The organism is Paratissierella segnis (assembly GCF_014385195.1).
GTDB classification, from domain to species: Bacteria; Bacillota; Clostridia; order Tissierellales; family Tissierellaceae; genus Paratissierella; species Paratissierella segnis.
In genome coordinates this window covers 1-57,671 of the sequence record NZ_JACRTG010000010.1, presented here as the reverse complement: position 1 = coordinate 57,671, position 57,671 = coordinate 1, and the positions used below count along the sequence as shown (strand labels likewise).

The following is a 57,671-nucleotide window of genomic DNA, read 5'->3' as shown; positions in this document are numbered from 1 at the left end:
TTTGCACCGGATTCCTTAACAAGAGCTACAATATCATCCAGTGACGGAGTTGCTTCTACAGTACCGATGAAGTAGTTGGAGTGACCGGCATCGGTAAAAAACTGCTGAAGCTTTGCATAAGTAGAGTTTGCTTCATGTTCGGTTCCGTGACCCATGAATATAATTGCAGTTCCTTCTGTGTCATAGGACTTTGTTTCTTCTGTTACTACTGAAATTGCTTCCTTATAGTCTGCATCAGATGAAAGCAGAGTTTTGCCAATTTTAAAGCTTTCGAATTTATCCTTGTATGGATTTACTTCATTAACTACATCATCATATTCGTAACCACTCATTACATGAGTAGGCTGTATCACAACTTCCTTTATGCCATCGGCTACTAGGCGATCCATAGCTTCTGTTACATTGTCAATCTCGATATTGTCACGTTCTTTAAGCTTGTCAATGATAATTTGACTTGTGAATGCTCTGCGGACTTCGTAATCGGGGTAAGCCTTTTGAAGTGCATTTTCAACACCACCGATGGATAATTCTCTGTTGTCGTTATAGCTTGTACCAAAGCTTACCACTAGAAGAACTTTGTCAGATGAATTGCCTGCTGGGGTTTCAGCGGATGAATCTTTAGGGTTTTCTGCCGGCGGACTTGCCTCTTTTGAATCTGTGCTGGAACATCCTGTCATCATTGTAAGAAATAATGACAATACTATTGCAAGGCTCAATAATCTTTTAATTTGTTTTTTCATAATTACTTAACTACTCCTTTGTATTATATTATTTGTCGCTTTCATCGAAGGTGTAAGTACTTTTAGATTAGGCAATAAAAAAGTCTGCACTAAATCTTGCAGACATATACTAAAGTAAACATATCTCATATCCAAAATAGAATAGAAAGGATAAAAAGATATGAATAATGCATTGCCATGGTTATCCGCAAGGCCATGCACCGCACGATTAATGCGGCTGAGAAATAAGTAAGTATTCTGGCTTATCACTTGTGTTTAAAAACAACATAGCCTTGACGCCTTCCCAGAAAATTTTCCAGTGACATAGTCAAAGCATCAGTGAATTACAGCAACGGTCTTGCGTGGGAATTACACCCAACTTCCATAACATATTCTCCCTATTAATTTAATTTCAGTATATCACTATATAGAATATTGTGTCAATATTATTAAAAAATTAAAAAATAAATATAAAGGCTTTTGCATCTTAAATTGCTATGAACTTAAAAATATGATTTATTAACTACGACTATTTAATTATTTTAGGTAAGACTTTTTTACCAAACTAGAGTATAATATTAATAATAGTCAATAAAATTCACATTGCATAAAAATGTCATAGAGGTTGCTTTGATAATCAATTGTGAACTGTGAATTATGAATTGCAATCTAGATTGAGGTGAAATATTTGAAGGATGATAATCAATTAAAAAGAATTATATTAGAAACATTGGGAGTTGCCCTATGTATGATTTTATACACTATAATTGGCTTTTACACTTATCCTATTATTCTAATATTATTTCCTGTTTTGTTTATTGCATATGGAGTTAAAAATGGATCAATTAATAGTGTACTTATTATGGCTGTAGTTTCTGTAATTATTGGGCTTACAACGGATATGATGAGTGGGTTATTGTTATTCATAGCATTTGCGCCTATGACCATTATTATTATATATGGCATCAAAAATAGAAGAAAATCAATTGAAATATTGGCGGCTTCTTCTGTAGTCTTTTTCATAATTATGCTTTTAATGATTAGTTATTTACGCGGTGTATCCGGTATTAATATAGCTATTGAATTAGAAAATAATTTAAAAAATATTTTAGATGTTCAGGTTGACATGTTTAAAGACATGGATCTTACCAATTTAGAATTACAAAGGGTAAAAGATCTTCTTGAAAATGCATATAAATATATGCTAATGATAGTACCTTCTATGATTATTATTGCTGCGCTTTTAATTTCTTATATTAATTATTATTTGTCAGCAATATTGCTTAGAAAGATAAATATAGGGGTAGTTAATATCCCCAGATTTTCCAAGTTTAGATTGCCAAATAATATAGTACCTGGTATTTTAATTATGTTTTTAGGAGCATATCTAACTAAAAATATTGAGGGTTTTAACTTTGATGCCATTTTAGCAAATTTAGTATTATTAGTAGGATTTATGATATATATTCAAGGATTATCAGTTATAGATTACTTGATGGCAAAAAAGAAGGTAGCAAATGCCTTTAGAATAGTGTTTTTACTAATTTCTGTTTTCTTTACTCCATTAGTGTCTATAATATCAATATTGGGCTTATTGGATATCTTTATAGACTTCAGAAAGATAAATAAGTTAAAATCCTAATGGGAGGATTACTATGAAAAAAGATATATTTAAATGGTCAGATACAAAGTTATATTTGATAATCATAGGGCTAATGGTGGTGATAATTGCTATATATGAACCTAAATTGGGCTTTATTGGGGCATTGCTTTTAGCATATTTGGTGTATTATGATTTTAGAAAAACTTCAGAAAAGAAAAGAGAGTTAACTAAATATATAGAGGATTTATCAAATGAATTTGATTCCGCAACAAAGCATGCTATTTTTAATATGCCTTTTCCTCTTGTAATAATTGATAAAAATGGTGCAATTACTTGGTATAATACGCCTTTTTTGGAGATGATGGTGGAGGAAGATTTATTAAATGAAAGAATTTATGAATTAATTCCTAATTTTAAACTGGCTGAATTGCTGGAAGCCGGAGATGATACTCCGATAAATATTAAATATGGAGATAATTATTATAAGGTATATTCAAATACAATCGATACTAAAAAGGTGAGTAATCGAAATAAAATTATATTGTTGTACTGGGTTGATAATACAGAATATGTTAAATTAGAAGCAAAGTATAAAGGTGAAAACACCGTAATCGGTCTAATTTATGTTGATAATTATGATGAGGTAAAAGGCTCTACGCCTGATATAAATAAGCCATTGGTATTGGCTGAGATAGATAAGAGAATTGCATCATATTTTACCAGGTATGGGGGACTAGTAAGAAAATATGAAAATGACAAATACCTTGTAATTATGAATTATTTCGCTTTAGAAAGTATCAAATCAAAAAAATTTGATATTCTGGATCAAATGAAGGAATTGAATATAGGAAATACAATACCTATTACGTTGAGTATGGGTGTTTGTGCAACTGAAAACAACATAATTGAGTCCTATGATAATGCCAAGGGAGCTATTGATATTGCCTTGGGTAGAGGAGGAGATCAAGCTGTATTAAAATCAGGTCCGTCATTTGAATACTTTGGAGGTAAATCAAAAGCTCTAGAGAAAAGAAATAAGGTAAAATCCAGGGTTATCGCATATGCTCTAAGGCAGTTAATCGACCAAGCAGAAAATGTATTTGTTATGGGTCATAAAAATCCTGATATGGACTCCTTTGGTTCTGGTATTGGTATTTTAAGAGCTATTGACAATAGGAACAAAGAAGGCTATTTGGTTTTGAATGGTGAAAATCCTTCAATTAAAAATATTTATGATAAACTAAGAAAAGAACAGCCCGATTTATTGGAAAAGATTATAACAACTGAAGAGGCATTGGAAATAATAAATAAAGATTCGCTTTTGATAGTGGTAGATAATCACAAACCTTCATTTACGGAAGCTCCCGAGCTATTAGATATAGCAGATAAGGCGGTTGTTATAGATCATCATAGAAGAGGGACGGAATTTGTGAAAGACCCTGTTCTTACTTACTTGGAACCATATGCATCATCTGCAAGTGAGTTGGTTACGGAGGTATTATCATATATGAGCGAAGATTTAAACCTTACAAAATTTGAGGCTGAAGCTTTGCTGGCGGGGATTACTGTAGATACTAAGAATTTTAGCTATCAGACCGGTGTAAGGACGTTTGAGGCAGCATCCATTTTAAAGAGAGTCGGAGCCGATACTACTACTGTAAGACAGTTGTTCCGTGATAACTTCAATACATTTATAAGTAAAGCTGAAGTCATACAATCTACAAGATTAATTTTGGATAGAATTGCAATTGGAAAATTGGATAAGGAAATGGAGGATTCAGTTCTTATTGCAGCTCAAGCTGCTGATGAATTACTGGATATCAATGGGGTTGAGGCATCTTTTGTTTTAACAAGAGTCAATGATAGAATTCATATTTCCGGAAGATCTTTAGGGGATATAAGCGTACAGCTCATATTAGAAAGGCTTGGAGGCGGTGGACATCTGACAAGTGCAGGTACGCAGATTTCAGGTATGAGCATGGAAGAAGCTGAAGAGATGTTAATTGATAAAATAGAGGAATTTTTAGAGGAAGGTGAAAAAAAATGAAGGTAATTCTTTTAAAGGATGTTAAAGGATTGGGTAAAGAAGGAGCATTGGTCAATGCCAAAGATGGTTATGCAAGGAACTTCCTTTTTCCTAGGAATTTAGCAATAGAGGCTACTTCAGGGAATTTAGCAAAATGGGAAGAAGATAGGAAAAAAGAAAAAATCCAAAAACAAAAAGAACAGAATCAAGCATTGGAATTGAAAAAAAACATAGAGGGTTTGACTGTAAATATTAAGGCTAAAGGTGGGACAGGCGGAAGATTATTTGGTTCAATTACTTCCAATGATATTGCTGAAGCTTTAAGGAAAGAGCATAAAATAGATGTTGATAAGAGAAAAATTGAAATGAAAGAAAATATCAAAAATACCGGAATCACTGAAGTTGATGTAAGGGTATATGCGGAGATTACAGCAAAACTAAAGGTTAATGTGACGGTTGAATAGTGGAGGTGATTGAAATAGAAGCTATAATGGGAAGAATTCCTCCCAATAGTATTGAAGCGGAACAATCCGTCTTGGGAGCAATGATAATTGATAAGGAAGCAATCAACTCAGCTTTGGAAATTATTAAACCGGAGGATTTTTATAAAGAAGCGAATAGAGAAATTTTCGAAACTATGATAGTATTATTTAATAAAAATGAGCCTGTTGATTTAATAACTTTATCCGAGGAATTGAAAAGAAGAGGTACTTTAGACAATATTGGTGGAGTTACTTATCTTGCAAATCTTTCCAGCAGTATTGCCACTACAGCAAATATTAAATATTATTGCAAAATAGTTCAGGAAAAATCTATTTTAAGACGGCTGATTAAATCAAGCGATGATATTATGGGCAAAGCATTTGAAGATACGGAAGAAGTAAGTGCAATTATAGAGCTTGCCGAAAGGAATATATTTGATATAACTCAAGGCAGTCATAGAGAAGGGTTTTCTCCTATTAGTGAGGTACTATTAAATAGTTTTGCTCAAATAGAAGAAAGGGCTGCAAACAAAGGAAGACTAACCGGACTTGAAACCGGATTTATAGATTTGGATAACAAATTATCCGGGTTACAAAAATCTGATTTGATATTATTGGCTGCAAGGCCGTCTATGGGTAAAACAGCACTTGGTATAAATATAGCAACTCACAGCGCATTGAAGTCAAATGCTAAGGTGGCGATTTTCTCGCTTGAAATGAGCAAGGAACAATTGGTTCAAAGAGTTATAAGCGCGACCTCGCATGTGGATTTACAGAAAATAATAAGCGGCAATTTAAGTGATGACGAATGGCTGAAGGTAGTGGATTCTATGGGACCGCTATCTCAAATGAATATATTTATAGATGATACTGCTGGGATATCTTTAATGGAAATGAAGGCAAAATGCAGAAGGTTAAAAATAGAAAAAGGATTGGACTTAATTTTAGTTGACTATTTACAATTGATGCAATTGGAAGGCAGACAAGAGAGCAGACAGCAGGAAATCTCAGCTATATCCAGAGGATTAAAAGCGTTGGCAAAGGAAATGGAGTGTCCTGTAATTGCATTATCTCAGCTTTCCCGTGCTCCTGAATTGAGGTCTGATCACAGACCTATACTTTCTGACTTAAGGGAATCCGGCGCCATAGAACAGGATGCTGATGTTGTGCTGTTCTTATATAGAGATGAATATTACAACAAAGAAACCGAGCTTAAAAATATAGGTGAACTCATCATAGCTAAGCATAGGAACGGTCCTACCGGAAGTATAGAGTTGGTATGGAAAGGCGAATATACGAAATTTTTAAATAAGGAAAATTACAAATTACCAAACTAGGTAGTAGAAGAAACAAAATGAATAACTAACATTGAACAGTGAACAACAGAAAAGAGAGGTAAGAAGAAAAGTTCAAAGAATAATCCCATAGATTATAAATTGTGAACTGTGAATTGTGAATTTTCCTCCCATATGATGGGTATATATAAATACATAGAAAAGGGAGGTAGATCAATGATTGATAATAAAGTATTGCCGGTAAACGAATCGGTTAAATGGGTAGGAGTATTGGATCCTGGTTTAGTAACTTTTGATGTTGTGATGGAGACTAAATATGGTACAACATATAACTCATATTTTATAGATGCGGATAAAAAGGCTATAATAGAAACAACTAAAGCTACATTTAGAGATACCTATTTGGATAAAATAAAGCAGGTTACGGATTTTGAGGATATCGAATATATAATTTTAAATCACACAGAGCCGGATCATTCAGGAAACTTGACCTATTTGCTTGATTTGGCACTAAATGCAACAGTTGTTGGAAGCAGGTCAGCAATCAACTTCTTAAAACACATGGTAGATAAGGACTTCAAGTCTATGGTTGTAAAAAATGGAGATACAATTGATTTGGGCAACAAGACACTTAAATTTATACAAGCACCTTTTTTACATTGGCCGGATACTATGTATACCTATTTAATAGAAGATAAAATGTTGTTTACTTGTGATTCATTTGGCTGTCATTATTGTGATGAAAGAATGTTTGATGACTTAGTCGATGATTTTGATGATTCATTTAAATATTATTTTGATGTTATTTTAAAGCCATTTAGTAATTATATGTTAGAAGCAATTGACAAAATTTCCGATTTGGAAATTGATGTAATTTGTCCCGGGCATGGACCTATCTTAAGATCAAATTGGCAAAAGTATGTTGAATGGTCGAGAGAAATTTCCGCTGAAACGGAAAGTTCCCATAAAGATTCGAAGGTATTTATTGCCTATGTTTCTGCCTATGGAAATACTAAGAAAATTGCGGAAAAGATTGCTGAAGGCATAAAGATGGCCGGAGATATTGAAGTTGAATTGATGGATATAGAGCACGTAAATATTGAAGAATTGGAGGATAAGGTATATAAATCTTCCGCTTTTATTATAGGCAGCCCTACTATAAATCAAAACATTTTATTGCCAATCTATAAGCTATTAGCTATTATAAATCCGATTAGAAATAAGGGAAAATTAGCCGGAGCCTTTGGTTCCTACGGTTGGAGCGGAGAAGCAGTAAAGATTATACAGGATAATTTAAAAAATTTAAAGCTTAAAATTTATGACGAAGATGGCTTAAAGGTAAACTTTATTCCGTATGATAAATCAGATGAACAAGCAGTTGAATATGGCATGGGATTCGGTAAAAGGTTGTTGGAATTAGACAATAGGGGTGGAAACTAACCACCCTTTTTTATTCAGGAGGAATTATGGAAATCAGTGGTTCTCGAATAAAGATAAGCGGACTTAAATTAGCTGATGTGTATCAAATGCGCAATTGGGGGTATCATGACAATCCGTTATTAGGTGATTACAATTTCCCGGATATGAATGATAAAGAACTTAAGACGTGGTATAGATCAAAGACTTTTAGCCTTAACAACAAATACTACGGGATATTTGACGGAGAGGCGAAACTTATTGGTTATATGGGGATAAAGGATATAAGAAGGATAAAAAGAGAGTCTACATTGGGAATAGTTTTTGATCCAAATTATGTTTCTTTAGGGTATGGAACGGAGTGCCTTTCCACCTTTCTCAATCATTACTTTACTAAAATGAAGATGAAAAAGATGTATCTTGAGGTAGCAGAGTTTAATAAAAGGGCATATAGATTATATGAAAAAATGGGATTTAAACCTGTTGGCTACTACCTTGATGAATTCTATGACCATAAGCTGGACACTAACAATCCGTATTTTCTGGATGAAAAATCTTCTTTTGTAATTACCGATAAAAAGATATATAATTATATCTACAAAATGAAATTGGATAAAGGAATTTTTCTTAAAAAGCAATCATAGGAGTTGATAAAATGAGTTTCAACCTTGAAATTACTGATATGGACTTGGGAGATACTCCTATAGAAAATATTTTTATAAATGATTATATGCCTATGGCAAATGGCACTTATGTTAAGGTGTATTTATTAGGCTATAAATATGCTCATGATAAAGATGAGAAAATTGAAGTAACAAATATGACTATAGCAAAACATTTAAATATTCCATTGGAGGATGTACTTGGTGCATGGGATTTTTGGGAAGAAAAAGGCATAATCGAAAAAATAGATAAGACAGAAGTCAACTACGGTGTTAAATTTTTAAATCTTAAACAGCTCTATATAAAGAATAATTTAAGCATATTAAATAAAGAAGAAACAGGAAATAAAAAATTTAGATATAGTATGAAGGACCTTATAGAAGCAAATCAAATGCCGGCAATAAATAATATGTTTAATAATATCGACAACATCATGAGAAGGCAAACAGTCCCTACCGAAAAATTACAAATCTTAGGCTGGATACATGATTACAACATGAACCCGGATGTAATAGAGAAGGCATTTTATTATAGTATTGAACGAAAAGGTATAAAGAGTATAAAATACATAGAAGGCATTATTAGAAATTGGTATGATAAAGGCGTGACAAATATCGAAGCCTTATTAGAACATTTTAAATTAAACGATGAAAGATTTTATCAGTATCAAAGAATCATGAAATCAATTGGACTGGTAAATAGAAATATTACTGAAGGAGATATGAAGATTATAGATAAATGGCTGGATGAATATAGCTATTCAATGGAGATAATTCTCAAAGGCTGCGAAAGTTCAAGCAAGGCTTCAAACCCAACTGTTAGCTATATAGATGGGGTTATTTCCAGCTGGTATAAGAAAGGCATCAGAAAGATTGAAGATATAGAAATTATGGATAAGCCACCGGAGAAAAAGGAAATAAAGACGAACAAGAATCCAACTAAAAAAAATATATCGAACAAGACGAGATTTCATAATTTTGAACAAAGGTCAAATAAATATTCAGCAGATGAATTAGAAGAGATTGCAAGAAGGAAGAGAGAAGCTCATTTTCTTAAAATTAAAGGAGATTAGGTATGTATACGGATATGATGAGAGAAATTTTAAGTGAATATGAGAGAAAAAGGGATTGGCAAGAAAGGGACAAGCAAAGAAGAACTAATGAAGTTTATAAAAAGATACCAAGAATTAAAAAAATAGATGAAGAAATCATGAAAACCGGAATCGTCATGTCAAAACATATCCTCAATAATCCCAATGGCTACTTGGATATTGCAAAAAAGACTAAAAAGAACATAGAAACACTTAAGATGGAGAAGGCATATTTACTTACAGAAAGCAATATACAGCCTGACTATATGGAAATGAGATATTTTTGCGATAGCTGCAAGGATACCGGGTATCTGGATAGTGGTGAAAAATGTCATTGTCTTAAACAGGCTTTAGCGATGAGAGCTTACAAAATGTCCAATTTGGAAAGCATATTAAAAAAAGAAAACTTTCAAACCTTCGATATCAATGTTTTTAAAGATGAAACTTTTGAAGGTGAGAAAATGACACCTAGGCAAAATATGATCAATATTGTTGGAATAGCGGAAGGCTTTGTAAACAATTTTGAAGAAAACAACGGCGAGAATTTGATTTTTTATGGGACAACCGGGCTTGGAAAGACATTCCTTTGCAATTGTATAGCTAAGGTATTGCTAGATAAAAATAAAATAGTAATTTATCAAACAGCTTTTACGATATTGGATATCTTGGAAAGACGTAGATTTGGAAAAGATAATGACGATTTAAATGATTTTAAATATAATTTATTGTTTGAAGCGGATTTATTGATAATTGATGATTTGGGAACTGAAGTTTCAAATACTTTTACAAATGCTGAAATCTTTAATATAGTCAATACTAGGTTGATATCAGGGAAAAAAACCATAATCTCAACCAATTTAACTCCTAAAGAAATTACAGAGATTTATACTGATAGGGTTTTTTCCAGAATCTTAGATAAATTTATTCCATTAAAATTCTTTGGTAAGGATTTAAGGTGGGAGTAAAACAGGTAATAGGTAAGAGAGAATCAGTGAATAAGTAACAGTGAACAGTGAACAACAGTTGAAAGATATGAAAAGCAATTCACAATTCACAGGTCATAATGCACAATGAAAAGATAGTAAAGAGTGAATATCTAAGAGAGAAGAACTGCTGTGGTCGAGCTTTAGTGTCAATAAGGAGAGATTCTTAGGGGCGAAGGGTCATCCACCACTACAATGACGACTAATGCTTTCAATTGTGCATTGACACCGCAGGTGTCATCCTTGAGTGAAACGAAGGATCTCCGGTTTTAATTGTGAATTGTGAATTGTGAATTATAATTAAATCTATATATAAGAGGTGTTATATGGCTAAAAAAGGCAAAGGAATACAGGACTACATAGTAAACGTTTTTAACGGAATGGCATTGGGATTATTTTCATCGTTAATTATCGGACTTATAATTAAGCAAATAGGTACTTTATTAGATGTTCCTATGTTGATAAATTTTGGTAATATAGCTCAAAAGCTGATGGGGCCTGCAATAGGGGCAGGGGTTGCTCATAGCATAGGTGCACCTCCATTGGGAATTTTCGCATCTGTGGTTACGGGGACTTTAGGTGCCGGCAGCATATCCTTTGATGGAGCTGCTGCTATAATAAATACAGGTGAACCTGTTGGGGCTATGATAGCATCATTAATAGGTGCTGAAGTATCAAAAATGATTAGTGGAAAGACAAAGGTGGACATAGTCTTGGTTCCTATTTCTACCATTTTAGTCGGGGGATTAGTAGCTAAACATGTATCACCATATATAACGGTAGCTTTGGATTATGTTGGCGATTTTATTAATATGGCAACCGAATTGCATCCTATTCCCATGGGGATAATAGTCTCTGTTGTAATGGGAATTATACTTACGCTTCCGATCAGTTCGGCAGCTTTAGCAATATCATTGAAACTGTCAGGATTGGCAGCCGGGGCTTCAACAGTGGGATGTGCAGCAAATATGATAGGCTTTGCCGTTGCATCCTATAGAGAAAATGGAATAGGCGGATTTATTGCTCAAGGGATAGGAACTTCCATGATACAAATGTCAAATATAGTAAAAAATCCATTAATATGGATTCCTGCAATTGTATCCTCTGCAATATTAGGACCTATATCATCATATGTATTGAAGATGGAGGGAAATAGCATAGGAGCAGGTATGGGAACCAGCGGACTGGTGGGACAGTTCGCAACTATTGATACAATGGGTTCAAGTCCGAGAGTGATAGTATTGATAATCTTGATGCACTTTGTTTTGCCGGGAATTATATCGTTCATAGTATCCGAATGGCTAAGGAAGATAGGTTGGATTAAAAAAGGAGATATGACTCTTTAAAATTATCCTATTTTAATTATTGAAATATTTAAAAGCATGAAAGGAGGAAAATGAATGGATAAAAGAAGACTTAAAGTAATGCTAACTTTTGTTTTGGCAGCGTCTATATCATTTGGGATCATTCCCTTCGATAAATATATTGCTATCAATGCAATAGCGGCAGATACAAATACTACAGATGAAGATAAAACAAATCCCGTAATTGATTATGCTTATGTAGAAGATGGAGTATTGAGACTCAGCATATCGGATGATGAAGAGTTGGCTACAAAACCAATTATATATACGATAAATAAGGAGTTTCGATCCTATGAAATTAAATTAAAGGATTATGAGTATGAATACGACGGCAGAAAAAAGGTAGGTAAGGTATACGAGATTGAAGTTGAAATCCCCTCATCTATCTATATAACTATAAAAGATTATGCAGACAATGAAAGCAATTATAATTTTTCAATTAAAGAAGATAATGCACCGCTTACAAAATATATTCCGGAATTTATTTTGGAGAGATTGGCTAAAAATAGGCAGTCCGAGGTCAATAAATTTAAAGGATTTGAGGATATATTTGAACTGGAATATGGCAAAGTCGTAAATGCCTTTAGTTTATATGACGAAGTCATAAAGGATAACTATTATCGATACAATAAAAATGATATTAAATTTAAATTGAGCGGCTTATCCTGTGATAAAGATGGAAATATTAAGCTTGATAAATACGGTTTATTCAAGGTTATCATGACAAATAATAAGGACAAAACTTTTGAAGAGACTGCATACATACTTATTAAACCTGATTGGAAAAATTCTGAAGACAGAAGAAGTCCCGTAAATTTTAGTCCATATATAGTATATAATGATAAAATAAAAGTTGCCGACCATTTTAGATATGAAGATGAAACTAACTCGAAAAAGGGAAAGAGCAAAATAGATACGAATTATATGTTAGTCTACAATGAAGATACAGACAAAACAGTCGAGATGAATGACCAGATAAATTTAGAGCTAAACAAGATATACAAGCTAAGTGTTTTAAATTTTGAAACTAATTCCCAACAGGATTTTTATGTGATGAGACAAGAGAAGGAAAAAACCAAAATTAAAAACTTCACAGATGTAGATAAAGGATTTTGGGCATCAAGAGACATCAGTCAATTGGTGTCAAAGGGCTTGATATCTGGTTATCCTGACGGGACATTTAGACCTAAGGGAAATATAACTGTAAAAGAATTTATGGTTATGTTAAGCAGACTAATAGCTGCAACTCCTGCAAAAGGGAAGCCTGTTGTAGGAGATGCAATGGTTCCGATTAGCCTCAATTCATGGGGATATATAGAGTCAAAATCCATTTTGGACAGAGTACCACCTGATAATCTATATAGATTTAATTATTTAAATATAGATAGACCTATAAGCAGAGAAGAAGTGGCATTTTTAATAGATAATGCCTTAGATTTAGGAGCTGTATACAATACCGATATGAGTAAGAAGCTTACCGACGTAGCTATATCATCATATATATCGGAGATTACAAAGCTTGTAGACCTAGAAGTTATATCAGGATATCCCGATGGAACATTCAGACCTAAAAACAATATAACAAGAGCAGAGATAGCAGCTTTATTTGTAAAAATTAAATAATATATGATAGAAATCCTAGGGATTTAAATGTCCTTAGGATTTTTTATGTTAATTATAATTCCGAGCATTGTCGAGGAAGGTTTATAATATAGATTTAAAAAAATACCCTCTTTAACCGATATTAATAATATTAAGTATGCTTATAAGGAGGTTTTTTACTTGAATAATAAAATTAAAAATATAGTGCATAGATGTATAGGTTTAATATTAGTTATGTCGATAATCATACCTATGATTATGCCATCTACAGTGTTTGCAGGTACATACACTGTAAAGGATTGGAATGAATATAGGGAGAAGCTTAAAAATGGTATTATGAATCAGGAAGAGAGTATAATTATTAATTTTAATGGAAGTGAAATCTTTACTTCAGAGAACATGGCCCGTATTAAAATTGAAAATGAATTTAAAGAAGCATTGAGTTCAACCCCTTATCACCTAGGGGAGTTAAATATAACAAATAAGACAATCGTTCCTGTACTTGATGAAACCACAAAAGTTTTAAAAAGTGTAACCCATCAAATAGAGTATAAATACATTAAACAGGATTTTGATAGTTTAAGGGCAAATCTTAATGAACAATACAATATAATTAAAATTAAATTTACTGATTATGAGAAAATAAAGTACGCCTATGATTTTATAGTTGGTGCCTTGAGTAATGTCGAAGGTAAGGAAGTATCTGAAATTAAGGGAATATTTATTCATAAACAAGATGATAAGGATATTCTTGATAAAAGCTCATATACAATCCTATTTGCGATGATGATGGATGAACTGGGATACGATAATGATATTGCCATTGGGAAAGTTGAAGAAGAAGGAAGCATATGGAATTTAGTGAAGGTTCAAGGTCTATGGTATCATGTGGATGGTAGACAGGAAAGTATTGAGGATAATGTTGTTAGTGATAAGTGTTTCTTGATACTAAAGGATAAATCTATCTGGAATTTTGATAGACATAGGGGAAAGGTTTTTGCAGATGAAAAATATGTAGGGAGCAATCCTACAGTCCAACAACTAATATATGAAATAGAGCTAATTAAAAAAGATATAGATAAAACAATTAATGATATCAAAAATATATCTGAAGATACATCAATAGAAAAGATTAAAGAATCTAAGCAGAAGCTTATAACCATAGAAGAGAAGAAAAAGAACTACGATGAATTAAAAGATATATTAAAGAGCGAAGTAGATAAATATCAAGATGGAACTTTAAGCACAGCTTTTGAAGAACTGGAAGGGAAAATAGATGATTTAACAAATAAAATCCTCAAGAAAAAAGAGTCAATTGTAATTAAAGCAGTAACAAAAGCAGAAAAAACTTTTCAAATGAATGATATTTTAGCCGCCAAAGAATCAATTACCATGATTGCAAATAAAGATCTAGAAGAAAGAATAAATGCTCTGGAAGCAGCTGTTGCTGCAATACAAAAGGCTGAAAGAACAAAATCTGAGGAAGACATTATCCTTGCTAAAGATGCAGTTAAAATTGTAAGACAGGAACAAAGAACAGAGCTAGAAGAAAGAATAAAAATCTTAGAAGCTACCATTGCTGTGGAAAAGGCGGAAAGAACTAAATTACTAGATGATATAGAGAAAGCATTTGATTCAGTTGATAATCTTAAAGAAGGAGAAACAAAGACAAATCTAAAGGATAGAATAAAAGCTTTACAAGATGAAATAGATGATAATGAAAAAGAACAGAAATTAATCAATGAAGTTAAAGAAATAGTAGAAGAAATAGAAAGCAACTTAAGAAACAATAAAATAGAGGGTTTAGATGATAAAATTAATGACGCGAATGCTGCAATAGAAAATATTAAAACTGAATCTATAAAGAAACAATTACAAGGGAGAATAGATAATGTTAAAATTGCAGTAGATGCAATAAAATCAATAAATAATGCAGATGATAGTATAAAAAATATCCCTGTAGAAGATATATTAGATCCTCAAGATTCATTAATAAGTAGAATTGATAAATCTGAAGAATTTGTTAAAGTAGCTGAACAAGAAATTAAGAAAATTAAGGATATGGGTGTTAGAACTAATCAACAAAATAGAATAAAGGCTATTAAGCTGGTAATAACTGCGATGAAAGCAGTAGAAAAAGCAGAAACTGCAATCCCCCTAAAAATGACTTATGTTACATCATCAAGAAAAGCTATAGATAATATTAGTAAAGATTATCAAACAGAAATAAATACTTTAAATGCTAGATTAGATAGGGTAGAATCGGCAATAGATTCATCAGATTTAGTGACAAAAGCTGTAAAGGCAGTAGAAAAGGCAGAAAAAAGCATGAAAGACATAGATATTGCTTTAGCAAGGGAAGCTGTTAAGCTGCTTCCGGATGGAATAATAAAGGATGATTTAAACAATAGAATAGATGCAACAGCTGCAATGGGAAAAACAGAAGTTTGTCTTGCAAAATATCTTAGGGAATATTCTGAGACTAATAAAACTGAATTACAGAATGCTGTAGATATTGCTGATACGGCTATAAATAAGCTTAAAGAAAGTATAGTTAAAACACAACGAATCAGCAGAATGACAGTCATAAAAAAAGCGAAATTAGCTATAGAATTGATTGAAGATGTTAAGAAAACTGGTTCAATTGAGGATGCAGAGACAGCTATTGCTGACATATCAGACAGTAAAATTAAAAAAGAATTAGAAAAGAAATTAAAAGATATCATTTCTATGATAGATACTGATAAAAAGATTGAAAATGCGGAGAAAGCAGTTAATGAAGCCATAACTAGTTTAACAACGGAAGGGACATTATCATCAGATAATATTCTGGCAGTAAAAGAAGCTGAAGAAGCAGTTAAAAATTTACCAACCAGCAACATAAAAAAAGAATTCCAAGCTACGATTAAGGAATTAAACAATGCAATAAAGGCTAAACAAACGGTGGAAAATGCGGAAATAAAAGCTGAGAATGGCACGTTAACAGCGAAGGACGTTACAGCGGCAGAAAAGGCGTTGTTAAATATTAATCCAGATTACAAACCGGGTCTTGATGATAGAGTTAATGCATTAAGAGCTAAATTAGAAAAAAATGAAGCTGCTGACCTTCTTAAAAAGGCAAAAGAAGCAGTAAAAAAAGCAGAAGAAACAAAACTATCAAAAGATATTACAGCAGCTAAAAAGGCAATAGACTTGGTTAAAGATCAAACTGAAAAAGATAAATTAACTGAGGAAATAGAAACTCTGGAAGTTTCAATAGCAGAAAATTTAGTAAAGTATGCTGAAGAAAGTGCGTTGCATAATAGCAAAACACTATCAAAAGATATTACGACAGCTAAGAATGCAGTAGCTGCAATTAGTAATAAGGCTGAGTACAGAGATAAAATATCAAATCTAAATGCTAGGATCCGAGCACTTGAAAGCTATGTACAAACTATAAAGGTATTGGAAAATGCAGAAAAAAATAGAAATGAGATAAACAAAAATGCTGCTGGGACAGCTCTAGAAGATTTTAAAAGTATAATTGAAAAAATTGCAGATGAAGATAAAACTATATATGAAGGTATGATAAGTGATATAAGCAGTAGGATTAAAGCCATAGAAGACTATCTAAAAGATGAAGGGGCAAAGGTTACTGAAGCTGAAGAAGCTGTTCTTGAAGCAGAAGGTGAAATGAAAAAAGATTCAGAACCCAGTAATGAAACAATCCAAAAGGCACAAAAAGCCATAGACAAAGTAACTGATAAAAAACTTAGAGCAAGTTTACAGAAACGATTAGATGCTATTCAAATAGCAAAGGACGCTAAAGCAGCTGTTGCCAGAGCAGAAGCATATCCTACAGAAAAGAGTGTGAAGGATGCAGAAACTGCTTTAAATAAGGTAGATGGCAGATATAAAGATATCATTGAACATTTAGGGAAAATAATTGCTGATTTAAAAAACCAATTAGACATATCAAAGAAGGTTGCAGAAGCTACAAAGTTGGTAGAAAAGGCAGTTGAAAGCAGAATAGCAGCAGACAGCATAAAAGCCAGATTTGCTGTTGATGAGCTTAAGGATCTGGCAGAAGATTCATATAATAGGTTAAAAAAGATATTAGATGATTTGGATCAATCAATAGGAGAAGAAGAAATCAATGAAACTGAAGCTTTAAAAGCTGCTAATGAGGCATTAAATGATGTATTCAAAATTATTGATGAAACCAATACTTTTATTTCTAAAATTATAGAAGGAGCAGATGATGAAACTGACAAAATAAAAGCAGCATATGAAATGATAGATGATGCCAAGAATCAGGTTATAAAGGCAAATGCTGCCGTTAGGAAATTAAGCAACCAAAAGGATTTATTAGCTCAAATAGACTATGCAAATGAAGAAATAGAGTTGTCAGAGGACAATATAGATGTAAAGGAAGCTGTAAGGTTAGTAAATATAGCATCATATTCGGTAGATAAGGCAAAAGATGAACAAGGTAAATCTCAAGCTAGATTGGATATTGCTGCTGCCAGAAGAGCAATAGATAGAATAGGTCATAATAAAAATAAAGACATTAAAAAAACAATATTAAATACCATAAACGCCATTGAAGGTAAATTAATTACAGATAATGACCAAGAACTTATAGATTTGGCTGTGAAGGCAGTTAATGATGCGGCTGATTTGCTTGCTGAGTCAATAAGAAAAGGTAATGTGATGAATGAACAGGAGAAAATTGATAAAGTTATTTTTGCTGCTAAAATGGCTATTGGCTGGATTAGTGACAATAACAAAGCTGCGAAAGATACCTTAACAGGATTTTTAAATGATATAGATGCAATGTACAAAGCGGAGAAAGAGGGAATATTAAACGAAGAACGTATAAAAAATGCAGAAAATGCAGTGGAGGCAGCGGAAGAAAAGTATAGAAGTGGTTCTGATGAACTGGAAAGTTATATCCGTATAGCTAGGTTAAGGGTAAAGATCATAATAAATGATGGACCGGATACTAAGGCAAAGATAGACGAACTAAACGCAAGATTAGATGCAATAGAAGGTAAAGGTAGCGGGGGCTCGGGAGGAAATAATGGAGGCGGTTCCGGAAACGGTGGCAATGATAAACCCGGAACAGGCGGCAACAAACCCGGCGGAAGCAATTTGCCCGGGAACATAATTCCGACAACTCCACTTCCAAACAATAAAAGGATTATAGGAGTTACAGAGCCGGAATGGGGAAAAACTAAAGAGTTAAAGAAAACTATTCCCACCACGGGTATTCCAACTTCAGATGCGGCGGCATTTAGAATTTATGAAAGTAAATTAAGGATTACAGAGCTTTCCAATATATTAAAAACTACAAAGAATGCCAATACTAGATTGGTAGTAAGAGGCAAGAATGTTACATTGGATACAAAATTATATATATATGACAGCATTAATAATAGCATACTGCTACCTGTAAAGACAATAGGTGATGAATTAGGTTTTAGCGTAAGTCTAATCAATGGACCGGGTACCAAGAGATTGTTATTAAATGGAGTCGTGTATGGGGAAACTAAATCCATTATTATGGATATAGGAAGTGAACACTCATATATAAATGGCAGTTTAGTAAATTTGCCTTCCAAGCCTGTGATAATAGAAGGAAGAGCTTATATGCCTGTAGATTTTATGGTTGAGCATTTAGGATTAAATTTCAGTTATTATAATGATGGAGGAAGCATTCAACTACTGATAAATTAGGGGGCGGTTTATACCGTCCCTTGTATTTTTGTTTGTACTTTTTTATCACTGTGATAATATATAAGTTAAAGCATTGAGAATAATGAACGAGAGGCAAATTATGAACTTAAGAGAAGAGGCATTGGAATTACACAGTAAAAGTAATTTTTATCAGTATCTTTGATTCGAATTTTGAAATATACTAGAGGGAGGTTTTATCTATGCTAGACATAAGACGTATCAGATCTAACCCTAAAGAAGTAGTAAATGCATTGAAAAAGAGGCATGGTAATTTTCCAATTGATGAAGTAGTGGAATTGGATGAAAAAAGAAGAAAAGTATTGGTTCAAGTTGAAGAGATGAAGGCTGAACAAAATAAGTCTTCTAAAGATATACCCAGACTAAAAAAGGAAGGTCAAGACGTCTCGGAAACCTTTAAAAAAATGAAGCTTTTGTCTGAGAAGATAAAAGAATTAGATCAAGAAGTAAAAGAAATTGATGAAGAACTTAAAAAATTGTTGCTTCAGATACCAAATACGCCTCATAGTTCAGTAATAGAGGGCAGCAGTGATACTGATAATCTAGAAATGAGAAAATGGGGGAAGCCAAGGGAATTTGGATTTGAGCCAAAACCTCATTGGGAATTGGGAGTAAACTTAAATATTCTTGATTTTGAAAGAGCATCTAAGATTGCAGGAGCTAGATTCACATTGTTTAGAGGATTGGGCTCCAAGCTTGAAAGAGCGATCATCAATTTTATGCTTGAGCTTCATACGGAAGACCAAGATTATACGGAGTTTTCAACCCCATTTATGGTAAATAGGGACAGTATGATAGGCACAGGACAATTGCCAAAATTTGAAGAGGAAATGTTCCATCTGCCAAGCAAAGATTTTTTCCTTATTCCCACAGCTGAAGTTCCGTTAACAAATCTATTAAGAGATGAAATAATAGCTGAAAAAGAATTACCGATATATTATACTGCATATACTCCTTGCTTTAGGCAAGAAGCTGGTTCTGCCGGGAGAGATACCAGAGGACTTATTAGAAATCACCAATTCGATAAGGTAGAATTGGTTAAGTTTTCTCATCCCGATACCTCATATGCTGAGTTAGAGAAACTAACAAGCGATGCAGAAGAAGTCCTAAAGAGAATTGGCTTACCGTATAGAGTTGTGATGTTAAGTACAGGAGATTTAGGGTTTTCATCCGCAAAGACTTATGACTTGGAAGTATGGATGCCCAGTTACGGAAGATATGTAGAGATTTCCAGCTGTAGCAATTTTGAGGATTTTCAAGCAAGAAGAGCAAATATTAGATTTAGAAGAGAAAATGGTAAGGTAGACTTTTTACACACATTGAATGGCTCCGGATTGGCAGTAGGAAGGACATTTGCGGCAATATTGGAAAACTTCCAGCAAGAGGACGGATCTATTACAGTACCTGAAGTATTAAAAAAATATCTAAATGGATTAGAAACAATCAAGCAAAAATAATATCAATATTACCCAGGCTGCTGACACTTTATTTGACAACAGCCTGAGAGGGAGGTTTATCCTCCCTTTTAATATTATCTACCAAATTCCTCCGCAAAATATTATCACTAAAAGTAAGAAGAAAAATAATAAGCTGGTGTTGCTTTCGCGGTTGCATCCTGCAGCTTCAACCATAAAAAAACCTCCTTAATTATTTATTCATTATATTATATTGAATATATTCTCAATTGGTTACAATAATTTATGGGGCTAAATATTTGACAACCATCTCAAAATATTATAAAATAAGGTGGTGTAAATAAGCACCCGTAGCTCAGTCGGATAGAGCAGCGCCCTCCTAAGGCGTGTGCGGGGGTTCGATTCCTCTCGGGTGCACCATTAGGTGAAATTATGGATGAAAATTATATGAGGATAGCTTTAGCGTTAGCTGAAGCATGCACCTATGAAGTACCTGTAGGTGCAATTATTGTATATAATGATATGATAATAGGCAGGGGTTTTAATCTCAGAGAAACCTTGAAGGATCCTACTGCCCATGCAGAGATTATAGCTATTAAAGAAGCCAGTCAGTATCTGGGAGGATGGAGATTGGAAAATTGTACAATGTATGTCACTCTTGAACCTTGTCCCATGTGTGCAGGTGCCATCGTGAACGCTAGGATTAAAAGACTTGTAATAGGTAGCACTGACCCCAAAATGGGTTGTTGCGGTTCAGTGGAGGATCTCATAAGAAATTCCAAATTTAATCATAGGGTAGATGTGACCTTTGGAGTACTGGAAGATGAATGCAGCAAAGTTTTGAAGGATTTCTTCAAGAATTTAAGAGATAAAAAGTAAATACTATGGAGAGATGTCCGAGTTGGCTTATGGTGGCAGTCTCGAAAACTGTTGTGTAAGTATTCCTTGCACCGGGGGTTCAAATCCCTCTCTCTCCGTTAAAATGTATAAAATGATTGTAAATATTCATGAGGGAGTAGTTAGCGCAAATAGCGTGGCAAATCAACATGCTGATCGAAAGATCTGGTTTGTCTTAAAGAACGAGACTCAAGTATAACTTTTACAGCTACGGATGATTCTCATTTTTATTGGAATCTAAGTATGTAGCTGTATGAGAGATATTTGAGCTTTTTTATTTTGCAAATGACTGTGTACAAAGGAGAATGTAAATGGAACTGCTGGAAATACTTATTATTGCTGTAGGACTTTCAATGGATGCATTTGCTGTGTCAATTTGCGCAGGATTATCAATGAGGAAATTAGAATTTAAAAAGGAGCTGATTGTTGGACTGTACTTTGGAATATTTCAAGGGGTTATGCCGCTAATCGGCTATTTCTTTGGTTCACAGTTTGCAGATAAAATTATGGCATTTGACCACTGGATTGCATTTTTACTCCTTTCGGTGATTGGCGGGAAGATGATTTTTGATAGTTTTAAGAAAGAGGGATGTCCTGATCGAATATGCCCTGTCCAAATGTGTACAGATAGAGAATGTCCCAACGGGGAGCGCCCAAAATTGAAAGAAATTTCCCTAAAACCTATGGATATGTTACCCCTTGCTATTGCCACAAGTATTGATGCATTGGCAGTAGGTATATCATTTGCCTTTCTTAAGGTTAACATCCTTCGGGCTGTAATTCTTATTGGCGTCATCACTTTAGTTTTATCCATGATAGGAGTAAAAATTGGCAATATATTTGGCGCACAGTTCAAATCTAAGGCTGAGCTTGTGGGAGGTATTATATTGATACTTATGGGCTTAAAAATATTGCTTGAACATCTTGGAATTATTAGTTTTTGATGTAATTTATTTTAATTTTACTGATCTCCTTGTGAAAAACCATGAATAAATTAGACTTATCAAAAGAAGGATACCGGCACAGCCTTCAATGGGATATAAATATTTTACTAGATTTGAAAAGCCAAGTTGACTAGCTATCAAAGCAATTGCAGCAGATACAACTACGATTATTCCGCTTCTTATAGACTGCTTTTCTAGATCTGTAATTCTGGATATAAATCCGTAAAATGACCCCACTGCAGTTGTATAAATCTCTGCAATAAGAACAGCTGAGTAAATATACTGCATCTTGCGGGATATTTTTCCGGCTATATACATCATGGGTATCTCAACGTGAGCAATTTTCCAGATGTTTCCGGACAATGTCAGATATATCATGAGAGAGCCCAGTCCAAGACCTAGTCCGCCTAGGATTACTCCATTTCTTACAGCTTTCATATCACGGGCTTCAGATCCGAGAGGCCCCAATACAGCAACTGAGAGAATGATGTTGTATGATACGTACAATATAGCTGCAAAAATCCAATTTGGCAAAAGTCTGTTTTCTCCTATAAGCGGCATTGCCGGTATAATGCTTAGCGGAGTATGGGCTATCGAAAGAATGCTAATCACGGCAACTCCTGTCAGTGTGAAAGGTACTATAAAACTGATGGAGTTGATTACGCCGCCTATTCCTGTCAGTACAGTTGCAGCAGTAAGTACAGTCATCAATATATTTCCATACATTACGGGCAGATTGAACTGCTGTGCGAACATAGCACCCGTGCCGGAAATCATTGCAATAAAAGAACATAAAAGAAAGAATGTCACAATCTTGTCTATTGCTGCTCCTATTTTTTTACCGCCTGAATACATGATTATTTCCATATGAGAACGAGCTTTGAGCTTTCTTCCCAAAACCATGATAATATATCCAAATACTATAAACATCGTTGTAGTAACTGCAAGTCCGGCCAGTCCCATCACACCAAATCTATTGAAAAACTGCAATATTTCCTGGCCTGTAGCAAATCCCGCTCCTACCACTGTTCCAATGTATGCGCCTGCAACTTTCAACGTTGATACACCCTTTTTATCCACCATCCCACACCCTTTTAATAGATATATATATTATATAGGTAAATAATAAATTTATGACTGGATGATTGCTAATGTAGGGTTTTATGTACATTTTATTAATCTAATCTGCTATAATATAAAGAGATAAGTGGAATTTCTTACTAGAAAGGGATGAGAATTTGGAAGATAGTAAACTGAACGTGCAAAAATTTGTTGAATTTAAAAATAAAACTATATCAAATATTTCCAAGGTGATTATAGGTAAAGAAGAAACTATAGAGCTTATAATTGTTTCACTTTTATCCGGGGGGCATGTCCTGCTAGAGGACATTCCTGGAATCGGCAAAACCATGATGGTTAAGGCATTTGCAAAGACTTTGAATCTTCCGTTCAATAGGATACAATCTACACCGGATTTATTGCCCTCAGATATTACCGGAATAAATTTTTATAATCAAAAAATCGGAGATTTTGAATTTAAGACGGGTCCCATATTTTCCAATATTATCCTAATTGATGAAATAAACAGAGCAACTCCCAGAACTCAGTCCAGCCTATTGGAAGCTATGGAAGAAAGACAGATTACTGCAGATGGCGTGACAAGGAAGTTGGATAATCCGTTTATGGTATTAGCAACGCAAAATCCGATTGAATCCTATGGAACGTTTCCTCTTCCTGAAGCTCAATTGGATAGATTCTTTATGAGAATAAAAATGGGATATCCAACGAAGAAAGAAGAAAAGGAAATAATTCTTAAGAATATATATGACCCTCTGAACTCAATAGAGCCTATTGTGGGGATAGATGAATTAGAAGAACTTTTAATCGAAGTTAAAGAAGTAAAGGCAAATGATGATGTATTAAATTATCTAATTGATATAATAAATGAAACAAGAAGAGGGGATTTGGAACTTGGGGTAAGTCCTAGGGGAAGTATTGCATTGTTTAAGGCGTCTCAAGCTTATGCTTTAATCAATGGAAGGGATTTCATAATCCCGGAAGATATAAAGAAAATGGCACCCTATATTTTGAATCACAGGATTATAGCCAGAGGAAATAATAGCGTAGACGATACCATGGGGATTATCAATCAAGCAGTCAATTCAGTTAAAGTACCATTAGAAGAAATATAGGTAAATATTATGACTTGGATATTAGCGGGGATAATTTTATTTACAGCAATTATCAATAAAATTACTTTAAAATATGGGTTTGACAAATTAAACTATAATTTAGATGTTTCTAAAAAGGCAGCTGAAATAGGGGAAGATATATCCGTCACTTCTACTTTTGAAAACAATAAAGGACTTACCGTTACCTTTCTACAAGTTGATGAAAGATACCCTAAAGGGTTTAATGTGGAAAATTATAATTATACGCTATACATATTACCATATCAGAGAGTTAAGAGGACTTATCAGATCGTGGGCATGGAAAGGGGATTATATCAAATCAAAGGAAGTTCTTTAAGTTTAGGGGATTTTATAGGATTTAAAATGGTATATAAAAATCTTAACGTAGGTAAAGATATTGTAATACTTCCAAGAAAATTGGATATAAAAAAATCCTTAATTCCGATGGGAAGTCTAAATGGGGATGTTTCAGTGAGAAGATGGATAATAGATGATCCCAATATGATTTTAGGGATAAGGGATTATACAGGAAATGAACCTCAAAAATATATTCACTGGCAATCATCACTTAAGCATGGAAAACTTATGGTAAAAAACTTTGATTTTACTACGGATAACAGTATAATAATTGTTTTGAATATCGAAACCATAAAACCCTTTTGGATGGGGATAGAAAAGGAGTCTATTGAAAATTCCATATCCTTGGTAAGAGGCATTATGGAAGAGCTGGAGAGTAAAAAAATCCCATATGGATTTATTACAAATGCATTTGGTAATAGTTCTACTACTAGCCAATTTTATTACCCCGGGTTGGGAAGGAATCAATTATCTTTTTTATTGGAAATGTTAGGGCGTATAAATTATGGCATTTCTTCTACATTTGAGGATTTGCTGACCGAAATAATAAATAGAAGGAATAGTTATAGTACCTTTGTAGTAGTAACTCCGAAAGTATTTACATCATATATTGACAAATTAAATAAATTAAGCAAAGCTTCAACTAAAGTAATACTAATTTCCCTTGAAAGTATAAATATGGATAAATTAGACAAGGGTATTATTAAATATGGGGTAAAGCTATGAATGAATTGATTATATTAGAAATAATTAGCATCACATCTTTGTTGTTCTCCATATATTCTAACATCTTTAACTTTACAAATTTGAATAATTATTTTCTTATATTTGTATGGACTGTAATCATATCCAATATATATGGTATATTGCAATTCAAAGCTCATAATAATAAGATTCGTTTGATACTTATATTATTGTTGCTCCCCATAACTATATTTAAGAGCAAAAGCTCAATATATTTTATAATCCTATTAGCTTTCTCTCTTTATTTATATCTTACAAGAAGATTGAATAGCGGCGACCACAATAATTATGTAGATAGTTTTAGAAATTCCTTTTTTATAATAATTGGATTACTGATATTCTCATTTATAGGAGATTTTATATATCGGTTTACAGACTTCAGTATTCCATTTTTGATAATATATTTTTTATCAACGATTATATTTATTAGAAACTTGAGATATATGCATGTTGGGATGGAAAAAGAGGATATGAGGAGATTAAATATTAGATATTTAATCTTTTTATCAATGACTTCAATTTTTATAGCTATTGAGGAATTAAGAAATTTTCTTTTCGGGATATTAAATTCCATATACAATCTTATAATAGAGATTTTAATTGTTATATTTTATTACCCGCTTTCACTTATAGTCTTGGCACTTGATAAATTTGCAAACTGGATATTATCTTTATTAGGCATGGATATGGATGATGAAATTGTTGCTCCCACAATGGAGGAAATGGAAAGCATTGTTTATCAAGTAAAGGAGCATCCGATTTTAGATATAGTATTTAAAATTATTTTACTAATAATAATTTTATATATAGCCTATCGGTTATTTAAAAATCGTCAGAGCAAAAAGAAATATAGCCATGATTATATCGAGGAAAGAGAGTTTATGCAAAGAGATGAATATAGAGAACGTCGAAGGTTTAGACTAGGGAGACCTAAAGGATATAAGGAGCAAATAAGATTTTATTATAAAAAATATTTAAATAAATTATTAAACAAGGATATAAAAATAGAAAAGTATTATACAACTGAAGACATAAATGAATTTGGGAAAGAAAGATTTCCCTATAATATAATTGAAAAAATAAGAGAAATATATATAAAAGTAAGATACGGAAACGATGAAGGAAATAGTGCTGAAGTAGAAGAAATCAGAAATTTATATAGAGATTTAAAATGAAAAAACCGGATTTATACCCGGTTTTTTCATTAATAAAAAATTATTTATGGCGTTTTAATAGTTCATCTTTTATGTTCCATAATTCTTGTGACAGATCTACAAAATATTCGTGGGGTTTTTCAAATCTCTTTACTTCATCCCATAATGTATCTATTTGTTCGTTGCAATATTTTTTAATATCATGGACATTTGGACTATCATAAACATTTTCACCCTTATCAAAAATTTGCACCAATAATTTTCTTGCGTAAAAATTCTCCACTTTCTTCCTCTTCCAAGTAAATAAGGGGTGGAAGATCTCATAGGGTTTATTATCGTTTATTTCTTCATCATGTAGCGTAATTACATCAGCTATAGCTTTGTTGGTGTCTCTACTATACAATCTATAAATTTGTTTAAAACCAGGGGTGGTTATTTTGCCGACATTTTCGCTTATTTTAATTTTAGGAACAATCTTTCCTTCTTCTTCCATTGCGGTCAATTTATATACACCGTTAAAAATAGGTTCTGATTTTGCAGTGATAAGTCTCTCCCCCACACCAAAGGAATCTATTTTCGCTCCTTGGTTGATTAGATCTCTAATCGTATATTCATCAAGACTGCTGGAAGCCATTATGGTACAATCGGGAAATCCTGCCTCATCAAGCATCTTTCTAGCTTCTTTGGAAAGGTATGCAATATCACCGCTGTCTATTCTGATACCCTTAGGCCTATAACCAAGTGGGAGGACAACTTCATTGAATGTTTTAATAGCATTTGGAATACCATCCCGCAATGTGTTGTATGTATCTACTAACAAGTAGCAATTATCAGGATAAACCTTTGCATATGCTTTAAAGGAATCTAATTCTGTCGGAAACATTTGAATCCAACTATGAGCCATAGTACCTAGTGCCGGAATATCGAAATCTCTATCTACTATAGTATTTGCGGTACCGATGCATCCACCAATATATGCAGCTCTTGCTCCTAGGATAGCAGCTTCATATCCTTGCGCCCTTCTGGAACCGAATTCTATGACTTGTCTACCTTTTGCAGCTCTTACGATTCGATTGGTTTTAGTTGCAATTAAGGATTGATGATTTACCGTTAATAGTATCATGGTTTCTACCAATTGTGCTTGAAGCACAGGGCCTCTTACAATAACAATTGGTTCTTGAGGGAAAATTGGGGTACCCTCAGGGACAGCCCAAACATCACACTTGAATTCAAAATCTCTTAGATAATCCAAGAACTCCTCACTGAAAATATTTTTACTCCTAAAGTATGCAATATCTTCATTGTTAAATTTTAAGTTCTTTAGGTACTCAATTAATTGCTCTACACCTGCCATTATGGCAAAACCACCGTTGTCCGGTATAGATCTAAAAAACATATCAAAGTATGCATACTTTTCTTCTATTCCGTTTTGTATATAGCCGTTACCCATTGTAAATTCATAAAAATCTGCTAGCATCGTTAGGTTTTTTTTATCTACCCAATCAATCTTATTCATCATCTTACTCCTTTGTTAAATAGTTATCTTCATTATAGACTTATGATTATATCTTGTCAAAAAATAATTTGATGGGTAAACTTTTTGTATTTTAAAGCTTACCCATCATTTTAAATAGAACTTTGTGAAATTGCTCCAACCTGAGCTTTTTGGTTCAATCACTCTTTCCAATCTACTAAATACACTCCTTAGTTAATTATTTGGGGTCGAAATTTCCTAATTCAAACTACTTTGTTATCTTACTGCATTACCACCGATATCTACCACATTCCAATACTTCTCTTCCACTTAACTCACATTGTAGCTTTAATGCTTGTAGTGTTGTAAAATCAATCTGCACACTTATAATAATTTTAATCTCTAACTAAGAACAAGTTGATTGGCAATTACCAAAGTTCTAAAAACTTGCTTATTGTTTTAATATGTCTTGTGTATTAATATTATACCCAAAATATTGATAATAAACAAAAAAGTTTAAAAAAGTTTTAATAACTTTTAAACTTTTTTCAGTTGTAAACTGTAAACTGTGAATTAAATTATAAGACCCCAGAACTCGACTTCAACAATCTTTTATCTTTTAATGTTTAAATGTTTAAATGTTTTAATTGTGAACTGTGAATTGTGCATTGTGCATTGTGAATTGTGAATTGATTAGTTATCTCCTATTAACTTCAATCCCTTTTCTGTAATGCTATAGATGGTTACAGGATTCTTGCCGCACATATTGGCATATGGGCATCCCCCGCAAGTAGTTTCACATGCAGGAGATCCCAAATCTTCCTTCAAATATCCCATATGGATCAACTGCTGCAACAATTGATCTACCATATCTTCTGTTATATTTAGTTTAATTGCAATATTTGATCTGGAAAAAGCCTTTGAATTATTTAACTCCATTAGGATGTTTTTAAGCATTATATCACTCCTTAAAAGCCCAATAAACTTCCGATTTGATATACCAGAACTGATGCTATCCATGCCAATGCAAATGTGTATACGGATATAAATATCGCCCATTTATAAGAATTAGTTTCTTGCTTTACAGTGGCAATAGTGGCTGCACACGGCGTATATAATAATACCATAACCATAAATGAAACTGCAGTAAGCGGTGTAAATGCATTTTGGATAGCAACGATCAATTCGCTTCCTTCGCTAACACCTGCATATACCATGCCCAAGACTGCCACTACAGCTTCTTTGGCTGCAATACCGGCAGCTAAACTTACTGATGCTTGCCAAGTTCCAAATCCTGCAGGTTTGAATATAGGTGCTAATAGGGTACCTATTTTGCCTAATAAGCTTGCTTGGCTATATGGTTCAACGCCTAATGGGAGTACTGACAATATCCATAATATAGCGACAACTGCAAATATAATCGTTCCTGCTCTTTCTATGAAATGGAGAACTTGCTGCCACATATTTTTAATAACACTGTTAAAAGACGGCAATCTATATGGAGGAAGCTCCATGATAAAGTGAGATGATTCGCCTTTAAACAATGTATTGCTAAAAATTTTCCCCATAATTAAGGCTACTAGTATACCTAAAAAATAAAGAATAAATAAAATAATGCCGCCATGTTCAGGGAAAAACGCTGAAATAAATACTAAATATATAGGTATCCTTGCTCCGCAAGACATAAATGGATTTATAAGAATAGCGATCATTTTATCTTTTTTTGTTTCCAGTGTACGGGTTGCCATTATTCCCGGTACATTGCAGCCAAATCCTATTATCATGGAAATAAAAGTTTTGCCTTGAAGTCCCAATGCCCTCATTATATCATCCATAATATATGCTGCTCTAGCCATATACCCTGTATCTTCCAATACACCCAAAAAGAAATAAAGTACGGTTATTAGCGGAATAAAACTTAATACTGCACCAACTCCACCAATTATACCATCTGAAATAAAAGATATAAGCCATTCAGGAGCATTTATTAAAACTAATTCCTTGGACAAGAAAACTCCAAAGGTTTCAATCCAAGATTCAACTATTCCGCCCAATAAATCTTGACCTATTTTAAAAGTTAACTGAAAAACTATAAACATAATTAGTCCAAATATAGGTAATCCTAGATATTTATTGGTGATTACTTTGTCTATTTTATCCGAAAGCGTAACTACGGCTTCATCGGGTTTTACTACGCTTTTTTTAGTGATATTGCTTATAAAATCATATCTTTTATCTACTATTTCCAGTTCATAATCAATTCCCTTGTCTTTAAGGAACGTTAGTCTTTTCTCGACATCTTTATTGTTTACTTCTTCTAAAATATCTTTATTTCCTTCCAACAGCTTGATTGCAATCCAATCTGCAGGATAATCAGCCTTAGAATCCTTTAATAGTTCTTTAATAGTTTTTATTTCTTTATCTATGTTTTCACCATAACTTAGAGGATGATATTCAGACTTTTTTTCAATGCATTCCACAGTTTTTTCGATTAATTTTTCAACTCCGGATTTTTTAGATGCTACAGTAGATATTACAGGAACACCTAAATTTTTAGATAAGCTTTCTATATTTATCTCGATTTCTCTAGTTTTTGCCTCGTCAACCATATTTAATGCGATAACTACATTTGCACCCATCTCCAACAGTTGAGTTGTAAGATATAAGTTCCTCTCAATATTTGTAGCATCAACTACATTTATTACAACGTCAGGGTTTCCTTTTACTACATAGTCTCTTGCCACAACCTCATCCTCAGAGAAAGCGCCTAAGCTATAAGTGCCAGGCAAATCAACGACATCATATATTTTATTGTTGAATTTAAATTCACCAACTTTTTTTTCTACAGTAACCCCCGGCCAATTTCCAACGTGTTGGTTAGCGCCAGTTATAGCGTTGAACAATGTGGTCTTTCCGGAATTAGGATTTCCTACTAAAGCTATTGTATTCATGTCTCCACCTCTTCCTAAATGATAGCTATAATAAATCAAAAATAAAAATCTATGCTTGAATTATTATATTGTTAGCTAGTCCTCTGCCTATAGCTAATTTATGTCCTGATAAATCAACTATAACGGGACCGATATCATTTTTCACGACCTCAATCTCCACACCTTTATTTAAACCTAATTCAAATAATCTTTTGCAAATTTGCTTTCCGCCTTTTATTTCGCTGATGCGGCCTTTATCATTGGGCTTTAGTTGTATAAGAGCCATAACCTTCATGCATCTCCCCTTCTTGTTATTTTAACTGGATATATAAATTATATTCCTAGTTGATAATTATTATCAATATCATTATAATATAATTTAAATAAAATCTCAAGTATTTTGTTTGTCCATCTTGATAATATCTGACGGCTCCAAGTTTTGAATAAATTTAGCAAATTTTATTGACAAAATAATTATAGGATGTTAAGATAAATACACACCCCCTCGGGGAGGGGATAGGAAAGGGTGATATAATGTTAGCAAAAATTACTATAGATGTAGGTGGTATGACCTGCGCAGCATGTTCGGCAAGGATTGAAAAAAATTTGAATAAAAACGACGGAGTGGAAAATGCTGTAGTAAATTTACTGGCAAATAAAGCTACGGTAGAATATGAAACTGATAAAATAGCTCCAAAGGATATTATAAATATTATAGAAAAGACAGGATATGAAGTTCCTCTTACTAAAAAGACACTTCTTATAGAGGGTATGACTTGTGCAGCTTGTTCTGCAAGGATTGAAAAGGTTCTTAATAAGATTGACGGAGTAACGAGGGCAAATGTGAATCTTTCAACCAACAAAGCTATTGTAGAATTTCCATCAGGATTAATAGATGATAATGCTTTAATAAAGGCAGTAGAAAAGGCGGGCTATAAAGCTGAAGTAGAAGTTGAAAGGGACTTGGACAGAGAAAAGGAACTTAGAGAAAAGGAGATAAAATCTCTGAAAACATCTTTTATCATATCCGCCATATTGAGTATTCCATTGTTTTCAGCAATGTTTTTCCATATGGCCGGAAATATGAATATCTTGACAAACGGATATTTTCAGTTGTTATTAGCCACTCCTGTTCAATTTATTATAGGTTATAGATTTTATAAAGGTGCTTATCATTCTCTTCGCGGCGGAGGGGCAAATATGGATGTTTTGGTGTCTATGGGTACATCAGCAGCCTACTTTTATAGTCTGTACAATCTAATTAGGGGAGTACATGAATATTATTTCGAGGCTTCAGCTGTGGTAATTACTTTGGTCCTATTAGGCAAGACATTTGAAGCGATTGCAAAGGGAAAGACATCGGAAGCTATTAAAAAATTGATGGGATTACAACCCAAGACTGCCAGGGTCATAAAGGATGGAATAGAAGTGGATACACCCATAGAAAAATTGGAGATCGGGGACATTATATTGGTTAGACCCGGAGAGAAGGTTCCGGTAGATGGCATTATTGTTGAAGGGAACTCATCTTTAGACGAATCAATGATTACAGGAGAGAGTATACCTGTCGATAAATCCGTTGATGATACGGTAATTGGAGCTACAATCAATAAATTTGGATCCTTCAAATTCAAGGCAACAAAAATAGGGAAAGATACTGTATTGTCTCAAATAATTAAATTAGTAGAAGATGCTCAAGGCTCAAAGGCACCCGTCCAAAGGCTGGCAGATAAAATATCTGGAATATTTGTGCCAATAGTAGTTGGAATAGCCTTTTTAACATTTTTAGGTCATTATTTTGTTGGGGGCAGTTTCAACTCAGGTCTTATAAATGCTGTAGCAGTCTTGGTTATAGCATGTCCTTGTGCATTAGGATTGGCTACACCGACTGCAATTATGGTTGGCACCGGCAAGGGCGCTGAAAATGGTATATTGATTAAATCAGGAGAGCATCTGGAGAGAGCTCATAAGATGGATACCATAATTTTTGATAAGACGGGGACTATAACTAAAGGTGAACCTGAAGTTACGGATATAATAAGTTTTAATGGCTATGAAGATGCAGAAATACTTAGACTGGCAGCATCGGTGGAAAAGGCATCTGAACATCCGTTAGGTGAATCAATCGTTAAAAAAAGTGAAGAAGAATCTATTGAGCTGATTACGATTAATTCTTTTGAAGCAATACCCGGAATGGGACTCAAAGCTAGTATTGAAGGTAAAGAGGTATTAATTGGCAATAGAAAACTGATGGTTAAAAACGATATAATTATAGGGGATAAAGAAAATGATTTATCTAGACTGGAAGAAGGAGGGAAAACTGCTATGCTAATATCCATTGATGGAAATATTTCCGGGATAATAGCTGTTGCAGATAAGATTAAAGAAACTTCCCTTGAAGCTATCAACAAACTGCAGGATATGGGTCTTGATGTTTATATGATAACAGGAGATAATGAAAGAACAGCAAAGGCTATAGCAAAACAAATTGGTATAACGCATGTACTTGCTGATGTGTTACCTGAAAACAAAGCGTCGAAGGTTGACGAACTTAAGGCACAAGGCAAACATGTGGGCATGGTTGGAGATGGAATCAACGACGCTCCGGCATTGGCTTCGGCGGATGTGGGTTTTGCAATTGGGACAGGAACGGATGTGGCTATGGAGGCTGCGGATATTACTTTGATGCGTGGAGATTTAAATGGAGTGGTTACAGCTATAAGATTAAGTCATAGGACTATGAGAACCATAAAACAAAATCTATTTTGGGCATTTTTCTATAATAGTATAGGTATTCCATTTGCAGCTTTAGGATTTTTAAATCCTATGGTGGCAGGTGCGGCTATGGCATTTAGTTCAGTTTCTGTAGTTTCCAACTCCTTGAGACTGAAGAGATTTGAATAGCAATTCACAATGCACAATGAAAAGATAGTGAAGAGAGAAGCAGTGAATAAGTAACAGTGAACAGTGAAGAACAGTTAAAAGATAGTGAAGAGTGAAGAACTAAGAGTGAAGAGTTGCTAGGGTCGAGCTTTTGGGTTATTAAACATAGATTCTTCACTGCGTTCCAGAATGACACAAGCAGGAATTATACTGATTTTATTGACCCGCGATTACTGCTGGTGTCATCCTTGAGTAAAACGAAGGATCTCCGGTTTTCAAGGCAGGTAATTAGGTAAGAAGTATTTTATAATTTAAAATAAATGGAGGTATTATATTATGAAAAAGATTATGTTAGTTGATGGCATGTCCTGTGAACATTGCGTAAAGGCAGTAAAAAATGCTTTAAGTGAAGTAAATGGGGTTGCAAGTGTTAAAGTAGATTTACAAACTAAAAAGGTAGAAGTTGAAGGGGAAAATATGGCAAATGATGCTTTGAAAAATGCAGTAGAAGATGCGGGTTATGAAGTGCTTGAAATCAATTAATGGGTGATTTATATGAATGAAGGTAAATTGAAGGCTATAAACAAATTGAAAACAGCCAGAGGGCAGATGGATGGTATAATTAGAATGTTGGAAGACGATCGATATTGTGTAGACATATCGACACAAATATTATCGGTTATTGGATTGTTAAAAAAAGCCAATATTGATATTTTAAATAGTCATCTAAGATCCTGCGTTGCTTCTGCAATATTAGAAGGCGAAGAACAAGGTCAGGAAAAAATAGACGAGATAATAAATATTATTGATAAATATATTAAATAAGAACTTCTCCCTTAGAATATTCTAAGGGAGAGCTTACTTTTCCAGATTGGGTAATAACAGCTTTATCATATCATTTATTAAGCTAATATTCTTTTTTGAGGTTCCTGATAAAAGGGACAATAATTCCTTGATTTCACTATCCATTTCTTCAGAATAATTACTCTCAACAGTTTCCATAACAGAGATATTCTCCATATATTTTATGTAACCTTTCAAAATATAATCAATAGAAACGTTTAGAGCGTCACATATTCTAATCAAAGTCTCTATGCTCATATTTCGCTCATCACGTTCAATTTGACCTATATAAAATGGTGATAAGCCTACTATTTCTGCGAAAGCTTCTCTGGATAATCCGTGTTTTTCTCTCTCAAATCTAATTCTTTCACCTATTTTATCTAAATGTATATAATTCTTATCTGATTTCAATTTAATGCCCCCTTTTATATACTGTATAAAATAAGTTAATAATTCAAAATCGGCTAATGGTAAATAAACAATATTGCCTTTTAGCTAAAATTATGTTACAAATAGTTTATTGACTTGTTTTAAATTTATTTTTAAGAAAGGGTGATCTAAAATTAAGGAAAAAATCAACACCTTAAAGGATAAGCTCAATAAAGAATTGGAAAATAAAAACCTATGCGATCAGGAGGTAATAAAAATAAGTCAAGAATTAGATCAACTTATTTTGGAATACTATTATAACAATGACAATATTTTACCAGATAATGATAATTCAAGTTGATTTTTGAGACATTTTAGTATATAATTATTTTGAAGGTCAGAGAAGGTCAGGACACTTTCTATACAGGAATGGAGATGGTTTCATGGAATACAAGGATTATTATAAAATATTAGGTATAGATAAAAATGCTAGTGAAAGCGATATAAAAAAGGCATACAGAAAATTGGCTAAAAAATATCATCCCGACTTGAACCCCAACAATACAAAGGCACAGGAGAAATTCAAAGAAATCAATGAAGCATATGAGGTCTTAGGAGATGCAGATAAAAAGAAGAAGTATGATACTTTTGGAAGCAGTTATGATTTTTCAAATGGTCAAAATTTTGATCCATCTCAATTTGGGTTTGGAGGACGACAATATACCTATACTACAGGAAGTGCCGAAGATTTTAGCGATTTTTTTAACATGTTCTTTGGAGGAACCGGGGCAAGCAGTGGATTTAATATAAATGATTTATTTGGGGGTAAGAAACATACCCGTTCAGGCAAAGGCTTTAGATCGCCGAGACAATCTTTTGAATCAGAACTGGATATTACCTTAGAGGAAGGTTACAAAGGTTCAACAAAAGATGTATATGTAAATTTTGGTGGAGAAAATAAAAAGATGTCAATTAAAATCCCTAAGGGCATATTTCCCGGGAAAAAATTAAAGGTTAAGGGAGAAAAATGGGGAATAAATGGAGATATAATATTTACTATAAAATTACTTGAAGATGGTAGAAATAAATTAGATGGTCTCAATATTATTTCTAAAATTGACCTACTGCCTTGGGAAGCAGCACTAGGTACTAAGATCACGGTTAATACCCTATCGGGGAAGATAAAAATAGATATCCCAAAAGGAATCTTGAGTGGAAACAAATTGAGAATTCCAAGAAAGGGATACAGAGATTTAAATGATAATATAGGAGATTTATATTTAGAAATAAATATTGTCAATCCTCCTCGATTATCCGACAAAGAAATTAAGCTATATGAGGAGCTAAGCAAATTGTCGAACTATAACCCTAGAAATGATAGGTAATAGGTAAAAAGGTAAAAGATAGTGAAGAGTGAAGCAGTGAATAAGTAACAGTGAATAGTGAACAACAGTTGAATCACTGCTGATGTCATCCTTGAGTGAAACGAAGGATCTCCGGTTTTAATTGTGAATTGAAAAAAGGAGTGAGAATTATGGATTTAAATAAATTTACTCAAAAAGGTTTGGAAGCAGTTCAAGAATCTCAAGAAATAGCAATAAAAAATGGAAATCCTCAATTGGAAGAAATCCATATTCATTATAGTTTAGTAGCGCAGGATGAAGGATTGATTCCAAGAGTGATTTCCTATATGGGAGAAAATGTTGAATTAATTAAAAGTGATATTGAAAGAGAAATAGATAAATTACCAAAACAATCCGGAGGCACCATTTATCCGAGTAGAATATATACAAAAATTTTGCTTAATTCGGAAGAAGAAGCAAAAAAATTTGGTGATGAATATGTGGGTGTTGAGCATATTTATATATCCCTTTTAAAAGAAAAAGGAACTATTTCAGAAAAAATATTTAAAAGATATAATATTAATCAGCAAAGATTTCTGGAAGCATTGAAAAAGATTAGAGGCAATCAAAATATTACATCGGATAATCCGGAGGCAACTTATGAAGCATTGACCAGATTTGGAAGAGATTTGGTTGAAGATGCCAGAAATGGAAAAGTAGATCCGGTAATAGGCAGAGATGATGAAATAAGAAATGTAATTAGGATTCTTTCCAGAAGGACAAAAAATAATCCCGTATTGATAGGTGATCCAGGTGTAGGTAAAACCGCAATAGTTGAAGGACTTGCCCAAAGAATAGTAAACGGGGATGTACCTGAAGGACTTAAAGAAAAAACAATATTTGCATTGGACATGGGTTCATTAGTAGCGGGAGCAAAATATCGAGGAGAATTTGAAGAAAGACTTAAAGCCGTCTTATCCGAGGTTGAAAAGTCTGAAGGCAAAATTATAATGTTTATAGATGAAATTCACAATATTGTAGGTGCCGGTAGAGCAGAAGGATCAATGGATGCATCCAATTTGCTAAAGCCTATGTTGGCAAGAGGAGAACTTCATACCATAGGAGCTACTACCTTGGACGAATATAGAAAATATATTGAAAAGGATGCTGCTTTAGAGAGAAGATTCCAGAAGGTATTGGTTTCTGAACCGAGCGTAGAAGACACTATCTCAATACTAAGAGGATTAAAAGAGAAATATGAAATTCATCATGGTATTAGAATTTCCGATGGTGCCGTAATAGCCGCTGCAACACTGTCAGATAGATATATTAGCGATAGATTTTTACCTGACAAGGCAATAGATCTAATGGACGAAGCTTCTGCTATGATTAGAACTGAAATAGACAGTATGCCTACAGAAATGGATGAAATCAGAAGAAAAATATTACAGCTTGAAATTGAAAAGGCTGCATTAAAGAAGGAAACAGATGAAGCGTCTAAAATGAGATTGGAGAAATTGGAAAAGGAACTATCAGATCATAAGGAAAAGTTTGATATACTCAAGGCTCAATGGGAAGATGAAAAGAAGGACATCGTAAAAGTTAAGGATATCAAAGAAGAAATTGACAGGGTAAAAAGGGAAATTGAGGAAGCTGAAAGGAAATATGATTTAGAAAAGCTTTCTCAACTTAAGTATGGGACAATGGTTGAATTGGAGAAAAAATTAGCCGATGCCTATGATAAAAATAAAGGCAAAGATATGATGCTGAAAGAGGAAGTAACGGAAGAAGAAATTGCGGAAGTTGTGGCAAAATGGACAGGAATTCCGGTATCAAGGCTGGTAGAGACTGAAAGAGAAAAACTTTTAAACTTAGATAAGATACTTCATAAAAGAGTAATAGGACAGGATGAAGCCGTTGATTCAGTAGTAGATGCGGTAATCAGGGCTAGAGCGGGAATGAAAGATCCAAATAGACCTGTCGGCAGTTTTATTTTCTTAGGGCCTACCGGAGTCGGAAAAACAGAGTTATCCAAGGCTTTAACAGAAAGTTTATTTGATGATGAGCGTAATATGATTAGGATTGATATGAGTGAATATATGGAAAAATATTCAGTATCAAGGCTGATAGGTGCTCCACCGGGATATGTTGGATATGACGAAGGCGGACAATTGACTGAAGCTGTCAGAAGAAAGCCATATTCTGTGATATTGTTTGATGAAATCGAAAAGGCACATTCGGATGTATTTAATATATTGCTGCAGGTATTAGATGATGGAAGACTTACAGACAATCAAGGCAGGACGGTGGACTTTAAAAATACAGTTATCATAATGACATCCAATCTGGGGTCAAATTATCTACTTGAAGGAATCGAATCAGATGGCACTATAAATGAAGCCTCTAGAGAAAAGGTTATGGCAGAGATGAGAAGAACATTTAAGCCTGAATTTTTAAACCGTATAGATGAGATAGTAATGTTTAAGCCATTACAACGAAATGAAATATTTAAGATAATTGATTTGCAAATGGAAGAAATAAGGTCCAGACTTGAAGACAGGGGCATAGAAATTGATTTTACAGATGAAGCTAAGGAATTTGTTTTAAATAGAGCATATTCAATTCAATATGGTGCAAGACCAGTAAGAAGGTTTTTGCAAAAAGAATTTGAAACTAAATTGGGAAGACTTATCATAAGCGGAGAATTGAAGGATAAAGATACAGTAAAGGCTACTGCAGAAAATGGGGAATTAAAATTGCAAATCACAAGTCGCAAATCATAAATTAAAAGGCGTTAGCCATCATTCTGAATTAAAAAACGGATTCTTATAATTATAAGAATCCGTTTTTGATATGTAACCGTGCACCCAGCTTTGGCAGTCTACCATGAGCGTTACCTTAACAGTTAGCTCGGGACAGGCTTCCCCGCGGCACACGAAAAGTTTCACTTATCGCTGCTTCCTTCCGGACCTGACGAGGTTCATGAGTTTCCGTTGCGCAGGACCCAACCGTCAACACCACTTATTAAGGGCAGCCCCCACAATAGAGATGCCTATGCCGGGAATTCAATCCTGCTATAGCGGATTGCAGGTTATAGGGCACCGCTACCTCCCCATCTAGCACGGTAAAATTTGCTAATGGCGGAGAGAGAGGGATTCGAACCCTCGAGGCGCTTATCACGCCTACACGATTTCCAGTCGTGCGCCTTCGACCAACTCAACCATCTCTCCAAATTGGTTTACTATAAAGTACCTTTTAAATTATAGCTTATAATGCGAGGAGTGTCAACTGGTAAAAATTTAGTCTAAAAAGGATAATTGCTCCGCCTGTGTTGATGAAAGATTGGATATAGTAAGCCCAATCAGTCTTATATTTCTATCGAGTTTGATTTCGTTTAATAAGGACAAAGCTATTTCGTAAATGTCTTTAGCTAAATAAATATCGGTTAATAGAGTTTTACTCTTTGTTTTAAGCTTAAAATCCTCATATTTTATTTTTAATGTAATAGTCTTTCCATGTATTTGATTTTTGATTAAAGAATCTGAAATTTCTATTGAGAAGTCATGTAGATAGGATTTGAGTGTATTCTTATCCTTGGTCGATTCTGAAAAGGTGGTCTCAGTTCCTAAGGATTTTCTCTCCCTTTCAGTGTTTATTTTTCTATTATCTATCCCTCTAATCCTATCATAAATATCACTTCCCCACTTGCCAAACAGTTCAACTAAAAATTCTTCAGACAGATTATATAAATCCTCTACGGTGTATATTCCTATATTATTTAATTTTTCTGTGGATTTTGGACCGATTCCATGAACTGATTTTACCGGTAAAGGCAATAGAATTTCAGGTATCATGTCAGGAGAAATCAACTTTATGCCATTGGGTTTATTCCAATCCGACGCAATTTTAGCAAGAAATTTATTATAAGATATACCTATGGACAAAGTTAATCCGGTTTTTGCATGGACTCTCTTCTTTATCATATGTGCAATACTTAATGCATCCGAATCAATAAATGATATATCTATATATGCTTCATCAATTGATACCGGCTCTACCAAATCAGTTATCTCATATAAGATCTTAAAAACTTGCTGTGAAACTTCTTTATATCTCTTCATTCTAACAGGCAAAAATACAGCATTTGGGCATAGATTTTTAGCCATAAATATGGGCATGGCGGAATGAAGTCCAAATTTTCTTGCTTCATAATTAGCAGTTGTAATAATTCCGTGGTCACTTGATCCTCCAACAGCTACGGGTTTGCCCTTAAGCGTGGGGTTATCCTGTACTTCAACGGAGGCATAAAAAGCATCCATATCTATATGAAGGATATTTAAATTTTCTATATTGAAAATATCATTAGAAATTTTAATCACCTGCAATTCTCATTGGGTAATCCCCCATTTGGCAGCTTCTACTAACTCTTATTATACATTACTCCAGGGTCTTTAACCTAATAGTATTATATCATAAAAGCTAAATTAAATTATTCCTATGGTTTTTTACTTTATTGGACATAGCCTATATTATTTGGCTAACAATTGTACTAAATTTTTATTTTCTAAAAATAGCGTGTAAGAAACAAGTCCTTTTATTGGTTTTTGAGTGTAAATTCTATAACAATCTGATATAATATTAAATACTAATAAATGATAGGTGATATTATGTACCAAGCCTTATATAGAAAATATAGACCTAAGACCTTTGATGAGTTATTGGGTCAAAAGCATATAACAACTACATTAAAAAATCAAGTATTGAATGATAACATAGCTCATGCTTATCTTTTTTCAGGGACAAGAGGGACAGGTAAAACATCGGCGGCAAAGATATTATCCAGAGCAGTCAACTGTTTAAATCCAAAAGACGGGAATCCATGCAATGAATGTGATTGCTGCAAAGGGATACTCAATGAATCAATTATGGATGTTATTGAAATGGATGCTGCAAGTAACAATAGCGTAGACGATGTTAGAGACTTAAGGGAGAAGGTAATATATCCCCCTGCAAGGACTAAATATAAAGTATATATAATAGATGAGGTTCACATGCTGTCCAAGGGGGCATTCAATGCGTTGTTAAAAACATTGGAGGAACCTCCTAAACATTTAATATTTATACTTGCTACTACAGAGCCTGAAAGATTACCTCAGACAATTCTATCCAGATGTCAAAGATTTGATTTTAAGAGGATTACCACAAAGGATATTGTAGAAAACATGAGAAATATAACCGATGAATTGAAGGTAGAAATAGATGATAATGTTCTTAGGCTTATAGCCAGGAATTCAGACGGAGCGATGAGAGATGCCTTGAGCTTGTTGGATCAATGTTTCTCCTTTAATGGTGAAAAAGTTACTTATGAAGATGCTATTGATATATTGGGCATAGCAAACAAGGATTTAATTCAAAATATGGTAATCAACATAAGGGATAAAAATTTAGAAAAGGTACTTATGTCCATTGATGAAATAATTCAAGATGGTAAAGATATAAATCAATTTATAAAGGATCTTATAAATTATTTTAGAGATTTGATGATTGTAAAGACATCTTCTAATCCAAAGGAAATCTTAGAAATAGACAATCTTGAACCACTTAAAGAAGTAAGCAATAATATGAGTTTGGATTATATTCTAAAGGCGTTAAATACATTAACAAACGCTGAAGTTCAAGGGAAATGGTCTACTCAGCCTAGGATAGTTTTAGAAATGGCAGTAGTAAAATTGATTGATCTTGAAAATGAAATGTCTTTAGAGGAAAGAGTAAAAAGATTGGAGCAAGGGATAAGGCCTATAGATCAATCTAAAGAAATAAAGGAGGATGCAATAGTACCTCATAAAAACATAGCAAAATCTATTGCGGATAAAATAAAGTCAACAGAAGATATAAAACCGGCGGCAGATAAGATAGATAAAAGGGAAGAGCCAAAACAAGAGTCTGTGAAAGAACAAGACCAAAGACCAAATGAAGATGATGGATATACATTTACAATAGAAAAAATATCCAATGAATGGGAAAAAGTACTGCAAAAAATCAAGCTTAAGAAAATCAATTTATATGCATTGATATTGGAAGGGGAGCTATTATCCTTTGAAAATGGCATGATTACAATAGGATATAAAGAGAGTTATAGCTTTCATAGAGATGCTATCAATACACCGCAAAACAAGGAAATAATAGAAGAAATTATCTCTAAATATTTTAATAGAGATATAGTAGTCAATTTCATTATTAAAGGTGAACCTGCAAATATTCATAAAGAAAACAAAAAAGAAGAGGCAATTAAAAGCGTCATCGATTTCTTTGGTGAAGAAAACGTGGAAATTAAATAGGAAAGGAGAATTTTAATGGCAAAAGGAAAATTCCCAGGAATGGGTGGAGGAAATATGAACAATATGATGAAGCAGATGCAGAAGATGCAGAAGCAAATGGAGGATATGCAAGCAGAATTAGAGGTTAAAGAAGTGGAAACAAGCTCAGGAGGCGGAGCTGTCAAGGTTACAGCAAATGGGAAAAAGGAAATCCTAAATATTTCAATTGATGAATCCGTAGTGGATAAGGAAGACATTGAAATGTTACAAGATTTAATTTTAGTAGCTGTGAACGATGCTCTAAATAAAGCTGAAGAAATGATGACCAATGAAATGAAGAAAATAACAGGTGGATTAAATATTCCTAACCTTTACTGATAGGAGGATTTAAAATGGAGCAGTATGCATTACCCATAGCAAACTTAATAGAACAGTTTTCCAAGCTTCCGGGGATAGGTAAAAAAACTGCTCAAAGACTTGCTTTTTATATATTGGAAATGGAAGATTTAGAAGCAGAAAAATTGTCAATGGCAATAGTAAATGCTAAGGAAAGGATTAAATTATGCAGTATCTGCTGCAATTTAACAGATGATGATCCTTGCCACATATGCTCCGATGATAATAGGGATAAATCTACAATCTGCGTGGTAGAAGGAGCTAAGGATATTATAGCCATGGAAAGATCAAGAGAATACAGGGGGGAGTATCATGTATTGCATGGTGTTATCTCCCCTATGGACAATATAGGACCGAAGGATATAAAAATCAGGGAACTTTTAAATAGATTATCCGATGATGTAGTAAAAGAAGTTATAATCGCAACCAATCCCACTGTAGAAGGAGAAGCAACAGCACTCTATCTATCAAAGCTGATAAAACCCATTGGAGTAAAGGTTACAAGAATTGCTCATGGCATCCCCGTAGGAGGAGATTTGGAATACTTTGATGAAGTAACCCTTGCAAAAGCTATGGACAATCGTAGGGAGATGTAAAGATATATTAATAAATGTCTCCATCAAATAAAGTCCTATCATTATGCAAATTCATTTTAGAATGCAAATAAAGTAGTATTAGGGAACCATAGGGAAAAGGTATAAGGAATGCCTTGGAACTATGGTTTTTTTATTGGATTTTTCATTAGAAGAGAAATAGGAGAAAAGGATACAAGGCAAAAGTCAGGTAAATCAAGGGATTGAAAGATTGAATGGAAAAGAAAATGGAGAGGAGAAATGGATAGAATTCTCCTTAAACCTTCTCCCTTAACCCTCAATCCTAATAGAACTTTATTTTCATTTTTTGCCCTAATTTTTAAGAAATACAAGGACTTTAAAAGATAAATTAAGGGGAAAAGGGCATAAATGGGGAATTAGGGATAAAAAAACAAGCCGGTGTTTTCAAGGGTTTGAGGGGTGTTGGTGAGAGAACTTTATTTGAAAAAGGAGAGGAGTTTGTTTGATGAACACATAGTTAGGAACAAGGAAAAAGGGGTAAGGAATATAGGAAATAAATTAGGCAGGATATAGGGGTTAATTAGTTGTTGTAAAAAGAAAATAAAGTAGTGGTATTAGAAGGGATAAGGAATAAGGGAAGGCATTGGTAATACAGGGTTTAGTTCAGTTTTAAGGTTAAAAGAATATGGATATTAAAGGGAATTTGTGAAAGGACTTTATTTACTTTTACTATACAACATAGGCCTTTTTTTCTGTTTCTAAAAATGATGTGGTGAAAAATATTAGAAATAGAAAAGTCCTTGCATTGCAGAAAAGTAGTTACAAAAAGAAAATAAAGTTCTTAGATGGTGTTTTACCCACATTTCTTGATACAAGAATGGGGATAAAGTATATAAAATATAAGGGAAATGTGGATAAAAGGGCAAATAAATTAGGACCTTATTTGCATTTCCTATAGAACATGCCCTATTTTTTCTGTAAGGAAAATTCTATCAAAATGAAAATAAAGTTGTATTATTTATATCAATATAGGAAACTGGTTGTGGAAGGGGTTAAGAGGGTATTAGAGGAATTGGTTAAAAAGTGGTAAGGTGTAAGGAAGTAGGTGCTTTTACAGGCTATATGGTGTAAAATAAAGGTATAAGGAACGAATTAGTAGAATAAAACGAATTATCGAGGGAGATGAAAATAGTGATTATACGTTTAGCCAAAATTGATGATGAAGAAAAAATATCAAGCCTGATAGCACAGTTTAGAGTTGAACTAAAACAATTTAAAGGAATTACTTCAACACCTAAAATAGACCAAGCAAAGGAAGAATTTAAAGAATATATAGAGGCGAAGTATCCTATTTTTGTCGCTGAAGATAATAGTAAAGAACTATTGGGGTATATAGTTTGTAGAATTGATGGTAATGTAGTTTGGGCAGAATCTCTATTTGTTTCTGATAGTGCAAGGAGAAAAGGTATAGCCTCAAAACTATATAAAGAGGCAGAAAAAATTGCGAATGAATTGGGTGGGGATACAGTTTTTAACTGGGTACATCCTAATAACGATAAGATGATAACATTTTTATCTAAAATAGGATATGATGTTTTGAACCTTATTGAAATAAGAAAACCTTCGAAAAATGAAATATTAACTCAAAAAATATGTGTTGGAAATCATGAGTATAACTATTAATCTTTAGGTTGGAATATTTATATTTTACGTCGCAGTGGTTGAATTTTGTGAATTAAGAACATTATATTTAAAGGAGGGTATGAAAATGATTATACTTGGGATTATCGTGAGTATTGTTATTGGCGTGATAGGTTCCAGCATTGGTTACGGAATGAATGCTGCTGAATTAGGGCCAATATTATCGATTGCAACAATGGGTGGATTTATCATGGCTTATATAAAGAAAAATAATATTAAATAAACATTTAGAGGCGTAAAAGTTGAATGATGTACATTAAGATAATGTATATAAATTTAAAGTAGGTGATTATAAATGGATTGGAATATAGTTCAGTTACCAGTTGAAAATATATATGATAAATTGGATATTAGTTTTACACCCTTTTTCAAAGAGAATATTCAGTTATTTAAAGAGATTGGATATGAAAGAATTTTAGACATAGGATGTGGCTACGGTAAACATAGCATTTATCTTGCAGAAAATAATTTTAATGTAACTTCAATAGATATAAATGCACAGGCAATAGAATGGTTAAAGAGATATATAGATAGAAAATCTATAAGTAATATTACTTTAATACAAGCAGATATGAATAGTCTTCCGTTTCAAGATAATTATTTTGATACAGTGATTTGCACATCCGTACTTCATCATCAGGATTTTAAACAAATTGAAAATAGCATTTCTGAAATCTATAGGGTGTTAAGACGAAGAGGATACTTTTTATTTGACTTTCTATCAGTAGAAGATGACTCTTTTGGAATTGGAGAAGAGATAGAAAAAAATACATTTGTAGGTTCAAGAGAAGGAGAAGAAAATATACCTCACCATTATACTGATGTTATTGAATTAAATGAGTTGTTTAATAATTTCAGGAAGATTAAAATTCAAAAAAATGAATATCATATTATCATTGATTCAGAAAGAAAGATTAAAAGTAGGGTTTTTGATGTTTTGACTTATAAGTAAATTATGGATTTTAAGTAATGATGCAATTAAATGCATCATGTCGAATTAATTACAAAGAGATTCGAATGGAGATGAAACCTATGAAATGTCCCTATTGTAATGGTGAAATGGAGATAGGTATATTAGAAGGAGGAAGGTATCTTTTATGGGCGAAACAGCCACATAAAGTATCCTATCATCCTAAAGCAGGCGAAGTCTTACTAGGAGAAAAAGCGGTTAGTTCTATCAGAGTAGATTCTTATATTTGCAAGCAGTGTAAAAAGATTATCATAGATTATGCTAATCTTGATGATGTAAAAGAGGGATAGATAGTACATATTGATAGAATATTATGCAACAAAATTTAGGGGGGAATTTATGAAGAATTTTAAACGTTCTCGAAACCTATCGTTACTTGCTGGATTTCTTTTTATAATAAATACTATTTTGGCATTAGTAAGTACTCAATTTATTCTCGTACCAATTTTAGAGGCAATTGCAAGTATTTGTTTTTTTGCAGGTGCTTATGATTACCATAAGAAAATTACCAAGGATAATAAGGATTAAGGAAATGTACATTATTCATAAAATATGTATTAAGTGAGGTTATATAAATTTGCAAGGGGCGATTGTTTGGCTAAGCATGATTTTGGAATAATAGATTCTTTTGAAGAAAATAAGTGGTATAGCGATTATGAACCTGAAAAATACAATTGTATTTCGGTACATGATGACTTATTAGAAGAGATGATTATAAAGTATAATGAAGAACTAATGGCAATAAAAACATACCTTCAGGTTACAACTCAGCCAGGAAATGGATTGGATTATTGCGGGGTAACCCTCATCCCACCAGAATCCCTTAAACAATTTAGAGAGATTATTATCAAGGCAAATAGTTATTATCAATCGCAGGAACTTCAATCGCTTGTTGAAAAGGTATCTAATGCAATTAGTGAAAATAAATACTTAATTCACTACGGAATATAGTGTTTTGTATATAAGCATATGAATATGCAGGCTAATAGGGGGATTATCATGTTCGAATACATAAAATTGCAAAGAACAATGTGCTATGGAACTTGCCCTGTTTATAGTGTAACAGTAGATAACGAGGGCAATGTAAATTATCATGGAGAAATGTTTGTATATAAGAGCGGAGAGCAGCATTGGAAGATATCAAAGAAAAAGGTAGAACAATTAAATAACTTGATTGAGGATTTTGGGTTTAAGTCTTTCACATATGAACCAGGGGAGGAGTTCATTACAGACCAGCCTTCTTGTATTACTACAGTTAAATATTCTGATGGGCAAACTAAAGAAATTGACCATTACTATGGACACATTTTGATAGATGATAATTTGACCGCATTTGAAGAGAAGATAGATAGAATAATAGGCACTAAAAAATATGTAAATCCAAGGTTATACATATATCAGGTCGAAGAAAAGACTTCAGAAGCGTCAATTAGGTTTATAGTTATTTCTGCTTCTGAAATAGAAGCAATAGATTTAGTAGAAAAAGAATGTGATAAACAAGAAATATTGGAATGGAAGGTGCAGAAGATAGGGATTGCTACAGATGACTATTATGGACCCATAATAATTATGAAAAGTGTTTGATTAATGGTTGGTGAAATACTATGTAACCCATTGGTTATAACGGATTTGAAAAACAAATTCAAGAAATAAGTAATCATAGTATTTTAGGTAAGTGAAAAGTATGAGGAGAAAAGATAGAGAAAATAATAAACGTTGCCCTGAAAAAAATAAGTTTGTTCTAAAATCCCGTAGTAGATGCAGGATAATTCCTGATTTATTCCGGGATTTTTATTTTTAAGAGGCTGATAATTAAGGTGTAAGTTGCAAGTACAAAGGATAATATTCTTATTGACAAAAAAATAAATCTACACTATTATATGAGTATAATCGAATATAATCATATAGGAGGCGATGAATTGGATTTCATAGAAATATTTAAGGCATTGGGAGATGAAAATAGGATTAGAATATTAAATCTGTTAATAAGAGAAGAACTTTGTGTATGTGAAATAGAGACGATGCTAGGAATGACTCAGTCCAACGCTTCAAGACATTTAAACAAATTAAAAAGCGCAGGTATTATAACTAGTGATAAGAAGTCACAATGGGTTTATTATGGAGTAAATAACGAATTTATTAAGGAAAATAATTTGCTGTATGAATTTCTTAAAAACAAGATTAACGAAAATGTACAATACCTAAAAGATGTTGAAAGGCTTAAAAAATATAAAAGCAGTAACTTTACTTGTGAGCAATTAAGAGAAGATAAAAAGCAAGTTCTAAAGTTTCTTCGAAAGTAGCGTAAGAAGATGGAAGATGAAAAGTAGTATGGTATTGTTAAATACATTTTAGATACTTTTATTTCATATTATATGATTATAATCGAATATAATCATATATGTAAAAACAGATTAGATAGATTGGAGGCATTAAATTTGGATAGCGAAGAAGTAATAGAGAAAAAAAGGGGACTGGGCTTTTTCGAAAAATACTTAACATTATGGGTAATTGCATGCATCATAGCGGGAGTTGCCATAGGACAATTAATTCCTGCAATTCCTGAAACATTAAGTAAGTTTGAATATGCCAATGTATCCATTCCTGTTGCTATTCTGATATGGCTCATGATATACCCTATGATGCTGAAGATTGATTTTTCAAGCATTATCAAGGCAACAAAAAAACCGAAGGGACTTATAGTTACCTGTGCGACAAACTGGTTCATCAAGCCTTTTACCATGTATCTCATAGCAGCATTTTTCTTAAAGATAGTATTCATAAGATGGATTGGTCAAGATTTAGCGACAGACTATCTTTCGGGTGCAGTATTACTGGGAGCCGCACCATGTACCGCTATGGTGTTCGTATGGAGTTATCTGACAAAAGGCGACCCTGCTTATACATTAGTTCAGGTAGCGGTAAATGACCTGATTTTATTACTCGCATTTACTCCTATAGTAGCATTTTTATTAGGAGTAAGTAATGTAATTGTTCCTTATGATACACTATTTTTATCCGTTGTCTTGTTTGTTGTGATACCTTTACTTGGCGGATACTTATCAAGAAAATTTATTATAAAGCATAGGAGCGTAGAATATTTTGAAGATGTTTTTCTAAAGAAGTTTGATAATGTAACTATTGTAGGTTTGCTTCTTACTTTAATAATCATTTTCTCGTTTCAGGGTGAAATTATTTTAAATAATCCTCTGCACATTTTATTAATTGCTGTACCATTAATTATTCAGACATTTTTAATATTCTTCATCGCCTATGGATGGGCAAAGATATGGAAACTTCCCCATGATATTGCAGCACCTGCGGGAATGATTGGAGCAAGTAACTTCTTTGAACTTGCTGTTGCAGTGGCCATTTCACTTTTTGGGTTGGATTCTGGAGCCGCTCTTGCAACAGTTGTGGGAGTACTGGTTGAAGTTCCTGTCATGCTTGTACTTGTTAGAATAGCCAACAACACAAGGTATTGGTTTAAACAAACTGGTGAAAGGGGAAAATAAAACACATGAAAAAGAAGGTGGCATTTGTATGTGTTCACAATTCCTGTCGTTCTCAAATGGCAGAAGGTTGGGCAAAGAAATTGGGAAGTGATGTATTGGAAGCATATTCGGCGGGAACAGAAAATTATCCTGAAGTAAAACCACTGGCAGTACAGGTAATGGAAGAAGAAGGGGTAGATATGGGCGGATATCATCCAAAATTATTAAGTGATATTCCAGAAGAAGTAGATATTTTAATAACTATGGGTTGTAACGTAGTATGCCCTTATGTGCCATGCAGGTACAGAGAAGATTGGGGACTTGAGGACCCATCAGGTGGACCAATAGAGGATTACAGAAAAACAAGGAATATTATTAAAGAAAAAGTAATGGATTTGATACAGAGGGTAAAAAAACAAACAAATTTAATGAATATAAAAGAAGATGTTAGTGGAGAGAAAAATCCAAGCACTTTTTCTTTTAAGTCTTAAAGAAGAAGTGTACAAGAAGATGCTGGAGGAGATAAAAGACAATATAGACGATTATTTGAAACTTAAAAGAGATGTTGAAAAGTGTATGAATGTTGAAAGTTATCTTGTAGTTGCAGAAAATAGGGGGGAATTATATGAATATACTAACAATGTTATTTGGCTGGTTAAATGACCAATTATTAAAAATGAAATGGCTTTCAGAACTTATAAGGCTTCTTATGGAGAAAGTATTTGGCTTGTCGATTAATGATAGAATAGGTGGAAGTATTCACTTCTTTATCTATGATACTATTAAAATTTTTATTTTATTATCGGTATTAATTTTTATTGTATCTTATATCCAAAGTTATTTTCCACCAGAAAGGACTAAAAAGATACTCGGTAGAATAAAGGGTATAAAAGGAAATATACTTGGCGCACTACTTGGAACTATCACACCATTTTGTAGTTGTTCCAGTATACCGATTTTTATAGGATTTACTTCGGCTGGATTACCTTTAGGTGTAACTTTCTCTTTCCTGATTTCTTCACCGATGGTAGATTTAGCATCATTAATGCTTTTAATGTCATTTTTCGGTGCCAAAATTGCCATAGCCTATGTGGTTGTAGGTCTTATTCTTGCTGTTGTCGGAGGTACTTTAATTGAAAAGTTGGGACTTGAAAAATATGTAGAGGGATATGTTAGAGAGATAGAGAATGTAGATACTGATTTTATAGAAATGAGTCGTGATGAAAGAATTTCTTATTCAAAAGAACAAGTTAAGGATATTATCCATAAGGTATGGTTATATGTATTAATTGGGGTAGGGATAGGAGCAGCAATTCACAATTGGATTCCTCAATCAGTTATAGAAAATGTGATTGGAGAAAATAATCCATTTGCAGTTTTAATGGCTACAGTAGTTGGTATTCCTATGTATGCTGATATATTTGGTACACTACCAATAGCAGAGGCTTTATTTACAAAAGGAGTAGGAATAGGGACAATATTATCCTTTATGATGGCAGTAACTGCCTTGTCACTTCCTTCTATGATAATGCTTAGTAAAGTAGTAAAACCTAAACTTCTAGCAATCTTTGTATCCATTGTATCAGTAGGAATTATAATTATTGGATATCTATTTAATGCTTTTTCGTATATTTTCATATAAATAAATTAAATTAATCAATTGAGGAGGATAATTATGGTAATTAAAGTTTTAGGTTCAGGATGTGCGAATTGTAAAAAATTAGAGGCTAATGTTAACGAGGCTGTTAAAGAATTGGGAATTGAAGCCACAATTGAAAAAGTGCAAAATTTTAAGGACATTGCAGCATATGGTGTGATGAGAACACCCGCTTTGGTGGTAGATGAACAGGTTAAAATTGCAGGAAAAATTCCAACAGTGGAAGAAATAAAGAAGTATTTATAAGGAAAACCTAGTAGGGATTCAACCCAATTAGTGATTTTGAAGGAGGTAACATTCATGGATTGTTGTCAGTCACAAAATAATAACTGTATATGTAATACGAAATGCTGTGAAGATTTAAGACAGAGTCAAACTGAAGAAAAAAATGAAATAATAATTGATTTTTTATATTTAGACCTAAACATTTGCACACGATGTCAGGGAACAGATGCAGGGCTTGAAGAGGCCATTGCAGATGTGGCAAAGATACTTCAATTGACAGGGATAGAAGTAGTTGTGAACAAAATCCATATTGATAGTAAAGAAAAGGCAAAACAACATAGATTTATTAGTTCGCCTACTATACGAGTAAATGGAGAAGACATACAAATGGATGTCAAGGAATCTCTATGTGAATCTTGTGGAGATTTATGTGGCGATGAAGTTGATTGCCGAGTATGGGTGTATAAGGGAAAAGAATATAATGTTCCACCAAAAGCAATGATTATTGATGCCATCCTTCGTAAAGTATATAGTGATAAGAAAGCACGGTTGAATGATAGGGTTGATAAAGAAGCATATCAATTACCAGAAAATTTGCGGAGGTTTTTTGAGTCGATTGAGAAAAATAAAAAACCTGAATAATAAATGCTAGACTTTGTATCAAGATATAATAATAGGGTGGGTTTCAGAAGGTTTACGATAATGCTATTTTCAAGTATCGATAAGGTAAATATTATATCAACTCATCCAAATTACTAGTATATGATATTTAATGTAACATTGATTTATCAGGAAATTCAGTGGTTATTGGAAAAATAACCGAGACCATCAAAGAAAACAAATATTTAATTCGCTAGGGAATTTATTATACAGTTATGAAAATTAAGAGTAAAATGTAGTATAATATATAAAGGAATGTGAAAGCCAATGTGGGTCAATACCTTAACTTTAGAAACATTTTTTATAATAGGACTATTAGGATTTTTTAGAATGCTTTGGAGGATTAGTGGCCTTCCAAGGCATTTTTTCTTATTTTTTATAGCAATCAAGAAAAGTACAGAAAGAATGCCTAGACCTCGCCCCTTATCCCTCGAAACTTTCCCCAACTTATAAGAGTTTAAACTAAAGAGATAGTTCTATCCCTAGAACAATTTCTAAATTAGACTACAACATTTTTAGTAAAGCCCGCAAGGGGAACAATCCTATAACCTATTGAATTAATATTAAGTGTCATTAGTATTTGAGGTGTCGCGCGGTGCGGATTTTAGCCTTTTTATATAGCCATATAGCATTTTGATAATCTCAATTAACCTTTTATCTAGGGCATCATATTGTGTACTATTTATATAACCATTTTGATATGCAGTAATGAGATGGCTCCTGCATTCTCCCGCACTTCCTAATGCAATATTTGCGTGAACTATTTCTTTTTTTATAAACAACTGTGTATTTCCTTCTGCAAGATTTGCCCCTATACTCCTAACAGCCCGTACTAACTGGTCTGTAAGCCTATATTGCTCACAACTTGGAAATCCTTTAACCAATTCCCTTATATCCTGCTCAAGAACATTCGCCTTCTGCCATACTTTCAGGCTTTTAAAATCTTTTATATACAAATTTTCACTCATAGAATTCATCCTTTCAAATTGATTTTTAACATTATACGGAAGAGCAGGGATAAGTCAAATTCTGATAGAGAAATTTTCGTAAGGAAATCACTAAAAAGGTATAAGAGTTAAGGCGTTGCATTAAAAGTTAATATAATGCATATATTTGTTCCTTAACCCAATAAACCTTTTTCCTAATATACCCTAAACTAGTTTTTGTCGCTTAAAAACTTCTACGAATGCCGTAAATTAAAGGGCTTGAAGAAATTTACTAAATACATAATATATAAAAGGGATTTAGGTAAAAGGAAATAAGGAAAAAGTTAAAAAAGTAGAAATTAGACTTGACTTTGTGGAGAATGATTTATTATAAAATATATGTTTACGTTTATGAAGGCATTTTACAATGTTAATGAAATAACCTCCGTATTATTTTATTTTGTATGCTTACCTAGTTTGCTGGGTGAGCAATTTTTTTTGCAGAAATACTTGAAATTATAAAAAATCATCGGCTATAAAGAACGATAAGGAACTTAAATTTTATTAAAGAAATGGAGGAATTACTATGGGAAACAGGATTTTATTGGGACTTGATAATGGAAACAAATGTACAAAAACAAGTGAGGGCTATATTGTTGAGTCAGGATTTACTAAATCTAATAGTGAGCCAATCTCAGCGAGCAACTTGTTAATTTATGAAGGTAAGTTTTATAGCATCGGAGGTAATAGATTGAGTGTCCAGATGGATAAGACAGTTAATCAGGATACTTTCATTATGTCTTTACCTGCAATTGCAGATGCTGTAAATATAGCGAGGATAGAAGATAAATCTGATGTAATTCTAGGAGTAGGACTTCCAATTGTCAATTATGGAACTCTTAAGAAAAAATTTCGGGAATATTTTTTAAGACAGGATGTTAAATTTAATTTTAACAAAAAAGGTTATGCAATTAATATTATTGATTGCAGGGTGTATCCACAGGGGTATGCTTCGCTTATTACGGTATTTAACAGTTATAAGGATATATTATGTAATGTTATAGATATTGGCGGTTATACTGCAGATATTTTTAGAGTGGAGAACGGGATAATTGACACTGCATCGTGTTACTCACTCCCTGACGGAATTATTACGCTAATTGCGAATATACAGCAGGAACTCTTAAAAACAAATATTAGGCTGACTGAAACTCAAATACAAGATATTATATTAGGAAGAGAACCTGTTATTTTTGAAGCAGATGTTAAAGAGATAATTAAAATAATGACGAATGAGTATGTAGAAAACATATTGGCCAAAATTGAGGAATATGGGTTCGAATTCCGTAACCCTACTGTTTTCACAGGTGGTGGAAGTATGTTGCTTCGGAAATATATTGAAGAATCCACAAAAGTAAGGTATGCGGATTTTCTTGACCAGTTTGCTAATGCAAAGGGCTATAAAATCCTATTAGAGCAGGAATTAAGAAGGTGATGCTATGGTAACAAAACGAATAAACCTGTCTTTTTCTATGGATAGAGAGGAAGATGTTAAGGTATATAACATACTTTCTGCACAGAAATATAAAACGGATTACGTTATTAAGGCAGTATTAAGTTTTACGGGGAAAAATGATAAGGATTTTGATAAGGAGAAAATAAAGGAGGCTTTAAAGGAAGCAATAGCGGAATGTGGAGGAATTACTATAGGGAACAGTAAAAAAGATAATGATGATTATGCTCAGCCTGAATTACCTGAGGGTATATTTAATATGTTTGATAATCTATAGCCATTATGAGCAGTGAAGTTTAGAACTTCCTGCTTTTTTCTTACCTCCTGTCCCCTATATCCTTACTATGGGGTTCCTAAATGAACTAGAATAAAAAGTTAGGAACTAAAAGGAACCAGGACTCTATCTCTAGGGAATAAAGGGATAAAACTCTTTACAATCAACATCTAATATGTTACTTTTAATGCAGACATTCTAGGGAGTGTTAGTAAGCGGACAAAATGGAGGAAATGGTTGCTCTGCAGCAATTTATTTCCTCTGTTTTGTTTTTATTTTAAAATATTTTGCATTTTAAGGGGCGAAACTCGATTTTAGAATTGCTTTTCTTAATAAGAAGATAAGTAAGAATGAATTATTAGAAAGCAGCCTTTTTATATAGGAAACGGAGCAATTTGATAGGTATTATATGCTTTGGCTAAGGAATAAGGGTTAGAAATGGTTTTTAAGGATTAGGGGATAAAAAGCGATTCTAAAACATAATTAGAATGGTGAATAAGAGTTATGGGTTAAAGGGAGATAGGGAATTTGGAATGAGGAAATACATAATATGGCAGTAGTTACTGAAGGTATTAAAATTTCTTACCCATTATCTTATTAAAAATCTATATATCTATATAAAAAGATTCTATCAATAACTTTGGTTATACAATATAATAGTAAATATAATCCTGAAAAGATGTAGCGTAATGGCACATATAACCTTTATGAGGTGAAAAGATATGAAAATCAAAAAGAAGACTATCATGATAACAGCATTTTTAATAATACCTTTGATACTGTTTATATTAAGTTATATAAACTATCGTAGTCAAAGAATCGATAATAAGCACTTAGAAAGTTTCAAAAGTGAACTGATGACAACTGTCCAGCAAAACTCATCTTTTGATATGAATAATATAACTCCTTTTGAATGGGACAGGATGTATGTTATACGACCTTATATTAGCAGAACAGAAATGCAGAAGGTAATAGGCATAAAATGGACTACAGCGGACACTTATATCGGTTATCTAATATGTGATAAAACTTGGTTCGGAGAGCATCCATTGGATGATGATATATTTCATAAACTAATTTTTGTAAAAGATAATAAAGTAGTTCTAGATATTACTCTCGACAGGAATGATGTGGATTTTACACAGATTAATAGTCCTGTTATAAACGATGACTCTCTATTTGACATTGATAAAGCAGATGAAAGAAATATCATAAAAACAAGTAAGCAGCAAAAGATGATGCCTTAATAAAAAACGAATATATATGGAGTGAGTAAGATATGAAAAATAGGAAATTAACGAAGGCAATTACAGCAGTTACCGTTACATGCACTTTAATAGCCGTTATCAGTGCATTTTCCAGTTACTTATTGCCATTATACTTATCATATAAACTTAATAAGGATATAAGAGATGCGGGTTCAGTAGGAATTATAGGTGGTGCAGACGGACCAACAGCAATTTATTTGTCAGGTCAAATTTCTTCGCACTTGGTTACAATTATCTTTGCAGCATTAGCGATTTTGGGAGTTATATATTTAATTGCGGTTAAAAATTCAGTAAAAAAATCATAATCCAGAACCACATTTTAACAATAAAAAGTGTGCAGAATGCAGGTTTTTTATTGCAAAAAAACAGTGTGATATTATGTAAAAAGGCTTTTCAGTTTTTACTGAAAAGCCTTAAGATTATTAATCAGATAGCCATTCCTCAAGACATTTTATCATCTCACTGATATTTGGATAGCATTGTGTGAACATATTAGATGATAATTCAGGTATTCTATCTGATAATTTGCCTAGCAAATTTTTTAACTCATCCAGCAAGTCTAATCCATCACTGTAGTTGTAATGGTAGACAGTTTCAAGGACGTCGAAGTAGTATTCGGCATCCCGATATTCCCTGGAATCTTTACCAAAGGTTTGCATTACAGAAGTTAGCAGTCTATTAATTTCCTGTTTAAGATGTTTGTTTTTCATGATGTCACCTCCATTTTATTTGACTTTTAAAGGTAAAAATTATTTGTATATTGATAGAAATATTTTTTTAGCAGAATATAAAGGTAGTCTTTATCCAGTTTATGTTTATTGACGTTTTGAATCCATACAGGATTTGATGATATGCTTAAAAGACATTTAGTAAGGTAGAATTCGATTATTTTATCTTCAGACAGATTTTCTATCTTTACCTTTTCATTAAGACATTTAATTGCATATCTTGATATTGCAGCAACAGTTTTTTCAAGTCTTTGAGAGTATGGTGTATAATTTAGAGTGCTTTCTAAAGAAATTGAATAAAATTTGGGAACATTTACTGTCAACATGGCAAATCACCTCCTCTAGGAATCTCGTGGTCAGGGGCGTCCAGCCCCTGAAACACGGCTTTCTTACAGCAACTACATGTATCCGCTGTTATTTGTTTATACTGTATAGCAAACCTCTTAGGTGTTCTACTTCAATCT

The 57,671-nt window shown here is 33.2% G+C and carries 56 protein-coding genes, 3 tRNA genes and 1 other RNA gene (1 of these 60 running past the window's edge); 47 read left to right on the top strand and 13 right to left on the bottom strand.

The annotated features are described in order from the left end of the window. Nucleotides 1–740, bottom strand: the 5' portion of a protein-coding gene (locus H8707_RS03805; RefSeq protein ID WP_262428810.1) for a sirohydrochlorin cobaltochelatase. The gene continues 199 nt to the left of window position 1, outside the view; 740 of the gene's 939 nt are visible here — the first part of the coding sequence; its start codon is at nucleotides 738–740; its stop codon lies beyond the left edge, outside the window. A gap of 667 nt (nucleotides 741–1,407) precedes the next feature. On the opposite strand from H8707_RS03805, the gene H8707_RS03800 reads away from it, so the two are divergent. The 16 genes from H8707_RS03800 (at nucleotide 1,408) to H8707_RS03725 (ending at nucleotide 22,235) form a co-directional block, all read left to right on the top strand. Then, nucleotides 1,408–2,361, top strand: a complete 954-nt coding sequence (locus tag H8707_RS03800) for a YybS family protein (protein ID WP_262428809.1) — start codon at nucleotides 1,408–1,410, stop codon at nucleotides 2,359–2,361. A 13-nt stretch (nucleotides 2,362–2,374) separates the two neighbouring features. Further along, the gene (locus tag H8707_RS03795) at nucleotides 2,375–4,369 is read left to right on the top strand and encodes a DHH family phosphoesterase (protein WP_262428808.1); all 1,995 of its coding nucleotides are present in this window, start codon (nucleotides 2,375–2,377) and stop codon (nucleotides 4,367–4,369) included. Beyond that, nucleotides 4,366–4,812, top strand: a complete 447-nt coding sequence (rplI, locus tag H8707_RS03790) for a 50S ribosomal protein L9 (RefSeq protein ID WP_262428807.1) — start codon at nucleotides 4,366–4,368, stop codon at nucleotides 4,810–4,812. Before H8707_RS03795 ends, rplI begins: the two co-directional genes overlap by 4 nt. 26 nt (nucleotides 4,813–4,838) lie before the next feature. Then, entirely contained in the window at nucleotides 4,839–6,167 is a 1,329-nt protein-coding gene (gene dnaB / locus H8707_RS03785; protein ID WP_262428806.1) for a replicative DNA helicase, read from the top strand. Nucleotides 6,168–6,341: 174 nt separating this feature from the next. Next, on the top strand, nucleotides 6,342–7,565 hold the full coding sequence (locus tag H8707_RS03780) for an FprA family A-type flavoprotein (protein WP_262428805.1): 1,224 nt from the start codon (nucleotides 6,342–6,344) through the stop codon (nucleotides 7,563–7,565). A gap of 26 nt (nucleotides 7,566–7,591) precedes the next feature. Further along, complete coding sequence (locus H8707_RS03775; RefSeq protein ID WP_262428804.1) at nucleotides 7,592–8,185, top strand: GNAT family N-acetyltransferase; 594 nt, start codon at nucleotides 7,592–7,594, stop codon at nucleotides 8,183–8,185. A gap of 11 nt (nucleotides 8,186–8,196) precedes the next feature. Further along, the gene (locus tag H8707_RS03770; protein WP_262428803.1) at nucleotides 8,197–9,276 is read left to right on the top strand and encodes a DnaD domain protein; all 1,080 of its coding nucleotides are present in this window, start codon (nucleotides 8,197–8,199) and stop codon (nucleotides 9,274–9,276) included. 2 nt (nucleotides 9,277–9,278) lie between these two features. Then, nucleotides 9,279–10,259, top strand: coding sequence for an ATP-binding protein (locus tag H8707_RS03765; RefSeq protein ID WP_262428802.1), 981 nt, complete (start codon nucleotides 9,279–9,281; stop codon nucleotides 10,257–10,259). Between the two features lie 344 nt (nucleotides 10,260–10,603). Beyond that, nucleotides 10,604–11,623, top strand: a complete 1,020-nt coding sequence (locus tag H8707_RS03760; protein ID WP_262428801.1) for a PTS transporter subunit IIC — start codon at nucleotides 10,604–10,606, stop codon at nucleotides 11,621–11,623. Between the two features lie 54 nt (nucleotides 11,624–11,677). Next, nucleotides 11,678–13,264 carry an S-layer homology domain-containing protein gene (locus H8707_RS03755; protein WP_262428800.1) on the top strand — a complete coding sequence of 529 codons (1,587 nt, stop codon included), beginning with the start codon at nucleotides 11,678–11,680 and terminating at the stop codon, nucleotides 13,262–13,264. 159 nt (nucleotides 13,265–13,423) lie between these two features. After that, a complete protein-coding gene (locus H8707_RS03750) occupies nucleotides 13,424–18,961 on the top strand; it encodes a stalk domain-containing protein (RefSeq protein WP_262428799.1) in 5,538 nt (1,845 codons plus the stop codon). A 200-nt stretch (nucleotides 18,962–19,161) separates the two neighbouring features. Then, entirely contained in the window at nucleotides 19,162–20,436 is a 1,275-nt protein-coding gene (gene serS, locus H8707_RS03745; protein ID WP_262428798.1) for a serine--tRNA ligase, read from the top strand. Nucleotides 20,437–20,738: 302 nt separating this feature from the next. After that, a tRNA-Arg gene (locus H8707_RS03740) sits at nucleotides 20,739–20,814 on the top strand. A 12-nt stretch (nucleotides 20,815–20,826) separates the two neighbouring features. Further along, complete coding sequence (gene tadA / locus H8707_RS03735) at nucleotides 20,827–21,273, top strand: tRNA adenosine(34) deaminase TadA (protein WP_262428797.1); 447 nt, start codon at nucleotides 20,827–20,829, stop codon at nucleotides 21,271–21,273. Nucleotides 21,274–21,280: 7 nt separating this feature from the next. After that, nucleotides 21,281–21,371 (top strand) — tRNA-Ser (locus H8707_RS03730). Between the two features lie 231 nt (nucleotides 21,372–21,602). Next, complete coding sequence (locus H8707_RS03725) at nucleotides 21,603–22,235, top strand: manganese efflux pump MntP (RefSeq protein WP_262428796.1); 633 nt, start codon at nucleotides 21,603–21,605, stop codon at nucleotides 22,233–22,235. Between the two features lie 6 nt (nucleotides 22,236–22,241). On the opposite strand, the gene H8707_RS03720 is transcribed toward H8707_RS03725, so the two are convergent. Then, nucleotides 22,242–23,315: a YkvI family membrane protein gene (locus H8707_RS03720; RefSeq protein WP_262428795.1), complete on the bottom strand. Its 1,074-nt coding sequence runs from the start codon at nucleotides 23,313–23,315 to the stop codon at nucleotides 22,242–22,244. A gap of 158 nt (nucleotides 23,316–23,473) precedes the next feature. Between H8707_RS03720 and H8707_RS03715 the strand changes: the two genes are divergently transcribed. Genes H8707_RS03715 through H8707_RS03705 form a run of 3 tightly spaced genes read left to right on the top strand, consistent with a single transcriptional unit; the run spans nucleotide 23,474 to nucleotide 26,703 of the window. After that, nucleotides 23,474–24,427: an AAA family ATPase gene (locus tag H8707_RS03715; RefSeq protein WP_262428794.1), complete on the top strand. Its 954-nt coding sequence runs from the start codon at nucleotides 23,474–23,476 to the stop codon at nucleotides 24,425–24,427. A 9-nt stretch (nucleotides 24,428–24,436) separates the two neighbouring features. Beyond that, nucleotides 24,437–25,510, top strand: a complete 1,074-nt coding sequence (locus H8707_RS03710) for a DUF58 domain-containing protein (protein WP_262428793.1) — start codon at nucleotides 24,437–24,439, stop codon at nucleotides 25,508–25,510. Beyond that, on the top strand, nucleotides 25,507–26,703 hold the full coding sequence (locus H8707_RS03705) for a hypothetical protein (protein WP_262428792.1): 1,197 nt from the start codon (nucleotides 25,507–25,509) through the stop codon (nucleotides 26,701–26,703). The genes H8707_RS03710 and H8707_RS03705 overlap by 4 nt, the downstream gene beginning before the upstream one ends. A 40-nt stretch (nucleotides 26,704–26,743) precedes the next feature. On the opposite strand, the gene H8707_RS03700 is transcribed toward H8707_RS03705, so the two are convergent. From H8707_RS03700 to H8707_RS03685, 4 genes are all read right to left on the bottom strand, one after another. Beyond that, nucleotides 26,744–28,198, bottom strand: coding sequence for a nicotinate phosphoribosyltransferase (locus H8707_RS03700; protein WP_262428791.1), 1,455 nt, complete (start codon nucleotides 28,196–28,198; stop codon nucleotides 26,744–26,746). Between the two features lie 651 nt (nucleotides 28,199–28,849). Then, the gene (locus tag H8707_RS03695) at nucleotides 28,850–29,113 is read right to left on the bottom strand and encodes a FeoC-like transcriptional regulator (RefSeq protein ID WP_262428790.1); all 264 of its coding nucleotides are present in this window, start codon (nucleotides 29,111–29,113) and stop codon (nucleotides 28,850–28,852) included. Between the two features lie 11 nt (nucleotides 29,114–29,124). Next, entirely contained in the window at nucleotides 29,125–31,107 is a 1,983-nt protein-coding gene (gene feoB, locus H8707_RS03690; RefSeq protein WP_262428789.1) for a ferrous iron transport protein B, read from the bottom strand. A gap of 49 nt (nucleotides 31,108–31,156) precedes the next feature. Beyond that, nucleotides 31,157–31,381: a FeoA family protein gene (locus tag H8707_RS03685; protein WP_262428788.1), complete on the bottom strand. Its 225-nt coding sequence runs from the start codon at nucleotides 31,379–31,381 to the stop codon at nucleotides 31,157–31,159. A gap of 239 nt (nucleotides 31,382–31,620) precedes the next feature. Here H8707_RS03685 and H8707_RS03680 point away from each other — a divergent pair, with 239 nt between their 5' ends. The 3 genes from H8707_RS03680 to H8707_RS03670 all read left to right on the top strand — a co-directional run bounded on the left by H8707_RS03680 (nucleotide 31,621) and on the right by H8707_RS03670 (nucleotide 34,794). Further along, the gene (locus tag H8707_RS03680; RefSeq protein WP_262428787.1) at nucleotides 31,621–33,990 is read left to right on the top strand and encodes a heavy metal translocating P-type ATPase; all 2,370 of its coding nucleotides are present in this window, start codon (nucleotides 31,621–31,623) and stop codon (nucleotides 33,988–33,990) included. Nucleotides 33,991–34,305: 315 nt separating this feature from the next. Next, a complete protein-coding gene (locus H8707_RS03675) occupies nucleotides 34,306–34,512 on the top strand; it encodes a heavy-metal-associated domain-containing protein (RefSeq protein WP_262428786.1) in 207 nt (68 codons plus the stop codon). A gap of 12 nt (nucleotides 34,513–34,524) precedes the next feature. After that, nucleotides 34,525–34,794 carry a metal-sensing transcriptional repressor gene (locus H8707_RS03670; protein WP_262428785.1) on the top strand — a complete coding sequence of 90 codons (270 nt, stop codon included), beginning with the start codon at nucleotides 34,525–34,527 and terminating at the stop codon, nucleotides 34,792–34,794. Nucleotides 34,795–34,827: 33 nt separating this feature from the next. Here H8707_RS03670 and H8707_RS03665 read toward each other — a convergent pair whose 3' ends face one another. Then, nucleotides 34,828–35,223 (bottom strand): helix-turn-helix domain-containing protein, encoded by a 396-nt coding sequence (locus H8707_RS03665; protein ID WP_262428784.1) that lies wholly within the window; start codon nucleotides 35,221–35,223, stop codon nucleotides 34,828–34,830. Between the two features lie 151 nt (nucleotides 35,224–35,374). Between H8707_RS03665 and H8707_RS03660 the strand changes: the two genes are divergently transcribed. The 3 genes from H8707_RS03660 (at nucleotide 35,375) to clpB (ending at nucleotide 39,307) form a co-directional block, all read left to right on the top strand. Further along, nucleotides 35,375–35,542, top strand: coding sequence for an aspartyl-phosphate phosphatase Spo0E family protein (locus H8707_RS03660; protein ID WP_316699592.1), 168 nt, complete (start codon nucleotides 35,375–35,377; stop codon nucleotides 35,540–35,542). A gap of 82 nt (nucleotides 35,543–35,624) precedes the next feature. Next, complete coding sequence (locus H8707_RS03655; RefSeq protein ID WP_262428783.1) at nucleotides 35,625–36,566, top strand: DnaJ C-terminal domain-containing protein; 942 nt, start codon at nucleotides 35,625–35,627, stop codon at nucleotides 36,564–36,566. A gap of 149 nt (nucleotides 36,567–36,715) precedes the next feature. Continuing rightward, nucleotides 36,716–39,307 carry an ATP-dependent chaperone ClpB gene (gene clpB / locus H8707_RS03650; RefSeq protein ID WP_262428782.1) on the top strand — a complete coding sequence of 864 codons (2,592 nt, stop codon included), beginning with the start codon at nucleotides 36,716–36,718 and terminating at the stop codon, nucleotides 39,305–39,307. Nucleotides 39,308–39,383: 76 nt separating this feature from the next. Here clpB and ffs read toward each other — a convergent pair. The 3 genes from ffs to H8707_RS03635 form a co-directional block, all read right to left on the bottom strand. Next, nucleotides 39,384–39,649, bottom strand: an RNA gene (gene ffs, locus H8707_RS03645) — signal recognition particle sRNA large type. A 13-nt stretch (nucleotides 39,650–39,662) separates the two neighbouring features. Beyond that, a tRNA-Ser gene (locus H8707_RS03640) sits at nucleotides 39,663–39,754 on the bottom strand. Between the two features lie 69 nt (nucleotides 39,755–39,823). Beyond that, nucleotides 39,824–40,903: a DNA polymerase IV gene (locus H8707_RS03635; RefSeq protein WP_262428781.1), complete on the bottom strand. Its 1,080-nt coding sequence runs from the start codon at nucleotides 40,901–40,903 to the stop codon at nucleotides 39,824–39,826. Between the two features lie 273 nt (nucleotides 40,904–41,176). On the opposite strand from H8707_RS03635, the gene dnaX reads away from it, so the two are divergent. The 18 genes from dnaX to H8707_RS03545 all read left to right on the top strand — a co-directional run bounded on the left by dnaX (nucleotide 41,177) and on the right by H8707_RS03545 (nucleotide 52,480). Next, a complete protein-coding gene (dnaX, locus tag H8707_RS03630; RefSeq protein WP_262428780.1) occupies nucleotides 41,177–42,862 on the top strand; it encodes a DNA polymerase III subunit gamma/tau in 1,686 nt (561 codons plus the stop codon). Nucleotides 42,863–42,877: 15 nt separating this feature from the next. Further along, complete coding sequence (locus H8707_RS03625) at nucleotides 42,878–43,219, top strand: YbaB/EbfC family nucleoid-associated protein (RefSeq protein ID WP_262428779.1); 342 nt, start codon at nucleotides 42,878–42,880, stop codon at nucleotides 43,217–43,219. Between the two features lie 14 nt (nucleotides 43,220–43,233). Beyond that, a complete protein-coding gene (gene recR / locus H8707_RS03620) occupies nucleotides 43,234–43,833 on the top strand; it encodes a recombination mediator RecR (RefSeq protein WP_262428778.1) in 600 nt (199 codons plus the stop codon). Between the two features lie 730 nt (nucleotides 43,834–44,563). After that, nucleotides 44,564–44,749 (top strand): hypothetical protein, encoded by a 186-nt coding sequence (locus H8707_RS03615; protein ID WP_262428777.1) that lies wholly within the window; start codon nucleotides 44,564–44,566, stop codon nucleotides 44,747–44,749. 233 nt (nucleotides 44,750–44,982) lie between these two features. Continuing rightward, a complete protein-coding gene (locus H8707_RS03610; RefSeq protein ID WP_128751745.1) occupies nucleotides 44,983–45,474 on the top strand; it encodes a GNAT family N-acetyltransferase in 492 nt (163 codons plus the stop codon). Nucleotides 45,475–45,559: 85 nt separating this feature from the next. After that, the gene (locus tag H8707_RS03605) at nucleotides 45,560–45,715 is read left to right on the top strand and encodes a hypothetical protein (RefSeq protein ID WP_161567142.1); all 156 of its coding nucleotides are present in this window, start codon (nucleotides 45,560–45,562) and stop codon (nucleotides 45,713–45,715) included. 72 nt (nucleotides 45,716–45,787) lie between these two features. Further along, nucleotides 45,788–46,444, top strand: coding sequence for a class I SAM-dependent methyltransferase (locus H8707_RS03600; RefSeq protein WP_128751746.1), 657 nt, complete (start codon nucleotides 45,788–45,790; stop codon nucleotides 46,442–46,444). An 80-nt stretch (nucleotides 46,445–46,524) separates the two neighbouring features. Further along, a complete protein-coding gene (locus H8707_RS03595; protein ID WP_128751747.1) occupies nucleotides 46,525–46,752 on the top strand; it encodes a PF20097 family protein in 228 nt (75 codons plus the stop codon). Between the two features lie 49 nt (nucleotides 46,753–46,801). Continuing rightward, on the top strand, nucleotides 46,802–46,990 hold the full coding sequence (locus H8707_RS03590) for a hypothetical protein (RefSeq protein ID WP_128751748.1): 189 nt from the start codon (nucleotides 46,802–46,804) through the stop codon (nucleotides 46,988–46,990). 66 nt (nucleotides 46,991–47,056) lie between these two features. Continuing rightward, nucleotides 47,057–47,413: a hypothetical protein gene (locus H8707_RS03585; RefSeq protein ID WP_128751749.1), complete on the top strand. Its 357-nt coding sequence runs from the start codon at nucleotides 47,057–47,059 to the stop codon at nucleotides 47,411–47,413. 48 nt (nucleotides 47,414–47,461) lie between these two features. Beyond that, nucleotides 47,462–48,046, top strand: a complete 585-nt coding sequence (locus H8707_RS03580; RefSeq protein ID WP_128751750.1) for a DUF6438 domain-containing protein — start codon at nucleotides 47,462–47,464, stop codon at nucleotides 48,044–48,046. Nucleotides 48,047–48,381: 335 nt separating this feature from the next. After that, entirely contained in the window at nucleotides 48,382–48,765 is a 384-nt protein-coding gene (locus H8707_RS03575) for an ArsR/SmtB family transcription factor (protein ID WP_128751751.1), read from the top strand. Between the two features lie 135 nt (nucleotides 48,766–48,900). Continuing rightward, nucleotides 48,901–49,977, top strand: coding sequence for an ACR3 family arsenite efflux transporter (gene arsB / locus H8707_RS03570; RefSeq protein ID WP_316699590.1), 1,077 nt, complete (start codon nucleotides 48,901–48,903; stop codon nucleotides 49,975–49,977). 5 nt (nucleotides 49,978–49,982) lie between these two features. Then, nucleotides 49,983–50,447, top strand: coding sequence for an arsenate reductase ArsC (locus H8707_RS03565; RefSeq protein WP_206172770.1), 465 nt, complete (start codon nucleotides 49,983–49,985; stop codon nucleotides 50,445–50,447). Further along, nucleotides 50,401–50,619 (top strand): hypothetical protein, encoded by a 219-nt coding sequence (locus H8707_RS03560; RefSeq protein WP_128751753.1) that lies wholly within the window; start codon nucleotides 50,401–50,403, stop codon nucleotides 50,617–50,619. Before H8707_RS03565 ends, H8707_RS03560 begins: the two co-directional genes overlap by 47 nt. Then, entirely contained in the window at nucleotides 50,582–51,598 is a 1,017-nt protein-coding gene (locus tag H8707_RS03555; protein ID WP_128751754.1) for a permease, read from the top strand. Before H8707_RS03560 ends, H8707_RS03555 begins: the two co-directional genes overlap by 38 nt. Before the next feature lie 33 nt (nucleotides 51,599–51,631). After that, entirely contained in the window at nucleotides 51,632–51,859 is a 228-nt protein-coding gene (locus tag H8707_RS03550; protein ID WP_128751755.1) for a thioredoxin family protein, read from the top strand. A gap of 54 nt (nucleotides 51,860–51,913) precedes the next feature. Continuing rightward, nucleotides 51,914–52,480 carry a DUF2703 domain-containing protein gene (locus H8707_RS03545; RefSeq protein ID WP_128751756.1) on the top strand — a complete coding sequence of 189 codons (567 nt, stop codon included), beginning with the start codon at nucleotides 51,914–51,916 and terminating at the stop codon, nucleotides 52,478–52,480. Between the two features lie 581 nt (nucleotides 52,481–53,061). Here the strand turns inward: H8707_RS03545 and H8707_RS03540 are convergent. After that, the gene (locus H8707_RS03540) at nucleotides 53,062–53,466 is read right to left on the bottom strand and encodes a four helix bundle protein (RefSeq protein ID WP_052221644.1); all 405 of its coding nucleotides are present in this window, start codon (nucleotides 53,464–53,466) and stop codon (nucleotides 53,062–53,064) included. A 544-nt stretch (nucleotides 53,467–54,010) separates the two neighbouring features. On the opposite strand from H8707_RS03540, the gene H8707_RS03535 reads away from it, so the two are divergent. The 4 genes from H8707_RS03535 (at nucleotide 54,011) to H8707_RS03520 (ending at nucleotide 56,784) form a co-directional block, all read left to right on the top strand. After that, nucleotides 54,011–54,919 (top strand): ParM/StbA family protein, encoded by a 909-nt coding sequence (locus tag H8707_RS03535; protein ID WP_262428776.1) that lies wholly within the window; start codon nucleotides 54,011–54,013, stop codon nucleotides 54,917–54,919. Between the two features lie 4 nt (nucleotides 54,920–54,923). After that, a complete protein-coding gene (locus tag H8707_RS03530; RefSeq protein WP_128751758.1) occupies nucleotides 54,924–55,214 on the top strand; it encodes a hypothetical protein in 291 nt (96 codons plus the stop codon). A 719-nt stretch (nucleotides 55,215–55,933) separates the two neighbouring features. Continuing rightward, nucleotides 55,934–56,458, top strand: a complete 525-nt coding sequence (locus H8707_RS03525) for a hypothetical protein (protein WP_128751759.1) — start codon at nucleotides 55,934–55,936, stop codon at nucleotides 56,456–56,458. Nucleotides 56,459–56,490: 32 nt separating this feature from the next. Further along, complete coding sequence (locus tag H8707_RS03520; protein WP_128751760.1) at nucleotides 56,491–56,784, top strand: sodium ion-translocating decarboxylase subunit beta; 294 nt, start codon at nucleotides 56,491–56,493, stop codon at nucleotides 56,782–56,784. Between the two features lie 117 nt (nucleotides 56,785–56,901). Here the strand turns inward: H8707_RS03520 and H8707_RS03515 are convergent, their stop codons facing one another. After that, the gene (locus H8707_RS03515) at nucleotides 56,902–57,189 is read right to left on the bottom strand and encodes a hypothetical protein (protein WP_262428775.1); all 288 of its coding nucleotides are present in this window, start codon (nucleotides 57,187–57,189) and stop codon (nucleotides 56,902–56,904) included. Nucleotides 57,190–57,215: 26 nt separating this feature from the next. Continuing rightward, nucleotides 57,216–57,533, bottom strand: a complete 318-nt coding sequence (locus H8707_RS03510; protein WP_262428774.1) for a hypothetical protein — start codon at nucleotides 57,531–57,533, stop codon at nucleotides 57,216–57,218. Nucleotides 57,534–57,671 lie beyond the last annotated feature (138 nt).

Excerpts from the sequence above, each read along its gene's own strand:
- H8707_RS03535 (WP_262428776.1), top strand. The coding sequence starts at position 54,011 with ATGGGAAACAGGATTTTATTGGGACTTGATAATGGAAACAAATGTACA.
- H8707_RS03565 (WP_206172770.1), top strand. The coding sequence starts at position 49,983 with ATGAAAAAGAAGGTGGCATTTGTATGTGTTCACAATTCCTGTCGTTCT.
- H8707_RS03670 (WP_262428785.1), top strand. The coding sequence starts at position 34,525 with ATGAATGAAGGTAAATTGAAGGCTATAAACAAATTGAAAACAGCCAGA.
- dnaB (WP_262428806.1), top strand. The coding sequence starts at position 4,839 with ATGGGAAGAATTCCTCCCAATAGTATTGAAGCGGAACAATCCGTCTTG.
- H8707_RS03795 (WP_262428808.1), top strand. The coding sequence starts at position 2,375 with ATGAAAAAAGATATATTTAAATGGTCAGATACAAAGTTATATTTGATA.
- H8707_RS03655 (WP_262428783.1), top strand. The coding sequence starts at position 35,625 with ATGGAATACAAGGATTATTATAAAATATTAGGTATAGATAAAAATGCT.
- H8707_RS03680 (WP_262428787.1), top strand. The coding sequence starts at position 31,621 with ATGTTAGCAAAAATTACTATAGATGTAGGTGGTATGACCTGCGCAGCA.
- H8707_RS03775 (WP_262428804.1), top strand. The coding sequence starts at position 7,592 with ATGGAAATCAGTGGTTCTCGAATAAAGATAAGCGGACTTAAATTAGCT.
- H8707_RS03595 (WP_128751747.1), top strand. The coding sequence starts at position 46,525 with ATGAAATGTCCCTATTGTAATGGTGAAATGGAGATAGGTATATTAGAA.
- H8707_RS03555 (WP_128751754.1), top strand. The coding sequence starts at position 50,582 with ATGAATATACTAACAATGTTATTTGGCTGGTTAAATGACCAATTATTA.
- H8707_RS03770 (WP_262428803.1), top strand. The coding sequence starts at position 8,197 with ATGAGTTTCAACCTTGAAATTACTGATATGGACTTGGGAGATACTCCT.
- feoB (WP_262428789.1), bottom strand. The coding sequence starts at position 31,107 with ATGAATACAATAGCTTTAGTAGGAAATCCTAATTCCGGAAAGACCACA.
- H8707_RS03625 (WP_262428779.1), top strand. The coding sequence starts at position 42,878 with ATGGCAAAAGGAAAATTCCCAGGAATGGGTGGAGGAAATATGAACAAT.
- H8707_RS03520 (WP_128751760.1), top strand. The coding sequence starts at position 56,491 with ATGAAAAATAGGAAATTAACGAAGGCAATTACAGCAGTTACCGTTACA.
- H8707_RS03700 (WP_262428791.1), bottom strand. The coding sequence starts at position 28,198 with ATGAATAAGATTGATTGGGTAGATAAAAAAAACCTAACGATGCTAGCA.
- H8707_RS03560 (WP_128751753.1), top strand. The coding sequence starts at position 50,401 with ATGTTAGTGGAGAGAAAAATCCAAGCACTTTTTCTTTTAAGTCTTAAA.
- H8707_RS03540 (WP_052221644.1), bottom strand. The coding sequence starts at position 53,466 with ATGAGTGAAAATTTGTATATAAAAGATTTTAAAAGCCTGAAAGTATGG.
- dnaX (WP_262428780.1), top strand. The coding sequence starts at position 41,177 with ATGATAGGTGATATTATGTACCAAGCCTTATATAGAAAATATAGACCT.
- serS (WP_262428798.1), top strand. The coding sequence starts at position 19,162 with ATGCTAGACATAAGACGTATCAGATCTAACCCTAAAGAAGTAGTAAAT.
- H8707_RS03590 (WP_128751748.1), top strand. The coding sequence starts at position 46,802 with ATGAAGAATTTTAAACGTTCTCGAAACCTATCGTTACTTGCTGGATTT.
- H8707_RS03515 (WP_262428775.1), bottom strand. The coding sequence starts at position 57,189 with ATGAAAAACAAACATCTTAAACAGGAAATTAATAGACTGCTAACTTCT.
- recR (WP_262428778.1), top strand. The coding sequence starts at position 43,234 with ATGGAGCAGTATGCATTACCCATAGCAAACTTAATAGAACAGTTTTCC.
- H8707_RS03710 (WP_262428793.1), top strand. The coding sequence starts at position 24,437 with ATGACTTGGATATTAGCGGGGATAATTTTATTTACAGCAATTATCAAT.
- H8707_RS03685 (WP_262428788.1), bottom strand. The coding sequence starts at position 31,381 with ATGAAGGTTATGGCTCTTATACAACTAAAGCCCAATGATAAAGGCCGC.
- H8707_RS03600 (WP_128751746.1), top strand. The coding sequence starts at position 45,788 with ATGGATTGGAATATAGTTCAGTTACCAGTTGAAAATATATATGATAAA.
- H8707_RS03705 (WP_262428792.1), top strand. The coding sequence starts at position 25,507 with ATGAATGAATTGATTATATTAGAAATAATTAGCATCACATCTTTGTTG.
- clpB (WP_262428782.1), top strand. The coding sequence starts at position 36,716 with ATGGATTTAAATAAATTTACTCAAAAAGGTTTGGAAGCAGTTCAAGAA.
- H8707_RS03765 (WP_262428802.1), top strand. The coding sequence starts at position 9,279 with ATGTATACGGATATGATGAGAGAAATTTTAAGTGAATATGAGAGAAAA.
- H8707_RS03725 (WP_262428796.1), top strand. The coding sequence starts at position 21,603 with ATGGAACTGCTGGAAATACTTATTATTGCTGTAGGACTTTCAATGGAT.
- H8707_RS03755 (WP_262428800.1), top strand. The coding sequence starts at position 11,678 with ATGGATAAAAGAAGACTTAAAGTAATGCTAACTTTTGTTTTGGCAGCG.
- H8707_RS03545 (WP_128751756.1), top strand. The coding sequence starts at position 51,914 with ATGGATTGTTGTCAGTCACAAAATAATAACTGTATATGTAATACGAAA.
- H8707_RS03510 (WP_262428774.1), bottom strand. The coding sequence starts at position 57,533 with ATGTTGACAGTAAATGTTCCCAAATTTTATTCAATTTCTTTAGAAAGC.
- rplI (WP_262428807.1), top strand. The coding sequence starts at position 4,366 with ATGAAGGTAATTCTTTTAAAGGATGTTAAAGGATTGGGTAAAGAAGGA.
- H8707_RS03525 (WP_128751759.1), top strand. The coding sequence starts at position 55,934 with ATGAAAATCAAAAAGAAGACTATCATGATAACAGCATTTTTAATAATA.
- tadA (WP_262428797.1), top strand. The coding sequence starts at position 20,827 with ATGGATGAAAATTATATGAGGATAGCTTTAGCGTTAGCTGAAGCATGC.
- H8707_RS03530 (WP_128751758.1), top strand. The coding sequence starts at position 54,924 with ATGGTAACAAAACGAATAAACCTGTCTTTTTCTATGGATAGAGAGGAA.
- H8707_RS03675 (WP_262428786.1), top strand. The coding sequence starts at position 34,306 with ATGAAAAAGATTATGTTAGTTGATGGCATGTCCTGTGAACATTGCGTA.
- H8707_RS03550 (WP_128751755.1), top strand. The coding sequence starts at position 51,632 with ATGGTAATTAAAGTTTTAGGTTCAGGATGTGCGAATTGTAAAAAATTA.
- H8707_RS03695 (WP_262428790.1), bottom strand. The coding sequence starts at position 29,113 with ATGCTTAAAAACATCCTAATGGAGTTAAATAATTCAAAGGCTTTTTCC.
- H8707_RS03580 (WP_128751750.1), top strand. The coding sequence starts at position 47,462 with ATGTTCGAATACATAAAATTGCAAAGAACAATGTGCTATGGAACTTGC.
- H8707_RS03605 (WP_161567142.1), top strand. The coding sequence starts at position 45,560 with ATGATTATACTTGGGATTATCGTGAGTATTGTTATTGGCGTGATAGGT.
- H8707_RS03780 (WP_262428805.1), top strand. The coding sequence starts at position 6,342 with ATGATTGATAATAAAGTATTGCCGGTAAACGAATCGGTTAAATGGGTA.
- H8707_RS03760 (WP_262428801.1), top strand. The coding sequence starts at position 10,604 with ATGGCTAAAAAAGGCAAAGGAATACAGGACTACATAGTAAACGTTTTT.